The sequence below is a fragment of the Muriicola sp. genome, assembly GCF_049669965.1.
Lineage (GTDB): Bacteria > Bacteroidota > Bacteroidia > Flavobacteriales > Flavobacteriaceae > Muriicola.
Window position 1 is genome coordinate 1 of sequence record NZ_JBATLB010000085.1, and the last position, 41,934, is coordinate 41,934.

At 43.2% G+C, this 41,934-nt stretch carries 37 protein-coding genes and 1 pseudogene; 15 read left to right on the forward strand and 23 right to left on the reverse strand.

All coding sequences use genetic code 11. From position 1 onward, the window contains the following. A pseudogene (gene sucC, locus WBM49_RS04665) lies at positions 1-616 on the forward strand (succinate--CoA ligase subunit beta); the annotation flags it as partial. A gap of 167 nt (positions 617-783) precedes the next feature. Beyond that, positions 784-1,119 (forward strand): hypothetical protein, encoded by a 336-nt coding sequence (locus WBM49_RS04670; protein ID WP_424370903.1) that lies wholly within the window; start codon positions 784-786, stop codon positions 1,117-1,119. A gap of 35 nt (positions 1,120-1,154) precedes the next feature. On the opposite strand, the gene WBM49_RS04675 is transcribed toward WBM49_RS04670, so the two are convergent. Then, positions 1,155-1,502 carry a DUF1456 family protein gene (locus WBM49_RS04675; RefSeq protein WP_424370904.1) on the reverse strand — a complete coding sequence of 116 codons (348 nt, stop codon included), beginning with the start codon at positions 1,500-1,502 and terminating at the stop codon, positions 1,155-1,157. Between the two features lie 237 nt (positions 1,503-1,739). Here WBM49_RS04675 and WBM49_RS04680 point away from each other — a divergent pair, with 237 nt between their 5' ends. Beyond that, the gene (locus WBM49_RS04680; protein WP_424370905.1) at positions 1,740-2,168 is read left to right on the forward strand and encodes an Hsp20/alpha crystallin family protein; all 429 of its coding nucleotides are present in this window, start codon (positions 1,740-1,742) and stop codon (positions 2,166-2,168) included. Positions 2,169-2,266: 98 nt separating this feature from the next. On the opposite strand, the gene WBM49_RS04685 is transcribed toward WBM49_RS04680, so the two are convergent. The 5 genes from WBM49_RS04685 to WBM49_RS04705 form a co-directional block, all read right to left on the reverse strand. Next, entirely contained in the window at positions 2,267-3,784 is a 1,518-nt protein-coding gene (locus tag WBM49_RS04685; protein WP_424370906.1) for a M20/M25/M40 family metallo-hydrolase, read from the reverse strand. 13 nt (positions 3,785-3,797) lie between these two features. Next, positions 3,798-5,786, reverse strand: coding sequence for an excinuclease ABC subunit UvrB (uvrB, locus tag WBM49_RS04690; protein WP_424370907.1), 1,989 nt, complete (start codon positions 5,784-5,786; stop codon positions 3,798-3,800). 60 nt (positions 5,787-5,846) lie between these two features. Continuing rightward, positions 5,847-7,634: a T9SS type B sorting domain-containing protein gene (locus WBM49_RS04695; RefSeq protein WP_424370908.1), complete on the reverse strand. Its 1,788-nt coding sequence runs from the start codon at positions 7,632-7,634 to the stop codon at positions 5,847-5,849. 142 nt (positions 7,635-7,776) lie between these two features. Next, positions 7,777-8,610, reverse strand: coding sequence for an ABC transporter permease (locus WBM49_RS04700; RefSeq protein WP_424370909.1), 834 nt, complete (start codon positions 8,608-8,610; stop codon positions 7,777-7,779). An 18-nt stretch (positions 8,611-8,628) separates the two neighbouring features. After that, positions 8,629-9,531 (reverse strand): ABC transporter ATP-binding protein, encoded by a 903-nt coding sequence (locus WBM49_RS04705; RefSeq protein WP_424370910.1) that lies wholly within the window; start codon positions 9,529-9,531, stop codon positions 8,629-8,631. Between the two features lie 86 nt (positions 9,532-9,617). Here WBM49_RS04705 and WBM49_RS04710 point away from each other — a divergent pair, with 86 nt between their 5' ends. Next, positions 9,618-10,703, forward strand: coding sequence for a hypothetical protein (locus WBM49_RS04710; RefSeq protein ID WP_424370911.1), 1,086 nt, complete (start codon positions 9,618-9,620; stop codon positions 10,701-10,703). A 36-nt stretch (positions 10,704-10,739) separates the two neighbouring features. On the opposite strand, the gene WBM49_RS04715 is transcribed toward WBM49_RS04710, so the two are convergent. From WBM49_RS04715 to WBM49_RS04740, 6 genes are all read right to left on the reverse strand, one after another. Then, a complete protein-coding gene (locus WBM49_RS04715; protein ID WP_424370912.1) occupies positions 10,740-11,798 on the reverse strand; it encodes a nucleoid-associated protein in 1,059 nt (352 codons plus the stop codon). A 73-nt stretch (positions 11,799-11,871) separates the two neighbouring features. Continuing rightward, complete coding sequence (locus WBM49_RS04720; protein ID WP_424370913.1) at positions 11,872-12,366, reverse strand: IS1096 element passenger TnpR family protein; 495 nt, start codon at positions 12,364-12,366, stop codon at positions 11,872-11,874. A 26-nt stretch (positions 12,367-12,392) separates the two neighbouring features. Next, positions 12,393-13,427: a COX15/CtaA family protein gene (locus tag WBM49_RS04725; protein ID WP_424370914.1), complete on the reverse strand. Its 1,035-nt coding sequence runs from the start codon at positions 13,425-13,427 to the stop codon at positions 12,393-12,395. A 103-nt stretch (positions 13,428-13,530) separates the two neighbouring features. Then, positions 13,531-14,952, reverse strand: a complete 1,422-nt coding sequence (locus WBM49_RS04730) for a CCA tRNA nucleotidyltransferase (RefSeq protein WP_424370915.1) — start codon at positions 14,950-14,952, stop codon at positions 13,531-13,533. A 2-nt stretch (positions 14,953-14,954) separates the two neighbouring features. Continuing rightward, positions 14,955-15,524, reverse strand: a complete 570-nt coding sequence (locus WBM49_RS04735) for an L-threonylcarbamoyladenylate synthase (RefSeq protein ID WP_424370916.1) — start codon at positions 15,522-15,524, stop codon at positions 14,955-14,957. A gap of 3 nt (positions 15,525-15,527) precedes the next feature. Continuing rightward, positions 15,528-16,361 (reverse strand): hypothetical protein, encoded by an 834-nt coding sequence (locus WBM49_RS04740; protein ID WP_424370917.1) that lies wholly within the window; start codon positions 16,359-16,361, stop codon positions 15,528-15,530. Between the two features lie 272 nt (positions 16,362-16,633). On the opposite strand from WBM49_RS04740, the gene WBM49_RS04745 reads away from it, so the two are divergent. Then, entirely contained in the window at positions 16,634-17,458 is an 825-nt protein-coding gene (locus tag WBM49_RS04745; RefSeq protein ID WP_424370918.1) for a glycosyltransferase family 2 protein, read from the forward strand. Here WBM49_RS04745 and WBM49_RS04750 read toward each other — a convergent pair. After that, a complete protein-coding gene (locus tag WBM49_RS04750; RefSeq protein ID WP_424370919.1) occupies positions 17,440-18,234 on the reverse strand; it encodes a glycosyltransferase family 2 protein in 795 nt (264 codons plus the stop codon). The genes WBM49_RS04745 and WBM49_RS04750 overlap by 19 nt on opposite strands. Before the next feature lie 94 nt (positions 18,235-18,328). After that, on the reverse strand, positions 18,329-19,144 hold the full coding sequence (locus WBM49_RS04755; RefSeq protein WP_424370920.1) for a 2,3,4,5-tetrahydropyridine-2,6-dicarboxylate N-succinyltransferase: 816 nt from the start codon (positions 19,142-19,144) through the stop codon (positions 18,329-18,331). A 102-nt stretch (positions 19,145-19,246) separates the two neighbouring features. Between WBM49_RS04755 and ruvX the strand changes: the two genes are divergently transcribed. The 4 genes from ruvX (at position 19,247) to WBM49_RS04775 (ending at position 24,268) form a co-directional block, all read left to right on the forward strand. Further along, positions 19,247-19,660: a Holliday junction resolvase RuvX gene (gene ruvX, locus WBM49_RS04760; protein WP_424370939.1), complete on the forward strand. Its 414-nt coding sequence runs from the start codon at positions 19,247-19,249 to the stop codon at positions 19,658-19,660. 41 nt (positions 19,661-19,701) lie between these two features. After that, positions 19,702-20,292, forward strand: a complete 591-nt coding sequence (gene def, locus WBM49_RS04765) for a peptide deformylase (RefSeq protein WP_424370921.1) — start codon at positions 19,702-19,704, stop codon at positions 20,290-20,292. Between the two features lie 53 nt (positions 20,293-20,345). After that, positions 20,346-20,771 (forward strand): DUF5606 domain-containing protein, encoded by a 426-nt coding sequence (locus WBM49_RS04770; RefSeq protein WP_424370922.1) that lies wholly within the window; start codon positions 20,346-20,348, stop codon positions 20,769-20,771. 83 nt (positions 20,772-20,854) lie between these two features. Then, positions 20,855-24,268 carry an amidohydrolase family protein gene (locus tag WBM49_RS04775; RefSeq protein ID WP_424370923.1) on the forward strand — a complete coding sequence of 1,138 codons (3,414 nt, stop codon included), beginning with the start codon at positions 20,855-20,857 and terminating at the stop codon, positions 24,266-24,268. Between the two features lie 41 nt (positions 24,269-24,309). Here the strand turns inward: WBM49_RS04775 and WBM49_RS04780 are convergent, their stop codons facing one another. The 4 genes from WBM49_RS04780 to WBM49_RS04795 are packed head-to-tail and all read right to left on the reverse strand — an operon-like array spanning position 24,310 to position 29,044. Continuing rightward, positions 24,310-25,815 (reverse strand): S10 family peptidase, encoded by a 1,506-nt coding sequence (locus WBM49_RS04780; RefSeq protein WP_424370924.1) that lies wholly within the window; start codon positions 25,813-25,815, stop codon positions 24,310-24,312. A gap of 42 nt (positions 25,816-25,857) precedes the next feature. Continuing rightward, the gene (locus tag WBM49_RS04785) at positions 25,858-27,477 is read right to left on the reverse strand and encodes a family 20 glycosylhydrolase (RefSeq protein ID WP_424370925.1); all 1,620 of its coding nucleotides are present in this window, start codon (positions 27,475-27,477) and stop codon (positions 25,858-25,860) included. A gap of 6 nt (positions 27,478-27,483) precedes the next feature. Continuing rightward, on the reverse strand, positions 27,484-28,104 hold the full coding sequence (locus tag WBM49_RS04790; protein ID WP_424370926.1) for a GDSL-type esterase/lipase family protein: 621 nt from the start codon (positions 28,102-28,104) through the stop codon (positions 27,484-27,486). A 58-nt stretch (positions 28,105-28,162) separates the two neighbouring features. Next, entirely contained in the window at positions 28,163-29,044 is an 882-nt protein-coding gene (locus WBM49_RS04795; protein ID WP_424370927.1) for an alpha/beta hydrolase, read from the reverse strand. Positions 29,045-29,170: 126 nt separating this feature from the next. On the opposite strand from WBM49_RS04795, the gene WBM49_RS04800 reads away from it, so the two are divergent. Continuing rightward, positions 29,171-31,375 (forward strand): DUF5916 domain-containing protein, encoded by a 2,205-nt coding sequence (locus WBM49_RS04800; RefSeq protein WP_424370928.1) that lies wholly within the window; start codon positions 29,171-29,173, stop codon positions 31,373-31,375. A 9-nt stretch (positions 31,376-31,384) separates the two neighbouring features. On the opposite strand, the gene WBM49_RS04805 is transcribed toward WBM49_RS04800, so the two are convergent. From WBM49_RS04805 to WBM49_RS04820, 4 genes are all read right to left on the reverse strand, one after another. Next, positions 31,385-32,149 (reverse strand): SOS response-associated peptidase, encoded by a 765-nt coding sequence (locus WBM49_RS04805; RefSeq protein ID WP_424370929.1) that lies wholly within the window; start codon positions 32,147-32,149, stop codon positions 31,385-31,387. Between the two features lie 14 nt (positions 32,150-32,163). Further along, complete coding sequence (locus tag WBM49_RS04810) at positions 32,164-34,350, reverse strand: molybdopterin cofactor-binding domain-containing protein (protein WP_424370930.1); 2,187 nt, start codon at positions 34,348-34,350, stop codon at positions 32,164-32,166. Positions 34,351-34,352: 2 nt separating this feature from the next. Beyond that, complete coding sequence (locus WBM49_RS04815) at positions 34,353-34,823, reverse strand: (2Fe-2S)-binding protein (protein WP_424370931.1); 471 nt, start codon at positions 34,821-34,823, stop codon at positions 34,353-34,355. A gap of 100 nt (positions 34,824-34,923) precedes the next feature. Continuing rightward, positions 34,924-36,573 carry an N-acyl-D-amino-acid deacylase family protein gene (locus tag WBM49_RS04820; RefSeq protein ID WP_424370932.1) on the reverse strand — a complete coding sequence of 550 codons (1,650 nt, stop codon included), beginning with the start codon at positions 36,571-36,573 and terminating at the stop codon, positions 34,924-34,926. Positions 36,574-36,692: 119 nt separating this feature from the next. Here WBM49_RS04820 and mazG point away from each other — a divergent pair, with 119 nt between their 5' ends. The 5 genes from mazG to WBM49_RS04845 are packed head-to-tail and all read left to right on the forward strand — an operon-like array spanning position 36,693 to position 41,339. Continuing rightward, positions 36,693-37,466, forward strand: coding sequence for a nucleoside triphosphate pyrophosphohydrolase (gene mazG, locus WBM49_RS04825; RefSeq protein WP_424370933.1), 774 nt, complete (start codon positions 36,693-36,695; stop codon positions 37,464-37,466). Between the two features lie 12 nt (positions 37,467-37,478). Continuing rightward, positions 37,479-38,864, forward strand: coding sequence for an MATE family efflux transporter (locus tag WBM49_RS04830; RefSeq protein WP_424370934.1), 1,386 nt, complete (start codon positions 37,479-37,481; stop codon positions 38,862-38,864). Positions 38,865-38,885: 21 nt separating this feature from the next. Further along, positions 38,886-39,113 carry a hypothetical protein gene (locus WBM49_RS04835; protein ID WP_424370935.1) on the forward strand — a complete coding sequence of 76 codons (228 nt, stop codon included), beginning with the start codon at positions 38,886-38,888 and terminating at the stop codon, positions 39,111-39,113. Between the two features lie 4 nt (positions 39,114-39,117). Continuing rightward, positions 39,118-39,684 carry a phosphatase PAP2 family protein gene (locus WBM49_RS04840; protein WP_424370936.1) on the forward strand — a complete coding sequence of 189 codons (567 nt, stop codon included), beginning with the start codon at positions 39,118-39,120 and terminating at the stop codon, positions 39,682-39,684. Further along, positions 39,681-41,339, forward strand: a complete 1,659-nt coding sequence (locus tag WBM49_RS04845) for an ArnT family glycosyltransferase (RefSeq protein ID WP_424370937.1) — start codon at positions 39,681-39,683, stop codon at positions 41,337-41,339. The genes WBM49_RS04840 and WBM49_RS04845 overlap by 4 nt, the downstream gene beginning before the upstream one ends. A gap of 8 nt (positions 41,340-41,347) precedes the next feature. Here the strand turns inward: WBM49_RS04845 and WBM49_RS04850 are convergent. Next, positions 41,348-41,934, reverse strand: a 587-nt coding sequence (locus tag WBM49_RS04850; RefSeq protein WP_424370938.1) for a lysylphosphatidylglycerol synthase transmembrane domain-containing protein, incomplete at its 5' end; no start/stop codon positions are given.

A 41,934-nucleotide genomic window follows, 5' to 3' on the forward strand; every position in this document is an offset into this window, starting at 1 on the left:
GTACAAGGCTTACGAACAGAGCGATGCAAGTCTTTTTGAGATCAATCCGGTTTTAAAAACCTCCGATGATAAGATCATGGCCGTAGATGCCAAGGTATCTATCGATGACAATGCTTTGTTCCGGAGAAAACAATATGCTGAAATGCGCGACCTGCGGGAGGAAAATCCTATTGAAGTGGAAGCTCGGGCGGTTGGACTCAATTATGTAGATCTCGACGGAAATGTAGGTTGTATGGTAAATGGTGCCGGACTAGCCATGGCCACCATGGATCTAATAAAAATGGCAGGGGGAGAACCTGCTAACTTTCTGGACGTTGGAGGAACAGCCGATGCAAAAAGAGTAGAAGAGGCATTCAGGATCATCTTAAAGGATGAAAATGTAAAGGCCATCCTTATCAATATTTTTGGCGGGATCGTTCGATGCGACCGGGTTGCCCAAGGGATAGTAGATGCGTATAAGAATATGGGAGATGCCATTAAAGTTCCTATTATAGTAAGACTGCAGGGAACAAATGCCGAACTGGCCAAGGAGATCATCGATTCGTCTGGTCTGGCAGTACATTCCGCAGTGCAGTTCCAGGAAGCTGCAGATAAAGTAAAGGCGGTTTTAGCTTAAAAGAAAAGATTTTTATTGGAAGGGCGACGCCAGCTGGCGTCGCCCTTTTTTATTGGCGTTAATTTTAAAATTCTGTTAAAAAACTAAAAAGCCGTAACATTCTCATTCAGGACTCGTCCTTTATAGTATAACATCAATCTAATTATTAATCAAAAAACAAACAAGTCATGAGAAAATTACCTGTAGTACTAGTAGCGGCTCTTCTTCTAACAGCCGGAAATTTATTTGCCATTGATTCCAACACTAACGATCCAACAAAAGAATTGGCTATACAAATCAGTCATCTTTTAGAGGACAATTTTTTTGTTATAAATGATCACGACCTTACTGCTAATGTGTTGTTCACCCTAAACAAGGACATGGAGATTGTAGTAATTTCAGTAGATTCTGAAGACGAAGTATTGGAACGTTTTGTGAAAAGTCGGTTGAATTATCAAGCAGTTGATATTGAAGCGGCCGAAGAAGGAAAAATGTACACAGTCCCTGTCCGTATAAAAGGATAGATACTGCAGTTATCATAAAAAGGTCCTGAGGTTGCTCAGGACCTTTTTTTATTTTTATAAGGTACCGAGCCTAGCCCGGTGAACTTGCCTTTCCTTGGTTTAGAAGGCCCTTTTTGGGTTATTTTTTTTGGAGTATTCAAGATATCTTTGGGCACTTTGGGATCTTCCTTGGTTCCTCGTAAGTGGATGACCAGTCCATTTAAGAAGTTGCGCAATACCTGATCGCCACACTCCTTGTATTTCGGATGATCTTCCCTGCGGCAAAATGCTCCGATCTCGCTTTTTGAAATACGGAAATCCACCAGAGCCAAAATATCAACGATCTCGTCATCTCGTAACATTAGAGCTACCCTGAGCTTTTTTAGAATATCATTATTGGTCATAACAGTAATTTTAAGCAAGGTATTACAAAAGAACAAAGAACACACCCCAGCAGCATTTTAAATAGCACTTGGCGTAAGAATGTCCATCTTTCTGGAGCTAGAAAAGGTATAAATAGTCATTAAACTGCCATTAAGACAGTATTATTATCTGTATTAATGACAAAAGGGCATGATATAGCAGTTGGTATATGCTTTGTACTATATGGGAAAATTAAGTTCAATTAAATCTAAAAAGTCATGAGTATAGTAACACGTAACAACCTGATGTTCCCTTCCCTGATGAATGAATTTTTTAAACCGGATTGGTTTGGAGGAAGTGAAAATTATGCAGCGACTCTTCCTGCAGTAAATATTAAGGAAGATGATACCGGATTTCATCTGGAACTGGCGATTCCCGGAATGAAAAAGGATGATTTTAACGTAGAGATAGATAATGACATTCTAACTATTTCTATGGAAACAAAAACAGAGGATGAAAAAACTGAGGAGAACTATACCAGAAAGGAATTCTCGTATACCTCCTTCAAAAGATCCTTTACCTTGCCCGAAACAGTTAATAGTGAAAAGATCAAAGCTGCTTATACAGACGGAATATTGTCCTTCAATCTCCCTAAGAAAGAAGAGGCACTTCCCAAGCCAAAGCGCCTGATCGAAATAGGTAAATAAGGTAGGAAGAAATTATGCGTAACCCGTGCTAAGGGTTTTCATAATGGTTGGTTTGTTTGGTTAGTTGAATAGCGCTTCAAGAAATTGGGGCGCTATTTTTATAGGGGTTCGTTTAAGATGGCTAAACACATCATGATCCCTTCCAAGAAATTTCCCACGCGGAGATTTTCGTTGGGGGCATGAATGCTATTATCAGGATTCGGGATTCGTATAGATATTGCCGGGACATTCAAAGTACGGACAAAAGGTGCTATTGGTTGCGACCCCCCAGTGGTTCTCATATTCACCAACTTAGTTCCAAAAACAGCTTGCATGGCCCTGTTGAGAAATTTTCCTGCGTCTGAATCCATCTCAGTGCGGAAAGGCAGTGATCCCAGACGATAAGAGAGGGACGCTAATTTTGAATAAGAGCTGCGCTCCTTTGCTGTGGGAATACTATCTACCATATGGTATCCTTGGGTTTTTAAATGCTCTTCCAACAATAGCAACATGCGTTCCCCGGGAGTTTCAGGTACCAAGCGCATATCGATCTCAATATCTACCTCCTCAGGGATGATCGTTCTAACCTCTTTTCCCACCCAGGCAGCGCGCAAACCTCTTATATTCAAAGAGGGGTATTGCAACGACTCCTGGTAGCTTCCGCCTACCTGGTCTCTTTCTGCAATTCCCAATCGGATCTTAAGACTGTCTTCGTTTTCGGGCAGGGAATTCAATGCTTTTTTATCACTCTCGGACAAAGTGATCCCATCATAGAACCCTTTGATCTGAACCTGTCCGTTGGGATCTTTTAAGCTGGCAATAAATCTCGCTGCCTCAAAGACCGGGTTGGGAGCAAAATTTCCATACTGTCCGCTGTGTAGAGGCGTTTTTGGCCCAAAGATCTTAATCGTAGCTGTAGCGATTCCACGGGCTCCATAGGTAAGTGTTGGCCAATTGGAAATATGTCGGGTTCCGTCCATGATCAGGACCATATCGGCACCGAGGAGATCACGATGTTGTTCTACCGCCTCTGCCAGTGTAGGGGAGCCTAATTCTTCCTGAAAGTCCATGATCACTTTGATATTAAAACCGGCTTGCAGAGACCTTTGTTTAAATATATCGAGCGCTGTGATAAATGAAATAGCCGGACCTTTGGAATCTGAGGCAGATCTTCCAAAAATTCGCCAATCAGGATCTGTCTGTGACTTCAACTTCCAGTCGATCGGTACCCAGTTGCCCGATGTTGTTCGCTGTTTTATCACCGGAGTAAAGGGATCTGGTTGATCCCAGGCTGAGGAATCTACAGGTTGCCCGTCTATCTGGAGATAAAATAGGATCGTCTTTTTATCTTTGGAAAGTAATTTCTCAGCAAATAGGAGCGGAGCCCCTTCCGTAGTAATAATGCGCGTGTTAAATTCTAGATTTTTAAAGCGATCTATACACCAGTTTAGATTGTTGGTCACGTCTTCCTTATTGCTTCCAATATTGGGGATCTTCATAAAGCTCATCAGTTCTTCAATACCTTTGTCTAATTGGGTATTGGCAGCAGCCTCAATTTCATTTCCTGTCATGGATTGACCGATAGCCATTAAGGAGCTGATGGACCATAGTAGCGCAAGTAGTATTCTTTTATTCATGATCCTGAATTATTTAATCCTGATTTTGCAGGCTTTTGATCTCATCCCGAAGCTTGGCAGCCAGCATAAAATCTAGTTCTTTGGCTGCTTTTTCCATGGCCTTCCGCTTAGTGCGGATCATCTTTTCCTTCTGTTCCTTGGTAAGGTATTCCAGATCTGGTTCTGCTGCTCTGAGCTCTTCTTTTATAAAGTGGTAGGTAGATACAGAGTTTTTGGCCAGGGCATTGTCCAGACTCTTGTTGAGTGCGGTGGGGGTAATGTTGTTTTCAAGGTTATATGCAGTCTGTTTTTCTCTTCGATAGGTAGTCTCATCCATCGTCTTTTTCATACTATCCGTGATCTTATCGGCATACATGATGGCCTTTCCATTCAAGTGGCGAGCTGCCCGGCCAACGGTTTGCGTCAGGGAACGATTACTCCTTAAAAAACCTTCTTTATCCGCATCCAAAATGGCTACCAGGGATACTTCCGGGAGATCGAGCCCTTCTCTCAACAGATTCACCCCAATGAGTACATCAAAGATTCCTTTTCTCAGATCCTGCATGATCTCTACCCTTTCCAGGGTATCCACGTCACTGTGGATATACCGGCAACGCACATTAATTCTAGTGAGATATTTGGCCAATTCTTCTGCCATTCTTTTGGTCAGGGTGGTAACCAGGGTCCGTTCATCTTTCTCCACGCGCTGTTGTATCTCCTCCACAAGGTCATCTATCTGATTCTTGCTGGGCCGTACTTCAATTACGGGGTCCAATAGGCCTGTGGGTCTTATCACCTGCTCCACGTAAACACCCTGACAGAGTTGTAATTCGTAGTCGGCCGGCGTGGCACTGACATATATAACCTGATTCTGCAAGGCTTCAAATTCTTCGAATTTTAAAGGACGGTTGTCCATGGCCGCGGGCAGGCGAAATCCATAATCTACCAGGTTTTCTTTTCGCGATCTGTCCCCACCATACATAGCGTGGACCTGCGGAATGGTCACGTGACTTTCATCTACCACCATCAGATAATCGTCCGGAAAATAATCAAGCAGGCAGAAGGGACGGGTTCCCGGTTCACGTCCATCCAGGTACCTGGAATAGTTCTCAATTCCCGAACAATACCCCAGCTCTCTGATCATTTCCAGGTCAAAATTGGTGCGTTCCTCCAGTCTTTTTGCTTCCAATGGCTTTCCTATTTCAGAGAAATAGGCAATCTGATTTGTAAGATCGTGCTGAATTTGGTGAATGGCATTTTGAAGTATGTCCGGGGAGGTTACGAACATGTTAGCTGGATATATATTCAAAGTTTCATACACTTCGATCAGGCTATTGTTAAAGGGGTCGAAGGCTTCTATCTCTTCTATCTCATCCCCGAAAAAGTGTATCCTGAAAGCGTGATCGGCATAACTTGGAAAGACATCAACCACATCTCCTTTTACCCTGAAATTCCCGTTCTTAAAATCGGCAGTAGTCCTTGAATACAAACTTTGTACCAGCTGATGAAGGAACTTGGTTCTGGCAATGACCTGATCTTTTCGAATAGTGATGACATTTTTCTGAAATTCAACCGGATTCCCGATCCCGTAAAGGCAGGAAACCGAAGCGACCACCAAAACGTCCCGTCTGCCGGAAAGCAAAGAAGAAGTGGCACTCAACCTTAGTTTTTCAATATCTTCATTGATAGACAAATCTTTCTCAATGTATAATCCACTCGTGGGAATATAGGCCTCTGGTTGGTAGTAATCGTAATAAGATACAAAATACTCTACGGCGTTTTCCGGAAAAAATTGTTTAAACTCCGAATAAAGTTGTGCCGCCAGGGTTTTGTTATGGGCCAGTACCAGGGTAGGTTTTTGTACCCGTTCTATGACATTGGCTACCGTAAAAGTCTTGCCGGAGCCGGTTACTCCTAGCAAAGTTTGATAGCGCTCATCTTCTCCCAAGCCATCAACAAGTTGCTGGATGGCTTCAGGCTGATCTCCGGTAGGCTTGAAATCGGATACTACTTTGAACTTCATACGGTAAAATTACGAAAGACACTTGGTTTGGAGATCGCTTAAAGAATAGATTTTTGAAGATCATCGCTTTAAAGAAAAATGCCCGATTAATTCTTGATTTGTATTGTCTCTGGCCTTAAACCAATAATCTGCGGCGGGTAGTGAGCCACCGTTAATTGTGCCATCCCATCCTCTTGTAGTAGGATCTATCTGAACTAGTAATTGCCCATATCTGTTATAGATCTCAATGCTAACCAAAGTAAGATCGCCACTGGTTTCTGGGGGAATGTATTGCCAGTAATCATTTATCCCGTCACCATTTGGAGAGAAGAATTTTGGAAAGCCTTCCAGACTAAGGTCCTGAACGATTACCTCTTCAGCAATACCACAACCGTTCTTATCGCGCACATAGAGCGTATGAGTGCCATAGGGGATGTTGGTGAAGGTATTGTTATTTTGATAGGGTCCATTGATATCATCAATGGCATATTCATAATCTCCGGGGCCCGATGCCTGTACAATTATACGGATCCCATTTGCCTGTTCCGTCACATCGATAGCGGTAATAGTTGCAATTCCAGAGCTTTGTACCGTAAATAACAGAGAGGATGGGCATTCCAGATTCCCACTTTGAGGGATAAGGTTATAGGCTTCATACCGATAATTCCCCGGATTACTGAAGGTAACACTGGGCAGGCTAGATATTAAGGATTCATTTCCGTTATTGTTTATTTGATACCAACGAAATCCGTCGGCTGTATCTGAAGTGGTGTATACGAGCGGAAAATCATCTTCGCAGCTAGCAATAGTGTTTGGAATGTTGATCGCTGGATTCAGCGTTACCAATGCACCTGTCATGGGATCAAAAAACGGCCCGCAACCCTGTAGGGTTGAGAAAACCTCTTGTTGACAACCAATGGCCTCCCCGGCATCATTAAAGGGAACAATGGTGATAAAAAATGTTTGATTACCCTCTAATTCCAGTATTCCGGTCTGATTCAGGGGCGGGAATGCCACATTATTTAAAACCTCAGCGCTAAATGGAGAATAGCCTAACGTTATTCGATATCCGGTAGCACCAGGTACGGCAGTCCATTCCAAAATGGGTGTCAGGGGTACATTGGTTGCTCCATTGGCCGGGTAGATAAGTGTTGTACAGCCGGGCAAGGTGGCAATTTCACTCGTAGTAAAACTGAATTCCGGGCAAGAAGAAGAATCCCCAACAAGGTTGTAAGAAGTAATGCGTACATAAATTGTTGTCTCAGGGGGAAGATCAAGAATGGGATCATAATTTAGGGTATTTCCTAAGTTTAAATTATCCAGAATATCACTCCCTCCGGGATTTGTTCCTAGTGAAAGTCTGTATCCTATTGCCGTAGGGCTATATTGCCAGCGAATATTGGTAGAAGGATTAATATCAACAGCCCCGTCAAAAGGAAAATTTATTTGTGTACAGCCAGGCACCTCATTTATTGCAGCCGTGGTGAAGGATTCGGATTCACAAGCTATTTCAATATTTCCACCTTCAAAGTCGAATAAGCTTACGGTAACATAAATTAGCGTACTTTCAGGTAGCCCCAGAGGTGGCTTGTAAGAAGTGGCACTACCTACGATCTCTCTGTTTAAGATGTCCGTTGCCCCCGGGCTGGTCCCAAGAGAAATAATATAGCCTGGAATGTTTGGCACCTGGTTCCATGAAATAGTTGCATCTACAGCAACGTTTACGGCTCCGTTTAGAGGACTTATTAGGACGGGAGAAGAGCACTGCTGACTATGACCTGGTTGGGCCAGAAAGAGGAGCAAAATAGATAGGCAGAGGGCAATATGATACCCCAAACCCATTCGATTTGCTGATCTACTCGTATTCATGGACTAACTTTTAAGCCTGCCCCGTTCCCGAAAAACCAATTGGAGGTCTCGCCCTGACTGAATAGTAGGAATGGGAAAAGAAGCCCAAAAAGGAATAAGGAGGTAAACTTTTTCATAGTGTCTTCTCAAACACCACAATATACTACAAATCCCTCTTTTTCAACAAGAGATAGGACAAATAGACAAAAATCCAGGTCCAGATCAATACGATCAAAATTTCGTACCAGTGTACATGGTAGTTCAGACTTACAGTTTCTCCAATCTGGTTGGCAACAGACTGTACGGCATTCAGACGGGAAAACGGTTCCTTAATAAGATTAAACATGGCGTTCAGGGGAAAGAATCCCATGATGGCGTCTGTAGTTTCAGAGTCGAAGAACTTCCACCGGATCATACCTCTGACAAACCCTTCAAATACCTGCCATAGGATGAGGAATCCGAGGGCGAAAGCCGATCTTTTGACCAATACCCCAAGGAATAAACAGAAGGAGAAAAAACCAACTAATTTTACAAAAAATGCCAGCAGGAATTCCAGATCCGAAAAAATAATAGAAAACTCATCGTAGTCCGAATAGATCAAGCCCAGGATCATGGAAACCACAAAGACGAAGATGGTTGAGATCAGGGCGAAAGTGATCACTGTCAGGAATTTTGACAGGACGAATTCTTTCTTTGAAAGTCCATCAATCAGATTTTGTTTGATAGTTTTATTGCTGTATTCGTTAGACATCATGGAAACGATCACAATAGCTAGGAAAAGCTTAAAAAAAGCCGTTACAAAGGTGTTAAAATGCCAGATATAGGGAAAGTTAAAAATACCTTGTTCTGCCAGGTGGAATTTAATAGGACCAATATCGAATTTGATCGCTGCTACCAGGGCTATAGAGGTAAGCAACACAAAATACGCGATGATAAGGACCTTGCTGGAGCGGTTGTTCCAAAGTTTAATAAATTCTATTTGTAGAAGCCTTTTCATATGCGTGCACCCTGATGGTTAATTGTTTAGGTTTTTCGTAAGCGTTAAGAATTGTTCTTCCAGACTCTCTTTTCGCATGACCAGATGGGTAAGTACGATCCCTTTTTTGAATAAGAATTCATTGAGGATACCAGGATCCATTTTCTCATTGAGTACTGCCGTGATCAAGCCGTTTTCTTCTTCAATCTTGCCAAATCTTGGATCTTCCTTTAGCAGTTTGATTAGTGCCTCAGAGTTATTACTCTTAAGTTCCGTAAATCCGTGAGTTGCAAGCATATTGTCTACCCGGCCAGAATAGAGTTTTTCTCCTTTTCTGAGGATGACCACATGGGTACAAACTTTTTCTACCTCGTCCAGGAGGTGAGAAGCCAATAAAATTGTAGTACCCTGAGAGGCTATCTTTTTAATGATCTGCCTGATCTGATGGATGCCCTGAGGATCTAGCCCATTGGTAGGTTCATCCAAAATAAGGATCTCCGGATCGTTTAACAGGGCAGAGGCAATGGCAAGCCGTTGTTTCATGCCCAGGGAATAGGTTTTAAACTTGCTGTTTTTTCTTTCCCACAGTCCTACCAGTTGGAGGGTTTCTTCAATCCTGTCTTCCGAAACGCCTTTGATCTTACAAACCAGTTTAAGATTTTTAAGAGCAGACATATAGGGGTAAAAATTAGGTCGCTCAATAATGGCTCCCACCTTTTTTAAGGCATTGTGAGTAGAGGTAGTACCGTTGAACCAGGTAAAGGTTCCACCGGTGGCGTTGACCACATTTAGGACAATCCCCAGGGTGGTTGATTTTCCGCTGCCGTTGGGACCCAGAATACCATAAACATTTCCCTTCTCAATTGAGAAAGACAAATCTTTTACTGCAGTAAGGTATCCGAATTTTTTGGTCAGATTAGAGACCGTAAGAATCGTTTCCAAATAGTGTTTAGTTTAGGCAGTTTATAGTAACTTGACGACAGAAACCAGAAATTGTTACAATAAAATCATATTAAAGGTAAGGACCTATGACTCAACAACGGCTGATGTCCAAGAAAAAACCCTCTTTTCCAGTGAGTAAAAAACTCGATACGTTCCTGGAATTGTACAACCGGAAAATTGAGCTCCCCATATTTTATGAAGATTTGCTCAGATTCGCAGGCTCTATTGTGGTCTATGATGATAATGGGGAGGATACCTTATGGGTCCGTGTGTATTACTCCGATTCCGAGCGCAAGGAAATTGATCTTAGTTTAAAAAAAGTGTATTCCACACTTCATTCAGATGGTACCGATCACATTTTCGAGTATCTCAATATTGATGCCGTGGATTATTGCACCTTCGGAAATTCCAAACCTTTTCGAATTAAGGTCAGGAACATTTTAAATGAGAACTTCACATATTTTTATGTAAAAAAGGCAGATGCTTCACGTATTTATGGGTTAGAGCTAGAGCATATGCTATCCCCGTATAATCTTAATTACCTTGTTTTTAAGGATACCCTCATAGAGGAACATATTGCAGGGATCCCGGGAGACATATTTATAAAAAATATGCTACCTCAATGTACCGATTCTGAAAAGTCGCAGTTAGCTAAGGAGTTTGTAAAGTTTAATGAGCGATCTATGATTCAATTGTTGGGTGACATGCGTTCCTATAACTACGTAATTATTCCTATTCATGATTTCGACCACGTTGTTTACAGAATACGCGCCATTGATTTTGATCAGCAGTGCTTTGAAGGAAAACTTAATGTATACCGTCCCCAGTTTTTTAAAGAAAATTTAAAAATGGTTGAATTGGTATCCAGTAAATTGCTCGAGAATTCCATAGAACAGTATAAAGTTGAAGAACGCTCTATCATTGCCAAACGGATCATTAGTGCCAACAAGCGTATAACCCGACTTGTAAATGCTTGTAAAATTGATAAAATCTCCCTCCCTGAGAACGTGGAACGATTAAAGATGGAAATTTTCGAGTTTACCCATGATATCAACTTTAAAAAGTGCAAAACAATGGGCGAGATCCTGAACCTTACGCTGGATTTTGTTAAAAGAAACTATGAAAATGTAACCATGAAGCAGATCATTGATAATAAGATCAATCTTAAATAATTCGAAGAATCTTTTCCGGCAAAGCCTGCTTAGGCCCTACTGTTTCATTTCCTTATTAAAATATACCAGATAATAGTACATCTGTTTTTCCTCATCCCATCCTTTTTCCACAAAACGTTCTGCCGACTCCGGATTGATAAAATCCATACGGATCTGGATATGAGTGTCTAGATTGATCACATTTTTGATCTTCTTACGAGAGTCAGACACCGCCTTGTTGGCAATGGGAAAAGTAGAGACATCCTCAATACTGTATTTGGGACCTTTTTCTACCTTGTAATGCTTAAACTCAGGAATCAGTTCCGGATTCTCCATTACGTCATTGAGAAAGAGAGATTCCTCGAAGGAATCATTTTTTGCAAAATGATTGACCGCCCTATTCATAAACAATACCTCCTGCTGTTTGTCCTCTGCCGGTAAGACCACGTCCTTGGCAAAGTTCTGACAGAATTTTAAGTAACTTTTTGTGTAAAAATTGTCATCTGCAAGGACATTGACGCCTAAAAAGTTTTCCAGCCAATACTTGCTGTCATAGCGGTTACTGTCTACAGACAACACTTTGAAACCTTCTTCTGCCAGGGTGTTGAAAACAAGGCAGCCCTTATCAAGTTTATTCAGATTTACCCCTTGTTCCAGGATCATTTCCAGATGGGCCCCTTTCTCCTTGAATTGAAGAAATTCTTGTTTGATCTCACTCTTAAAGATCCCCACCGCCTCTATTTTCTCATTGTCGAGTACCATATTGCTGAAATGAGCTACAAAGACCTCTCCGTTCTTTATATGTGGATGATTGGATTGCTCGTATAAAAAGCGTGTTATCTTTTTGGAGTGTTCCTGCAGGGAAGCAGGCTCATTAAAAATAGCTTTGGCAGCCTGATAGATCTCGTTGAACTCAAGATCGGTTTCATGAGTGAGTTTAAAGTAATTCTCTTCTTTATCACGAAAGGGTTTAAGGAAGAACTCTTTTAAAAGTCCCCTCGTTTCATCGTTTAGGGGTTGTGTTTCTTCCGAAAGAAAGACACCTTCATTTTTTTGTTTATTACCAACACGGTGTAGCGATAAACTATCGATCTGGGCATTAAAAAGATTAATCATAGGGGGATTCTTGGTTTAAAAAAGAGTTGGGAAAATTATGTATTTCATGTAGTTTGTTTAGGCAGAAATAAGCTTAGTTCCAGTTTTCTTCGAAATCTAGATCATCATACCGATCAAAGGTCTCATCAAAATCGAAAGTGGGATCTGCCTCAAAATTCTTTTCGGGTGGTGCAGACGGAAGCTCCCCAAAACTGAAGAGTACGTTGGGATAATTATGTCCCTCCGTATTTTCAACAATATCGGCTAATTCTACATAGAAGGTCCACATACTTAGAAAATCATAGACATAGATCAGTTTTGGTGTTTGTCGTGTTAGAATGTCTTCCAAAAAGACCTCATTCATTAAACGCAGGGAGGAGGTACCTTCACTCATATCGAATAGGGCGATCTCCTCTTCCTGGTTCCAGTTTTCGTCGCAGATGTAAAAAGATGCCATTTCTTCCCCCAAAAAGCCAAAAGCCTGGGTAATGGCATTGTGAAAGTCTTCAAGGGTGTTATTCGCCTCTATCTCAATATCTCTAAAAATATCCTCCTTGGCATCCAGGATGATCCTGATTTTGAAAATCATGTTCGCTAATTTACCTACGGACAAAGTTACAAAGTTTCGATGGTTGTTCTGGTCTTTTGGGTTTCCAAAACCAAATAAAATTGCAGCCCAAACAAGAGGGATGCCAGTACGAGGTGAATGGGCTGACTCCCAAATGGAAAGTCAAGATAATACATGGCAATACCTGTTAAGATCTCAATACCTATCAGGGTCAATACCCAGTTCATCTTGGTTAGCCTGATTTTTTTTGAGAAAATTTGGTACGCTATCCAGCCATTGAAAAGAACCACCAGAATAGATAGGGAACGATGGATATAGAACTGCAAGGTAGGTTTTGAAAGCCAGAGTGCCTTCGCCTGTTCTCCAATTACATCTATTTGATTATCAACGAATTGCCTTACCTGTGTGCCTAAAATGATCTGTATTATTGTAAGCCCTAATGCCAGCCACAAAAGTCGGTTGATCTGGCGGGTCCCATTAACCTTAGCTAATTTTGAACTGGTTTCTTCCAACAGATAGATCAGCAGCGCCACGATAACCAGCGCCATGATCATATGAATAGTGATCCTGGAAGGTAGTAAAACTGAGTATACCACGGTGGCCCCGAGCCACGCCTGAAAAAGCATTCCAAAGACAACGATCCAGGATATGATAGTGATCTTTTTCTTCGTTCTCCAGAAATAGAAGGAGGCAATCGCCAGAAATAAGGTAGCCAGACCTGCCAAGGCACCCAAAAGCCGATTGATGTATTCTATCCAGGTATGGGTAGCATTAAAAATGGCATAATCATGTTTTTCATAAGCTGTCCAGTAGGTCTCATCGTAAGTGTTACCCGCTATATGGTCTTTGGTGGCGACCCATAAGGACTCGTCCTTAATAATTACCTGTCCCTCCTTAAAGGCGCGTTGTGGTTGCCACTCTAATTCGGACGCTTCGGTAGGCGGAATATAATACCCAAAACACTTGGGCCAGTCCGGGCATCCCATCCCACTGCCGGTCATACGGACTACAGCTCCTGCGATGATCACCAGATAGACCAGGATGAGTGATGTTTTTGCAAGCGGGCGAAATAATTTGAACATAGGAACCATGTTTTTGGCCTACAAAAATACTACACTTTTAATTGGAAAGTCGGCAAATTTCAACTTGAGAAGATAGATTATATACATGGGCGATAACTGTACGCTATTCTATCAAACCCATTGACTTTGCTTTTTGGATCATATAGGCTTTTGCCGCCTCGTATTCATTTGGGATCTCTCCTTCCAGTATGGCTTCTTTGATAGCGTCTTTGATCATCCCAATTTCGCGCGAAGGCTGCAGTCCAAAGGTTTTCATGATCTCTTCACCGCTTACCGGGGGTTGAAAATTACGCACATGATCTCGCGCCTCTACCTCCTCAATTTTTTGGCGAACGATATGAAAGTTATTCTTGTATTTTTTCTGCTTTCTGGGATTTTTGGTCGTGATATCTGCCTCACATAAGGTCATTAGATCATCTACATGATCTCCTGCGTCAAAGATCAATCGGCGTACGGCAGAATCTGTCACAAAATCTTCAGAAAGTACAATGGGTCTGGAACTCATCAGCACCATTTTCTGCACAAATTTCATCTTCTCATTCAAAGGCATATGTAGCCTTTTAAAGAGTTTATACACCATTTTGGAGCCAACAAATTCGTGCGCATGGAAGGTCCAACCAATCTTTTTATCGAATCTTTTGGTGGGAGCCTTGCCAATGTCGTGTAACAATGCCGCCCATCGGAGCCAGAGGTTATCAGTGGTCCCGGAAATATTATCAACAACCTCCAGGGTGTGCCAAAAATTATCTTTGTGCCGTTGGCCCTCAACTTCTTCAATTCCCTGCAAGGAGGTCAATTCAGGGAGGATCAAAGCCAAAAGTCCCGTTTTATGTAAGAGTGAGAATCCTACAGAAGGTACTTCACTCATTAAGATCTTGTGCAGTTCGTCTACGATCCTTTCATTAGAAATGATTTGTATTCTCTTTTTGTTTTCGGAAATAGCCTCCAGGGACCTGCGTTCGATGGTAAAATTCAACTGGGAAGCAAAACGAATGGCACGTAGCATCCGCAAAGGATCATCGGAGTAGGTGATGGCCGGGTCTAAGGGTGTACGTATCAATTTTGAGGTTAGATCCTTCACTCCCTCGAAAGGATCTATCAACAAACCGAAATTGTCAGGATTTAAGGATAATGCCAGGGCATTAATCGTAAAATCCCGGCGCTTCTGATCATCTTCCAGGCTGCCATTTTCAACAACTGGTTTTCGACTATCCCTGTTATAGCTTTCTTTTCTGGCCCCGACAAATTCTACCTCCTTGTCCTGATATTTTAGCATGGCGGTACCAAAATTCTTAAAAACGGTTACCTCGGGTTTACCCGGACTTAAGGAGGCCACTTTTCTGGCGAGGTCAATACCACTTCCCACTGCAACAATATCGATGTCTTTAGGAATACCTCTTTGTAATAAAAGATCCCTCACAAAACCACCAATGACATAAGACTCCAGTGAAAGCTCCGCTGCCGCTTTGGCTATCGTTGTAAACACTGGGTCTTGCAAGGCTTCCTTGTAGTGGGTTTGTATCATGTCTATTCTCGTATGACTTTTACTGTGCCGTCGTTGCCTAGTTTAATGATGGTTGAGGAAGAACCATTTTTGTTGTCGCGCTGCAAATTTACTACATAGTCCACTCCTTTTAAAATCACTGCATCTATTTTGCCAAAGCAAGCAGGTGTAGGTTTACCAGCTATATTGGCGGAGGTAGACACTATGGGTTTTTTAAATTTATTGATGAGATAGCGACAAAATTTATCGGAAGCCACCCGTATGGCCAGGGTATTATCTCCGGCGATCAAATTGGAGGCAACCCCGATAGGTTCATCATATACTATGGTAGTAGGTTTGGTTGCCAGATCCATAATATCATAGGCAATTTCCGGCACCTTTTTTACATGTCTTTCCAACATGCCGTCATTGGCCACCAAACAGACCAAGGCCTTAGTGTCCGGTCTTTTTTTTAACGAATAGATCTTGTTCACTGCCTCCTCATTGGTAGCGTCACAGCCTATCCCCCATACGGTATCCGTTGGGTACAGTATTAGTCCGCCTGCTTCCAGGACCTGCAGGCATGCGTTGATCTCCCGTGTTAGATCGTCCATACTTTAGATTCTTTTAGGTTCAATATCCAATTCAAAAAAGCTCACCAATTGTTGCCACTGAGCCGTGTTGTAATCCTTTTTAATATTAATGTGTTTTAAAGAACTTTTTTGAGAGCCCATGATGGGGATGGCGTTCTTATATCTATTCGCGGCCAGTCTGCAAGCGGTGCCTTGTAAGAGCGACATGCTTTTAAACCACAGATCATCTGCCTTAGGGGCCAGTTCCATAAAGAGTTTTTCATTTTCAAACCGGGGATCAAGAGAGCCTGGCGGATACAATACACCTTCGGCACCGATTGGTAAAATATTCATTCCATTATTCTTTGTTGCTTGGTTGACGGGCCATTGCACGTAGGGCAGGTAGCTGCCAAGAGCGTCCTTGGTTATTGTTCGGGTCTGATTGGCAATTATATGTTGCGGATAACTCAAGGATTCATTATAAATAAGGTTGAGCCAATTGGGCCTATACATCAGATCGTCATCGCATGTAACAATGGCCTTGCCGGGAAACAACTTTATGCTATGGATCAACTTTTTATGAGAAGAATGCAAATGGGTACTTCGTATCTCGAAATGTTTACCTTGTAGCTCCGTAAGTTTGGTGGGCAAAGAATTCATCAACGACTCATGGACCCAAAGCAAGATCTTTTTTGGTGAGACCGACTGCCTAAGTAGACTTCTGATCACCAGGTCAACCACGGCCAGGCGGGCCTCAATAGTTGTTAAGGAGACGATCACAGGAATTCTGGGAGCCGCTGTGCTGTGCAATTTGGCCTGGGACAAGCTCCTTAACCGAAAAGCTGTATATATGGACAAAGGAAGCTCTTTAACCTTCATGAATCGTAAGAATAGTTCATATACATAATTGGCCGCAAATTACATTTTCATATGCTTACGAACGAAGAAAAAGATCAAAATTAGCAGGTTCCTATCAGGTTAATAATATTTATAAGTCAGCTTTTCTAAGCTATGCTAAATACCGTACATTAAAAATATTGGGCCTATTAGTTCGTATTTACTCTTGCGGGCTAAAGAGAAGAATAGCTCGAAAATTTTATTTTTAAAAAGGAAATAAATGAATTCTAACTAAAGGTTTCTATTTTTGTGCGATGCAGCAAGCAGATCCGAAAATTTCTATCATTGTGAGCACCTACAATTCTGAGGCATGGCTAGAGAAGGTGCTGTGGGGTTTCGAATGCCAAACCTTTAAGGATTTTGAGGTGGTGATCGCAGATGACGGTTCCGGACCTAAGACCAAAGCACTTTTGGAGGCCATGGAGAAAAACGTGACCTATCCCATCATCCATGTTTGGCAGGAAGATGACGGATTCCAGAAATCCCGGATCTTAAACAAAGCGGTTCTGGCTTGCAACTCCTCGTATATTATCATGACCGATGGAGATTGTATTCCACGGGAAGATTTTGTAGAAGTACACTATATCAATAAGGAACCCGGCTACTTTATTTCAGGAGGCTATTATATGCTGCCAATGAACATTTCTCAAGCCATTACCCGGAAGGATATTGAGGAGCAGAAATGTTTTAACATCAATTGGTTAAAAGAAATGGGCATTCCCAAAACCTTTAAGAATAACAAGCTCACAGCAAGGGGATTCATTTCAACCTTATTCAATACATTTACACCCACCAATGCGAGTTGGAACGGACATAATTCCTCAGGATGGAAGAAAGATATTTTAAATGTCAATGGCTTTGATGAGCGAATGCAATACGGGGGTCAGGACAGAGAGTTGGGAGAGCGACTATTTAATTTCGGGATCAAATCCAAACAGCTCAGATACAGTGCAGTTTGTGTGCATTTAGATCATAAAAGAGGGTATAGGACTCCAGAATCAATAGAGAAAAATAAGGGCATACGAAGGGAAACCAAAATAAATAAACAGGTTTGGACCCACTACGGCATCACCAAATAATAGGCTAGTCCGTTCTTTAGCTCAAGTCGTTTTAATTCCCGGAAACGCTCAAGCACACTCAAAGAATTTAAATAACAGATTGTTATTCCTTTTTTTCCATCCAATATGCCCAGTCGCAGGATGTAATGGTTAAAAAACTTCCAGGCTGGTTTTAGGATATAGAAAACATAATTGAATCGCTTTTCTCTATAAAAGTCTTCCTTGGCTTTTAGTCGGCCATAATTCAACATCTTCGCTTTATAATCCTCGTAATTCTTATAACAATAATGTATAAGCCTTTCATTTAGGATGCCCGAAGTACCGTCTACTTCAAGAGTTTCGTGTACTATCTTTTTATCGGAGAATTTGGCCTTGTCCTTTTGGAATAGGCGGTAGTTCTTATCCGTCTGCCATCCGCTATAGCGGAGAGCTGATTTTTGGAACATGAATTTTCTGTAGAACCAATACGCTGCATGAGGTTCATCTTCTCTTACAGTTGTTTCAATTTCATTCTTGAGCCCTTCAGGGACAACTTCATCTGCGTCCAGAAATAGAACCCAGGGGTGAGATGCCTGTGTGAGAGCAAATGTCTTTTGTAAGGTAAAATTAGAGAAAGGGTGCTGAACTACAGTTGCTTTTGGATGCGCTTGCAGATATTCATAGGTGCCATCGGTACTATATGAATCTACTACCACGATCTCATCGGCGAAAGAAACAGAATCAATACAGTTTTCAATATACCCCATTTCATTATAGGTAATTATGAGGGCTGTAATTTTATGATTCTCTTTTTTCATAATTTCAGAATCTTATATTGGAGACTTGTTTTAAATACAAAGTTATAACAATAAAAATGTCATAAAATTGTCTAATAGCGAATATTCCTACAAATTAAACAGCCACATCATACTCCCGTAACGCATTGTTCAAGGACGTCTTCAAATCGGTACTGGGTTTTCGTTTCCCGATGATCAGCGCACAAGGAACCTGGAAGGGACCTGCTGAAAATTCTTTGGTGTAACTCCCTGGTATAACAACTGAACGAGCCGGAACCCTACCTTTAATTTCCACAGGAGCTTCTCCTGTGACATCTATTATCTTCGTAGAAGCTGTAAGGACAACATTGGCGCCCAGTACTGCCTCTTTTTCAATTCTTACGCCTTCCACCACTATACAGCGGCTGCCAATAAACGCATTATCCTCTATAATGACGGGAGAGGCCTGCAAGGGTTCTAATACGCCACCAATACCTACACCACCGCTTAAGTGAACATTCTTTCCTATTTGTGCGCAACTACCAACGGTAGCCCAGGTATCTACCATGGTGCCCTCATCTACATACGCACCAATATTCACATAACTTGGCATTAGGATGGTCCCAGGAGCAATATAGGCCCCATGTCTTGCTACAGCATGTGGCACCACTCGGATGCCTTTTTCCTGATACCCCTTTTTTAGAGGAATCTTATCGTGGTATTCGAAGATCCCTACTTCCATGGTGACCATTTTTTGGATCGGAAAATACAGTACAACTGCCTTTTTCACCCATTCATTGATCTGCCATCCATCCTCGCTGGGTTGAGCGCAACGAAGGCTACCCGAATCAATTAGATCTATCACTTCTCTAATGGCTTTTTGGGTGTCGGTTTCCTTGAGAAATTCACGATTTTCCCATGCTCTTTCAATGGTGTTTTGTAGTTCCTTCATGGAGATGCTTAGAATTTCGGCAAAGATAGTAGGTAGGTTGGGATTATGAGGCCGAATTTTATAGGAATAACAATTTATCCTGTATTTTTGCAAAAAAAATACGTGGGGAGGATTGTTGGGTTAGATTTTGGCCGAGTAAGAACAGGTATTGCGACAACAGATGAAATGCAACTGATTGCTTCTGGCTTAACCACTGTACCTACCACAGAATTGTTGTCCTTTCTGAAAAAATTTGTGGCTGAAGAGAAAGTAACTTCCTTCGTGGTTGGAGAGCCAAGGCAAATGAACAATATGCCGTCAGAATCGGAAGCTATTATTGGGCCTTTTGTAGAGGTTTTGAAGAAAACATTTCCAGACATTCCGGTGCATCGGCAAGATGAACGATTCACTTCGCAAATGGCCGTAAAAAGTATGGTCGCATCCGGGATGAAGAAAAAGAACCGAAGGGATAAAAAAATGGTAGATGAGATCAGTGCTACCCTTATCCTACAGGGTTATCTGGAACGAATAAAGTAATGTTCAAAGCAGAATGTACTTATAAATTTAAAGCTTGTAATATGATTTTACCTATTGTGGCGTATGGGGATCCGGTTCTTAGAAAAGTATGTTCGGATATCGATCAGGAGTATGAAGGATTGGAAACGCTTCTCAGTAATATGTGGGATACCATGTACAATGCTAATGGAGTAGGTTTGGCAGCCCCGCAAATAGGATTGCCTATCCGACTTTTTATGGTAGATACCTCACCATTTGCAGAAGATGAAGATCTAACTGTGGAGGAGCGGGAACAACTCGCAGGGTTTAAAAAAGTATTTATCAATGCAACGATCATAGAAGAAACCGGCACTAACTGGGCTTTTAATGAAGGCTGCCTCAGTATTCCGGATATCCGTGAGGATGTCTCCAGGCAGGATACTATCAACATCAGGTATATGGATGAAGAATTCAAATGGCATACGCATACCTATGACGGACTCTTAGCCCGTGTAATACAACATGAATACGATCATATTGAAGGCATTTTATTTACTGATAAGATCTCCAGCCTTAAAAAACGATTATTAAAAGGAAAATTGACCAACATTACCAAGGGGAAAATACAGGTAGATTACAAAATGCGCTTTCCGATGTTAAAAAAAGGACGATAGTGAAGGGTGAATCAGTTTAATTTTACATATTTGCGCCGAAATCATTGAATTTTATGAGTTTAGATAAGATTATATCAATTGGGGGAAAACCCGGATTATTTAAATTAGTTACTCAAACCAGGACAGGCTTTGTGGCTGAGTCGCTTTTAGACGGAAAGAGGATCACGGTGGGGATGACAAGCAACGTTAGTGTCTTATCTGAGATCGCCATTTTTACCCTGGAGGAAGAATTGCCTTTAGTGGCTGTGTTTAAGAAAATTCAGGAGAAAGAGGAAGGTGGAAAGACCTCCATTGGTCACAAAGAAGATAAACTCACATTAGAGGAGTACTTTTTTGATGTAGTACCCAACTACGATGAGGACAGGGTATATCCCAGCGATATCAAAAAGGTGATCCAGTGGTATAATTTACTGCACGCACACGGGATCACAGATTTTGCCACCGAAGAAAAGGCTGAAGCCGATTCAGAAAAAAAATAGATCCTCTTTTCCCATTCGTATTTAACGTATAATTTACCGCATTAATTCTCTATATTAGGAGCTTCATTTAATAAATACTCCTAATGATGCGTACAATTTCATTGCTATTTTCTACACTTCTTTTTGTGATTTCAGGACCTGTGCTCCTGGCACAAGACAGCCTGTCAAAAACGGATACTATTAAGAAGGCCACCAAGGAATTACCCCTTGAACCAGAACGCACTATTGCGTTTACAACCTCAGAAGCTACCTGGTTGTCGCTCGATGTAAGTCCGGACGGGAAAACCATTGTCTTTGATCTTATGGGAGATATTTATTCCATGCCAATTACGGGTGGTAAAGCCACCGCCATCACAAGTGGTATTGCCTATGATGTACATCCGAGATTTAGTCCGGATGGAAAATCAATCCTCTTTATTTCAGACAAAAGCGGTTCAGACAATATATGGACACTTCGCCTGGAGGACAAAGAAGAAAAACAGGTCAGCAAGGAAAGCCGGCATAATTTCTTTTCAGCAGAATGGACAACTGATGGCGACTATATAGTGGGCGCCAAGGGAAGAAGAAATATAAAATTACACATCTATCATAAAGAAGGAGGCGGGGGAAGCTCCTTATTCGACGAACCTAAAAACCTTAAGGTCATAGATCCAGCCTTTAGTGCCGATGGCAAATTGTTGTATTTTTCTCAAAGGCGAAATGCCTGGAACTACAATGCACAACTTCCTCAGTATCAAATAGGCACCTATGATATGGAAGATGGTGACATGGCCGAAATCACATCTCGTTATGGCTCTGCATTTACCCCAACGTTATCTCCGGATGGAAAATGGCTGGTTTATGGCAATAGATTTGAGGCCCAAACTGGTCTGGTGCTGCGGAATTTAAAAACAGGGGAGGAGCGTTGGTTGGCCTACCCGGTACAGAGAGACGAACAAGAGTCTATTGCACCCTTGGGAGTATTACCGGCCATGTCCTTTACCCCAGATAGCCAAAAACTGATTGCTTCCTACGGGGGTAAGATCTTTGCCATAGGCCTGGAATCTAATATTGCAAATGAGATCCCTTTTACGGCCGATGTTTCCCTGGAACTAGGTCCGCGTTTAAAATATAACTACCCTATTGAAGATACTGAAGAGGCTTTTGTAACCCAGATCAGGGACGCAAAGCCATCTCCGGATGGAAAGCAGCTTGCCTTTACGGCCTTAAACAGACTCTATGTCATGGAACTCCCTGGAGGTACCGCCAGAAGGTTAACCACAAATGATTTTACAGAGGCACAGCCCAGCTGGTCCCCAGATGGTTCCTATGTTGTTTATACTACCTGGAAACAAGGCGGAGGTCATCTTTACAAGGTAAATACTGAAGGTCGTCCCAGGCCGGTGCAGCTAACACAGGAAACAGGGATCTACAGTGTTCCGGAATGGTCCTATCAGAGCAATAGGATCGCATTTATGAGAGGCACCGCACAGACCTATGACGATGCTATTGGGCCTTTTACAAGCATGGCACAGGAAGAACTGGTATGGGTTTCTTCCAATGGCGGACCTATTCAATTCATAGATAAATCCAAAGACCGACAGCAACCGCATTTTACCAAAATTGATGACCGGATTTACCTGAGTAATGCTAGTAAAGGATTGATCTCAATTCGCTGGGATGGTACCGATGAGAAGGAGCATTTAAAATTAAAAGGCATAGAGACCTTTGGTTCCCAGGATATCTTTGGGAAGGACCATTCAGAAGGCTCTCAAAACAGTTACCTTCCAATGATCGACGATACCCGAGAGGATAACGATAAGGCCTCAAGACCATCAGAAATACGGATTTCCCCGGACGGAACCAAGGCACTTGCACAGATTAATAACGATATCTATACAGTGACCATTCCGCGTTTTGGAAAAACCCCGACTGTTTCTCTGGCATCAGCCGATAAGGCAAACTTCCCTGCCATGAAACTCACTATTATGGGAGGCGAATTCCCGGCATGGGCCGCCAATAGTAAAAAAGTTCACTGGTCCCTGGGGGCAAGTCATTTCCGATATGATCTGGATGCCGGAAAGCAATTCCAGGACAGTCTTGAAACAGCTAAAAAGAAAGAGAAGGAGCTGAAGAAAACAGAACAAACCAAAGATTCTACGGAGACAGACAAAGACAAAAGCGAGGAGGATAAAAAAGAACCCAGTTTTAAGGCCGAGGAATTCAAAATTAAGATCAGTTATAAAAAACAGCGCCCTCAGGGAAATCTGTTATTGCAAGGTGGCAGGATCATTACCATGAAAGGAGATGAGGTCATTGAGAAGGGAGATATTCTAGTAGAGAATAACAGGATCAAAGCCATAGGGGCCTCTGGGTCTTTAACAGTGCCAGAGGGAACTACCATCATAGATGTTAGCGGCAAAACACTAACTCCCGGATTTGTGGATACACATGCGCATATGTGGCCCAATTGGGGAATCCATAAGAACCAGGTTTGGATGTATTCGGCCAACCTTGCCTACGGGGTTACCACCACCAGAGATCCACAAACCGCCACTACCGATGTGTTGACGTATGCCGATATGGTAGAGGCAGGAATGCTTCACGGGCCACGGGTATACAGTACAGGGCCGGGTGTTGGCTATTGGCGCTATAAGATTACCAGCCTGGATCATGCCAAGGAGGTGCTGAAGCAATACAGTGAATACTACAATACCAAAACCATTAAAATGTATTTGGTAGGGAACAGACAACAAAGGCAATGGATCATTATGGCTGCCAAAGAGTTAAAATTAATGCCTACTACGGAGGGTGGACTCGACTTTAAATTGAACATGACACAATTGTTGGATGGCTATCCGGGTCACGAGCATTCTTTGCCTATTTATCCTATTTACCAGGATGTGGTGAAAACCATTGCGGATTCAAAGATGGCGGTGACACCTACCTTATTGGTGTCCTACGGCGGGCCATGGGCCGAGAATTACTACTATTCCCGGGAGGATGTATGGGGCGACAAGAAATTACAGTATTTCACTCCCTATGAAGAATTAGCAAATAAGTCGAGACGACGGCCGGGATGGTTTATGGATGAGGAACACGTTTTTCAGAAACACGCGATGTTTATGAACGATCTTGTAAAGGCCGGAGGTATTGCCGGTATTGGCAGTCACGGGCAATTGCAGGGACTTGGGTACCATTGGGAACTATGGTCCGTTGCCAGCGGAGGTATGGAGAATCACGATGCTTTAAAAGTGGCTACACTTCACGGGGCCACTGCCCTGGGGCTGGAAACCGATCTTGGAAGTATAGAGGTTGGAAAGCTAGCCGATATCCTGATCATGGCACAGAATCCATTAGACTCCCTGCGGAATACAAATACACTCACTCACGTAATAAAGAATGGCACCGTCTATAATGCGGATAGCCTGGATGAGGTATGGCCGGAAGCAAAGCAAGCAGCACCATTTAACTGGCAGACCAAGAAACCGGTTGGGCTCCCGGGTACGGATAAATAAAGGTAAAAATGAAAAAGGACGTCACTGACGTCCTTTTTCATTTATCGGGAAGTTTCCAGAATAAAATTGGCTACATCTTTTTTGAATTGCTCCATGGAAGGGGGATGTGTGTACATCATATGACCCGCCTCGTAATATTTCATGATTATATTCTCCTTTATCTCCTTGGTAAGTCCCAGGTGATTGATACTGTGTTCTACCCCGTAGAATACCGTTGCGATATCGTATATGCCATTTAGGATCAACACTTTCATATTGGGATCCTTAGACATGGCTTCTGCCATATCTATGCCTGTATTGATGGCGGCTTGTGCTCCCCATCCCTCATTTCCAATGTGGGACCAATCCCATTTAAATCCCTTTCTGTCATAGGCCGAGGTAGCATAGTTCAGTGATTTATCTACTTTCAGGTCACGGTAAAGATAATCCAGGAATCCCGCTGTATAGGCCGGCGAAATGGCATCACTTTGAGGATCGCTATTTCCCTCTTGTGCCAGCAGATCCTGGTTAATGCCTTTAAAACGGGAATCTAAACGGCCAACGAGTTCACCTTCGTCCCTCATAAATTCCGCAAAAAATTCACTGTTGGTAACACGCAGATCCGCTTTCATCCAGTAATCGGTATCTGTGCCTGTGTAGTCAGCTAATTTGGCGGCCACAGTCCTCTTTTCTTCCATATCTATTTGATCCCCTTTAAACAGGGCAGGGGCGTATACATTTTCCGTAAAGGTCCTTAGTTCATTGAGGTATTCATACACATTTTCCGGTTTATTGGTTACTCTCTCATGATACCAGGCGGTAGCTGCATACGTTGGGAAATGTACAATATAAGGGAGGTCGTCATTAGGGGGGAAGATAAGGGTTCGGAGGTCGAAAACTGCCGATACCATGATTACCCCATTCATGGCAATACCATCGCCCAATAATTTGTTCATCAGCCCCGCATTCCTGAAGGTGCCATAGCTTTCGCCAAGGAGGTATTTAGGACTGTTCATACGGTCATTTTCTATGAGGAACTGTTTTATAAAAAGCGATAGACTATTGATATCCTGATCTACTCCCCAAAAATCCTTGAATTCCGCCTTCCCTAAAGGCACACTTAGTCCGGTTCCAACCGGATCTATCATGACCAGATCGGCCACATCCAGAATAGAATAGTTGTTGTTAACCAGTTGATAAGGTGCCGCTGGAGTATAGTCCGGGTCCTTTACTACGATACGTTTTGGCCCTAAAATACCCATGTGTAGCCAGAAAGAGGAAGATCCCGGACCGCCATTGTAAGCAAATACAATGGGTCGTTTCCTGGTATTTAGTTCTCGTTTGTCTCCCTTGGTATAAAACGTATGTCCCATAAGGGCCAAGGGTTTATTATTTTCATCGCGTATCTGGAAGGTCCCCGCCTGGGCAGTCAGATAAATGGTCTTTCCATTGATGACCACGCTTTGCATGGTGGTGGATACCTGTGCTTTCGGCACCGTATCTTGCTCCGTCTGAGCGTATGCCAGTCCAATAAATAAAAGGGTAATGGAGGTTATCAAGGTTCTCATACTAGGTTTGTTTTAGTTATTAATTGTATTCTCACAAGGTGGTTAATCCTTGAGGATCTCTTTGAAGGACCTGTTACTCTTTACCCAATCGATCCTTGGCGAAGGGTAATAGTTTACGTTCATCATATCCAGAAATGGCGTCTGATTAGCGAGTCGCACTCTGAAATTTTCCCAGTCTCTGTTCTCCTCCTGGCTCCAGCTTAATTCAGAATACCCAATGACCCTCGGAAAGGCCAGATATTCCAATTCTTCCATATTACTAATGGTTTCGGACCATAAAGGAGCTTCTACCCCCAGGATCATTTCTTTGGGGATCTGATCTACATAGGTTTCCGGGGTCCAGACATAAGCGGTGTCTACAGGGATATAAGCCGCCCAATGCAATCCATGTTTAGACAGCGTATCGTACTGCATATCCAAATAGGATTTTTTAGCGGGAGAGAGGATCACCTTCATGCCTTTATCAATGGCCGATCTTGCATTGCGTTCATTATCCCAGAATTGGGCAATAGAAGTACTATCCAAATCGGCCTGGGCCACTTCATCCCATCCTATCATTTGCTTCCCGTGCTTTTGAACGATCTTTTCTACCTTATTTACAAAGTAGAGGTAATCTGCTTTTTTGGTGGCGTGACTTTCATCTCCCCCAATATGAAAATACGGACCGGGTGTTATGGCGCTTATTTCACGGACCACATCATCTATAAAAGCGTAGACGGTATCTTTTCTGGTATCGAAGGTACTAAAGCCAACACGGGTTCCCTGATACAATTGTGGTGTCTTCCCGTTGCCATTCAAAATTGGATAAGAGACCGAGGCCGCATTGGTATGGCCAGGCATATCTACTTCAGGAACAATCATCATATAGCGAGCCGCTGCATAGGCTACGATCTCTTTGTAATCCTCCTGGGTAAAAAATCCTCCTGCCTCACCACCTACTTCGGTGCTGCCGCCTATCTCTGTTAACCTGGGCCAGGATTTGATTTCAATCCGCCATCCCTGATCATCCGTAAGGTGGAGATGCAAGACGTTAATTTTGTAATACGCCAGTAGTTCAATGTATTTCTTTACATCCTCTACAGAAAAAAAATGTCTGGCCACGTCTAACATAGAACCACGGTATTCAAAATTTGGATGATCTTCTATACTACCTGTAGCTATGGGCCAAATAGGGTACTCCGCTAAGGTGTCATTGCTGATCTCCGGGATGAGTTGTCTGATGGTTTGTATACCTCTGAAGGCTGCTTTTGCAGAAGGTGCTTCCAAAATTAAAGAATCCCTTTTGATTGAAAGCCTATACGCTTCGTCATTGGGCCAGGATGTATTTTGTTGTTGGAGAAGGTAAATAACTGCTTCTTTTTCCTCCCCTTCGATATCATTTGTTGCCAGGCGAAGTCCGGTTTTTTCCGCGATCTTGTCTGTCAGGTAATTGGCTACATTGACGAGGTCTCCATCAACCGGATTCGTCACAACCCGGGTATATTGATCTAATTTGAATGCGCTATTGGTGGCGACCGTTGTGCTGGGCATAGGGATAAGATATTCGCTGCTCAGATCTGTTTGAGGCATGGAAATGTCTTTTGGAGGCGCCTCACATCCCACACTTACAAGCATGTACAGCACTCCAATAATATTAGCCAAACTGTTGTTCCTGATATTCATATTAAATTAGTTTAGAAAAGGTTTGATCGCCTCGTACCAGAGGTCATATCCCCTTTGATTCATATGTAAGCCATCTTCAATAAATAAACTTTCATCAATAGCTCCGTTCTGCAGCATATTATCCCACACATTCACAAAGTAGAGTTGAGAAGTATTTTCTGCAAGTTTTTTAAATTTTTTGTTCAGTCTTTGGTAGCGTTTTTTCAGATGCCATCTTACGATGCTCGGTTTGGCTGAGATAAGAACGATCTGCGTATTGGGATACTGTCGCCAAATGGAATCGATGACCTTTTTGGTTGTTCGGATGATCCTTGCCGGATATTTTTTAAAAATAAGGTCGTTGTCGCCCTCATAGATAAAGACTTTTTTTGGTTGATAGCTCAACACCAAAGGTTGAATATATTCTAGAAGATCGCTCGTCTGAGAACCCCCAAAACCTGTATTTAGCACCTGGTAATCAGGGAAAAGATCTTCAAGACCTTCCCATAGCCGAACGCTTGAACTACCGGTAAATACAATGGTTTCCCGGTTTTGATCCCAAATACTATCACTGCGTTGGGCAATTAGCGCCACTTCTTCACTAAAATCCTCTGGTATTTGTGCATTGCTTATGAGGAAGCAGAACACGGAGAGAATTAGAAAATATGTACGATTTTGTAGAACCATTTGCTAAACCGAAAACTACTTATTTAGTGGGTGTAATGATCTTTTCGGCGATCCCCCAGTCGTAAAAGCGTTCAATCCAAGTATCGGATGGAAGATCTTGTTTTTTCATCCCAAATCCGTGACCGCCTTTGGAATACATATGGAGTTCAGCTGTTTTACCGGCAGTTAACCAGGAATTATATAGTTCGATGCTTCCACTTGCAAGCCCCAAAGGATCATCCGAGGCGCAAATAACCAGCATCAGCGGTGCATTTTCGGAAGCTTTCTGCACCGGCATAGCTGAGGTCCACGAATACACGGGAACAATAAAATCAGGACGGTTAGCCCCCATGGCATTATACGCAACCCCCTGGGTCACGGCTCCACCTGCAGAGAATCCCATAAATCCAATTTTATTTTGGTCAACGCCTAAGGTCGCGGCGTTCTCGCGGACGTATTTCACGGCTGTAAGGCCATCGGCCACAGAGTAAGGCATTACGGCACCTATCATTTTTTTAAATTCCTCTAGATTATTGCTGCTGGTCTCATTCAGCTCTTGTACGCCATCTTTCTCCGTGGGTACCAATCTGTACTTCAGGACAAAGGCAGTTATTCCTTTTTCATTCAACCATCTTGCTACCATGTTACCCTCAGATTCTATGCTCAGGGCGTATAATCCTCCTCCTGGTGCTATTACTACGGAGGTGCCATTCGCAATAGCTGCATCTGGTCTGAACACTTCCATGGTTGGACTCGAAACATTGCAAACCACCTCCGTGTTCCAAATTTCTGAAAAGAAGGCTTTTTCTTCCCCTATCCATTCCACATTTTCCGGACGCTCATGGGGCAAGGAGATGATCTCTTGTGCGTTTATACTTAGGACAAACATTAGGGAGATGAGAAATAGGATGGGTTTCTTCATGGATATTATATTAAGCTTATTGTAATGAAGCTCTAAAATAGGAAATATTCTTATGTCTTAAAGACCTGGGCCACTTCTATATTTTAAAATTATAGTACATTTAGAATTACAACTAACCAACTTTTAATGAATCGGACTACTAGCTGTTCATTCCTGCTATTTGTGTTTTGCGGTCTGTCTCTTTCTGCACAAGGAACGGTGATAACCTTTGAAGGCGATCGGCCAAGTATGAAGGCGAACAAAATTGAAGCCGCTCCGGAAATAGATGGAGACGTACTGAACGACGAACTCTGGCAGGCTATAGCGCCCTACGGAAATCTAATACAGGTGCAACCTAATTTTGGCTATCCGGCCAGTGAGCAAACAGATATTCGTATTGCTTATACCGATGACACCTTTTTCCTTTCTGTGGTTTGCTATGATGCCAGGCCTAAAGAATTAGTAGTGTCCGATGCCAAGAGAGATGCTGATCTGGACAATACCGATGCGTTTATCTTCATCCTGGACACTTATAAGGACGGACAGAATGGTTTTATTTTTGGCACCAATTCACAAGGCGTGGAATACGATGCCCAGGTAGACAATGAAGGACAAGGAAATTTTAACGCTAACCGCCAGCAAGGGGGCACCATCGGTGGTTTTAACCTAAACTGGGATGCCAGTTGGCAGGTAGAAACCAAAGTTGGAGAATTTGGATGGAGTGCAGAGTTTGCCATTCCCTTACGCACCATTCGTTTCCAGGCCGGCAAAGACTGGGGGATCAACTTTAGAAGAAATATCCGAAAGTCGAACGAGATTGCCTACTGGGCACCCATCCCCCTTGGGTTTTCCATCAACAGACTGTCTTTGGCGGGTAGCTTAACCAACCTTGATCTGAGAAGCCCCGGTAACTTAAAGATAATTCCCTACGTACTGGGCAGATTTGAGAAGGATTATGAACAAACAGATCCCAGCGTGGACTTTAGTCCGGATGCCGGGGGAGATATTAAATATAGTATTACCCCCAGTTTAACGCTCGATTTAACCTACAATACAGATTTTGCCCAGGTAGAGGTAGATGATCAACAGGTGAATCTGGATCGTTTTAATTTGTTCTTTCCAGAAAAGCGGGCATTTTTTCTCGAAAACGCAGGCTTGTTCAGTGTGGGAAGCCCCGGTGAAGTAGATCTCTTTTTTAGCCGAAGAATAGGAATTGGGACCCAAGGATCACTGGTGCCTATAATTGGAGGGGGCCGATTATCAGGAAAACTCAACAGAACCAATGTGGGATTGCTCTCCATGTTCACGGAAGATGTCGCAGAAGCAGGCATAGAAAAGAACAATTTTAGCATGGCCAGAGTAAATCATGAGTTCAAAGGCAGGACAGCTTTGGGAGCTGTTTTTATTAATCGTGCCGGACTTGATGATAGCAACGATTTTAATCGTACGGCGGCCATTGACGGGAAATTGGGTTTGGGAAACAAAGCGCGTTTATCTGGCTTTTATGCACGCACCTATGACCCTAATGACACCCTCAATGCACATGCGTATAAATTACAGGCCGATTATTTATGGAACAACCTGGAAATGCGACTCGCCTATACGGAAGTAGGGCAGGGGTTTAATCCTGAGGTAGGATTCTTGCTGAGATCTGCTTTCCGAAAGCCAGAGGCGCTGGTGTTATATCGCTTCAGACCTAAAAATGCAGATTCCAGGATCCTGGAATTACGACCTCATGTATCCTATAGAGGTTATTGGAACTTTGACGGATTTCAGGAGACAGGCTTTTTACACCTGGATAACCACTGGGAGTTTAAAAGTGGCCTTGAGATACACACAGGTATGAATTTTACAACAGAAGGGGTGGTGAATCCTTTTGAGATCTCTGAGAACGTTATTGTACCTGCCGGCACCTATGACCATACGGAAGCACAAATAGTTTTTTTTACCAACAGGAGTAAACCACTTTCCATTAATGTTCGTTCTGTTATGGGTGGATCTTTTGGCGGTTCACGCTATTTAAACAGTGGTACACTAAGTTACCGGCAGGGGGATAATTTTAATATAGACCTTAGTTATCAGAACAATCGTTTTGAATTGCCCGGAGGAAGCTTTACCGCCAATATTCTGCGAACCCAGCTCTCCTATGCCTTTACCCCGAGTATCTATCTCCAGGGTCTTATACAGAACAACACAGTGGCAGATCTATGGGCGGTGAATCTGCGCTTTAGCTGGTTGCAAAGGGCCAATACAGGCCTGTTTGTTGTGTACAACCACAACTTACGGGAAGGGGACCCGCTTAATAATAGCCTTATCATAAAGTACACCCTAATATTCGATCTGGTAAAATAACGTAACAGCTTATTCCTTAAGCTCCGGATACGCGATCTTTTCACTGATCTCGGGAACATTTCCCAGGTAGTCTTTGCCCCTTAATTTGCGAACGGTATGGGCCTCTAATTCTTCTTCCGGGGAGGAATGGATCAGCTCCTGGATGGCTTTTTCATCTACTTCGTCTTCCACAGGGATCAACCACTTCTCTTTCATGTCTGCCTGTAGGATCAACGGCATTCTGGGTCCCTCCAGTTTAGGGTTGTTATGGATTCTGGCCATCAAAGGATTGCCCTCAGTGGTTACAATACTGAAGCTGTTGAGGTATTCCCCGGTATCGGGTTCTTTCCACCTGTTCCATAGTCCGGCCAACACCAGAGGTTCTTTATCCTTTCTTTGTATAAAATAGGGAAAGGTCTTGCCTTTAAAATGATGATGTTCGTAAAACCCATCCACATATATCAGGCATCTGTGATATTTGGCTGCCGTTCTGAAAGAGGGCTTTTCAAAGATGGTCTCTCCACGAGCATTGAGGGTATTGTTCCAGATCTTTTTTTTCTGATCCTCATCCTTTACCCAGTGGGGTATCAGACCCCAGATAGCTACTTCGGGCATTGCGGGATCTTCTTCCGTGTAGATCAGAAGTTTTGGGTGTTGAAATCCTGAAGCATGGTAGAGAGGAAGGTCTGTTAATGGAGCTAATTTTTGTTCAATTTCCCTTATTGCGATCTCATCACCGTATTGCCTGGCGCGTTTGAGCTGGGCCTCTAAACTTGCTTTAATGTCATAACACATGTGCAGCTAATGAACTAAGTATTTAGTACTTCTTTTACTCTTTGAGGTAAAAAGGGCAGATGCCTTAATTTTTTTCCCGTTAGATCCAGGAATGCATTGGCAATGGCGCAGGCCACCAATGGCGTCCCTGATTCTCCCACTCCTTGTGGAGATCCGGTAGATGGTATCAGAGCAGTTTCTACACTATCAGGGATATCTTCCATTCGCAGCATCTGATAATCATTAAAGTTCGATTGCTGCACTTCCCCGTTCACTATGGTTATCTGTTCGGTTAATACACTTCCTATTCCCATAAGAATACCCCCTTCTATCTGGGCTATCACATTGTCTGGTTGAATAATGATACCCGCGTCATGGGCACTCCAAAAATGATGCACCCTTATTTTTCCAGTAGCCTGGTCTAGTGAAATTTCACAGATACCAGAACTTAAGGTGCCACTCCTTTCCAGAAAGGCTACCCCTCTACCTCGGCCACTTTTCCTTGGGCCAAACCAATTTGCCATACCCGCTACTTTTTCAAGAGTAGCCAGGGCATTGGGGGCATTGACCATCAATTTTCGCCTCAGTTCCAAAGGATCTATCTTTTGACCCTGAGCAACTTCATCCAGCATACATTCAATGGCAAATTTATTAGGACCATGGCCTACGGCCCTCCAGTGTTTTAGTCTTATTCCATGGTTGGCTTCCCGCCACTCGGCATACTGATTCGGGATGTTGTAATGCTCATTTTTTATGCCACTAGCCACAAGGTTCCCGCCATCACCTACCACAAAATGGGAAAAGGCAGTAATGTTGCCATTGGTATCAGTGGCAGCCTTAAGACGCTGTAGGGTTAATGGCCTGAAGGCCCCGTATCTTATATCATCTTCACGAGTCCACATTAGTTTCACTGGCCTAGCCGGTATTTCTTTGGCCATAAGGGCACATTCGGTTACAAAATCTGTCATGCTTCTACGACCAAATCCACCACCCAGGTATTGTAAATGGATGTTAACATTCTCCGGAGGAATTCCTAAAATCTGGGGAACACCCAATTTAGAATCGAATCCCTGTTGACTGCCTACCCATACCTCTGCGTTTTGCAGATCGGCAGACACCTTCACTATAGCGTTAAGAGGTTCCATTTGTGCATGGTATATATAGTCATTCTTAAAATCTGCCTCATATAGGTTTGCTGCTTTTTTAAAGGCTGTAGCTACCGTACCTATTTCTGTAAGGACCCTTCCTGCTTCCTTTTCATCAAGCATCTTTTCATAATCTTCATAGATCTCCTGGGAATTAAAACCCGAGGCAAGGGAAGGTTCCCAGTTAATTTGCAATTGTCTTTTTGCCTCTAAAGCTTGCTCCAGTGATGATGCCAATATTCCTATTGCATACTCTAAGGTCACTACTTTAAGAATCCCGGGGAGACTTGTAATGGCAGATTCATTCTGAAGGGATGGTTTTGCTCCATGCCGTTTTCCGCGTTCCAATACCGCAAATACCATATCCTCCATGGCAATATCCATCGTAAATTGGGCGGAGCCGTCTACCTTTTGAGGAATTTCCTTTCTTGGAAGATCTTTACCAATTAATCGGTAGGTTGAAGGATCTTTAAACTGAGCTTCCGTAAATTCTGGCAAAGATTCCGGAATTTTCAGCGTGGGTACCAGGGCCCCATAACTAATTTTTCTCTTGTCTTCTTTGTGCAGTACGTATCCCTCTTCTGTAGTAAGCATTTCCAGAGGTACCTGCCATTGTTCAGCGGCATTTAACATCAAAATATATCGGGCCTGTGCTCCGGCCTTTCTCATTATCGGATAATATCCTTTGGTTACCCTACTTCCTGCAGAAAGCATAATTTTTCCATTATTACCCCAACCTTCAGAACCGTATATGGCCGATTCCTGCGGAGAGAATTCCACCCGAACATTCGCCCAGGAGGCGTCCATTTCTTCTGCAAAAATTGCGGGTAGCGAGGTCATGGAACCCTGTCCCATTTCAGCAGCGGGATTCAAAATGGTGATTTCTCCATCTTCATTGAGTTGAACCCAGGGAGTAAGTTTATGTTTTTGGAGTTGCTCCGCTACTTCTTTAGAATCCCGGCATGCCAGGAAGGTTGGCAACATTCCGGAAATACCAATAAAGAGTGTAGCGCCTGTGGTTGATCTAAGAAATTGTCGGCGGTTTATCTGAGAAGAATGTGGCTTATTCTGTTTCATGATCAGGAATTCATTTGCTTGTTAGATGCTATTTCAATGGCTTTTACGATCCGCATATAGGTGCCGCAACGACAAAGGTTGCCGTTCATATAGGATTTAATATCTTCTCTGGAGGGCGATGAATTCTGTTCCAACAGGGCAACTGCCTGCATGATCTGACCACTTTGACAATAACCACATTGGGGTGCTTGTGCCTCTATCCAGGCCATTTGGACTGGATGTGTACCATCTTCTGAGAGTCCTTCTATAGTTGTGATCTCCTGGTTTTGATCAATACCGGAAAGAGGAATTGTGCATGCCCTGACTGGTTGACCTGCCATATGTACCGTGCAGGCCCCGCATTGGGCTATTCCGCAACCGTATTTTGTACCGGTAAGGCCCAGATGTTCCCTCAAGACCCAAAGAAGTAAGGCTCCTTCATCTGCCTCAACCTCATGTTTCTTCCCGTTAATTTTTAGCGAATAAGATTTCATAACTTTCAACGATTTTCATGGTTAAACTACCGAAAAAGAGCCTATTAGAAAGGGGTATGAGGCGTAAATTCCCCGCAAAATCTGCAGGCTCAAAAAAAATCTAATCTGCTTTCCAACCAGGCCCTTTTACAAATCGGCCCGGCAAAGCTCCTGTGTGTTCGCCATCAGTCAATACGGGCACGCCATTGACCAGCACATGCACCATCCCGGTGGCGTATTGGTGAGGCTCCTTAAAGGTAGCATTATCGGTAATACTATCTGCATCAAAGACCACCACATCTGCATAATACCCCTCTTGCAGGGCACCTCTTTTCTTTAGTTTCAGATTAGTAGCAGGCAGGGTTGTTAATTTATAAATGGCTTCTTCCAGAGAGATCACTTTTTCTTCCCTTACAAAATGTCCCAGCAGACGGGCAAAGGAGCCATAAGCTCTGGGGTGGGTGCTCTGTTCTAAAAATACCCCCTCATTGGTGTAGGAACCGGCATCTGAACAGATAGACATATACGGAAGGGCCAGTTTCTTTTTGATATTCTCTTCAGACATGGAAAAATACACTACCTGAATCCTGCTATCATCTTCATTAATAAGGTCGGCTACAGTTTCTCTGGCCGTTTTACCTCGTTCTGCTGCTACGTCTGCCAGTGTTTTTCCGATGAGGGATCGCAGTTCTTTGTTCTTAAAACCCACCAGAAGGATGTTTTCCGGAGGCACGTGAAAGTCGATCTCTGCAATCATCCTTTTCCGCTTTGCAGGCTGTGCCATCAGGGCGATGGTACTGCTGTGCCCGCCTTCCTTGGCCCAGGCCGGTAAGAGAACATTAAGCCCTGTAGAACTCGCATTGTACATATACATATCTGTAGTGATAGCCAGTCCCTTTGCTCTGGCATTATTCACCATGGTGATGGCACTATCCAGCAAGTGCCAGTTGGCGGTGCCCGATGCTTTAAAGTGATAGATCTCTGCGGGCAGTGCGGCTTCTTCAGAAATCGTGATCAACTCTTGTACAGCCTCTAGTAATCCTCCTTCTTCATCCCGGATATGGGAAATATACATACCATTATATTTAGAGACAACCTTTGCCAATGCTGTAATCTCAGGGGTTTGTGCATGGCCACTAGGCACGTATATAAGAGAGGTAGAAAGTCCCACAGCACCCTCCTGCATGGCTTGTTCCACCAGTGCCTCCATCTGTGCCAATTCTTCTTCGGTAGGTACCCTGTTCTCATACCCCATGACATATTCACGAACGGTACCGTTTCCTACAAAGGACGCAATATTGGTAGAGACCCCTTTTTCTTCCATAAAATTGAGATAGCCACCCAGGGTATTCCAGGAAATATCATAGGTAATGCTCTGTTGTCCTTCCTTCATTTCTTTGGCCATGATCTCATTTAAAGGGCCCATAGAATGACCTTCACCCATTACTTCCAGGGTTACCCCCTGGCGGATATCGCCCTGTGATCTGCCGTCTTCGATGAGGGAAACATTGGCCCAGCTCAGCATATTGATAAAGCCAGGAGCTACAGTGAGTCCACTCGCGTCAATTTCCACCACGCCCATGGCATCTTCAAGGTTCCCAATGGCCGCAATGGTATCGGCATTGATCCCAACATCACCTGTAACCCCTTTTGTCCCTGAACCATCGAGAACATAGCCGTTTTTTATTAAAATATCATAGGTGGCAGGGGAGGAGCAACTACATAACAGACTTAAAAAGAAGAGTAGTTGAAGGAGTGAAGATCGATTCATATAGCAGGATTTAAGGAGATTAGACCCATCAGAAAATTCTGGAGTGGTTCTTAAAAATACTCCAAAAAATGGGTACTCCCAAAACTTTCATCTTTGTACTTTTGCGCAAAAGTATTCCTATGAATTCGCGAGAGGATCAATTAAAAGCGGTAGACCGTCTGCTCACCATCATGGATGAGTTACGCGCCCAATGCCCCTGGGATCAAAAGCAGACCATGCAAAGTCTGAGACACCTTACCATAGAGGAGACCTATGAATTAGGAGACGCCATTTTAGACGGGGACCTGCAGGAGGTAAAAAAAGAATTGGGTGATCTTTTGCTCCATATTGTTTTTTATGCAAAAATTGGCGCTGAAACCGGGGATTTTGATATCGCAGATGTCAGTAATTCTATATGTGATAAACTCATACACAGGCATCCCCATATTTACGGTGGTGTGGAAGTAGCCGATGAGGAAGAAGTAAAGCGGAATTGGGAAAACATCAAATTGGCTGAAGGAAAGACTAGCGTTCTCGAAGGTGTTCCTGCCAGTTTGCCGGCACTTGTAAAGGCCAATAGGATACAGGACAAGGTAGCCGGAGTGGGATTCGACTGGGAGAAACCCGAACAAGTATTCCAAAAACTGCAGGAAGAATTGGGGGAACTACAGGAGGAGATCGATAACGGAACAGAGGAGCGGATAGAGGCAGAGTTTGGGGATGTATTGTTTTCCATGGTGAACTATGCCCGCTTCTTAAAGATCAATCCGGAAAACGCATTGGAACGAACCAATAAGAAATTTATAAAACGCTTCTCTTATTTAGAGGCTAAGGCCAAAGAAGCCGGGAAATCACTTAAGGAAATGACCCTGGCCGAAATGGATGTTCACTGGAACGAAGCAAAGCGGTTGTAAAAAAAGACACTGTTGTTAACACGCTACACAAAAGAATTTAGATATAACATACGGCTCTCGGTCCCTGTGATCTTAGGGATGCTGGGACATACCTTTGTGGCCTTCGCAGACAACATTATGGTAGGACAGTTAGGTACGGCAGAGTTGGCTGCGGTATCCCTGGGTAATAGTTTTGTATTTATTGCCATGTCCCTGGGAATCGGTTTTTCTACTGCGATAACGCCGCTAGTGGCCGAAGCAGATGGGGCAGGGAATAGGGAAGATGGGAAAAAGGCCCTTAAGCACGGCCTGGTCCTCTGTACCTTCCTTGGGTTTTCTCTCTTTGGCCTTATTCTGTTGATTAAGCCCTTGATGTATATGATGGATCAGCCCCCGGAAGTGGTGGTCCTTGCCATTCCGTATCTAGACCTTGTGGCATTCTCCCTGGTACCTCTGATCATGTTCCAAGCCTTTAAACAGTTTTCGGAAGGTCTGTCACAGACCAAATACCCGATGTATGCTACCATTATTGCAAATGTGCTGAATATTGTGCTTAATTATCTCTTGATATTTGGTTCTTTTGGTTTCCCAAAAATGGGAATTATAGGAGCTGCCATAGGTACTCTGATCTCCAGGATAGTGATGCTCATTTTTATTTGGGCTCTCTTAAATAAAAAGAAGAAGTTTCATTTCTATGTTACGGGCTTTAATTTTAAGAGCCTGGAACGAAAGGTAATGCAGAAGATCGTCAACCTTGGTTTTCCTTCTGCCCTACAGATGTTTTTTGAAGTAGCCATTTTTACGGCTGCTATCTGGTTAAGCGGGGTGTTGGGGAAAAACCCCCAGGCAGCCAATCAGATCGCTTTAAACCTAAGCAGTATGACGTTTATGTTTGGCATGGGCTTGGGAGTAGCTGCCATGATACGGGTGGGAAATCAGAAAGGCCTTAAGAACTTTACTGAATTACGCCGTATTGCACAGTCTATTTTCTTTCTTACTTTTTTAGTGGAAATTGGTTTTGCGGCACTTTTCCTCCTATGCAGATATTGGTTCCCCACCATCTATTTGGATGTAGACGATCTTACTAATCAGTTAGACAATATGGAAGTGATAGGGTTGGCGGCAGAGTTATTACTGGTAGCTGCTTTCTTCCAGATCTCGGATGGTTTGCAGGTGGTGATCCTCGGTGCTTTGCGCGGCCTGCAGGATGTAAAGATCCCCACAGCCATTACCTTTATTGCCTACTGGATGATCGCCTTTCCTATCAGCTACTACCTGGGATTACATACGGAATTAAAAAGTACGGGGATTTGGATAGGTCTGCTTTCCGGATTAACGGCTTCAGCGATTATGTTGTATCTTCGATTTAATTATTTAACCAAAAAATTAGCCATGGAGTCCGCCATAAAATTGGCTTAGTCGTGGTAATAAATACTTTCTATGGAGCTACCTAAATTTTTAATGGGCGACAATACGGACCATCCCTCCGCCATCTTTGTAATCCATACAGAATATCCCATGTTTGTCATCAATCTTGAGAACGATGAGGTAGAATGGCTGGAGGAATTTACGCAAGAAGATGAAAAGGATCTTGCCTCTGAAGCAAGAGACCTTATAGAAGCCGCCAATAAATTTTATGACCGGGAAATAGCACGATACGATTCATAATACCTTGGAAGAACTTCTCCACATAGACAAAGAGATTTTTGTATTTCTGAACAATTTGGGTTCTCCTGCCTGGGATGGTTTCTGGTTGTTTATGACCAATAAATGGAGTTCCGTTCCCCTGTATCTGCTATTGTTGATTCTTGCCTATCGCAGGCTCGGATCCAAAAAAACACTTTTACTATTGGTAAGTATTGCGCTGCTGATTACCGTGAGTGACCAGCTTTCCAATTTTTTTAAACTGGGAGTAGGCAGATCCAGGCCATGCTATGATCAAAATCTCGACGGACTGATCCGATTAGTGAAGGCAAGCTGTGGGGGTAAATTTGGCTACTATTCTGCCCACGCCTCTAATTCGTTTGCGATCGCAGTTTTCTTTATGCATTTTTTCCGGAAATCTCATAGAACGTTGGCCGGCTTGCTTTTACTCTGGGCCCTTTTCGTTAGCTATAGCAGGATCTATGTGGGGGTTCATTTTCCGCTAGATGTAGTTTCAGGTGCGCTGGCGGGCTCTTTGATGGGATGGCTTTTTTACCGTTTGTATATCTTAACCCAAGACCGGCTGCATCTATGATCTCGAACCTGCGGTACTGGAGTTTACTGATCCTCATTCTGTTGGCCTATTTGGCAGGGATGTTTGTCACTCTTTTTGAAAACGATTCTGCCCAATTCGCCGTGATGGCCATGCGAATGGTGCAGGAAAACGACTTGCTCAGTCTGTTTAAAGGGCCTGAAGAATATCTGGACAAGCCTCATATGCATTATTGGCTTGCGGCTATCTGCTATAAACTCTTTGGGATCCATGATTGGGCCTACCGTGTCCCAGCCATTCTTGCCTCTTTATTAGGGGCCCTGAGCACCTACGGCCTGGGTAAGTTATTGTATAATAAGAATGTTGGGAAGTTGTCGGCCCTTATTTTTCTGACCGCCCAAACCATCGTGCTTTCCAATATAGATGTACGTACGGATGCTGTACTCACCGGGTTCACGGTATTTGCTATATGGCAGTTAGCACGTTATATTGAAACAGGCAAGTTGGTATCTTTGTTACTGGGGGCATTGGGAGCTGGAATAGCCTTTTCTACAAAGGGTCAGATCGCTTTGCTGGTCATTGGGCTGCCGCTGTTTTGTCATGTGGCTTATACGGGCAAATGGAAGGCCTTATTTAACTGGAAAGTGATCATTGCCCTGGGGGTTTTTGTCCTGACCATCAGTCCGATGCTTTATGCCTATTATCTGCAATTCGATTTGCATCCTGAAAAAGTAATCAGGGGACGTGCTAATAGAAGCGGAATTCTTTTTATTTTTTGGGAACAAAGTTTTGAACGCCTCAGTGGGGAAGGGGTAGGGAAGAACAGCAGCGACTATTTCTTCTTCTTCCACACCTTTCTATGGGTATTTCTCCCCTGGACAATTATTGGAATTATTGCCTATTATACTCAATTGCGGTCATTTATTAAGATGCACTTCCGCAGAAATTCCAAACAGGAATTATTGACGGTGGGTGGCATAGGCCTGCTGTTTATCATCATCAGTTTTGCCCAGTTTAAACTGCCCCACTATCTCAACATTCTTATTCCCTTATTTGCCATCCTTACGGCGGCCTACCTGGTTTCCCTGAAAAAGCGCGGTAAGACCAAAGCCCTGAATCTGTTGCTGGCCGGGCAGTATGTGGTGTTGGGCCTTGTTTTTACGGGTACGGCCCTGATCTGTTTTTACGTCTTTGAATGGAATACCTGGCTGGAGTACTTACCCTTGTTTTTAGGATATGCCATTGTGGCCTTTTTTATTGTAAAGAAAGAAGCCCCTTTTATCCGTATCGTAACTATCACAGCCCTGGCTTCCGTACTGCTGAATGCCGTTTTAAATCTGCATTTCTATCCGGAGTTATTAAACTATCAGGGAGGATCTTCTATGGCCGCCATTATAGAAGATAAAGACATTCCCGTAGATCGCATTTATAAAATTTCTGAAAGGCATAGCTGGGCACTCGATTTCTATAACCAATATCCGGTGCGTATAGCTACGCCCAATGAGTTACGCGACCTAAATAATATCTGGATCTATGCCACAGAAGAAGAACTAAAGCTACTCTCAATGGCCGGTATATTTTGGGACCAGGAATACAAAGCAAACCAATTCAGGATCACCAGGCTGCAGGGAAAATTTTTAAACCCGACAACACGTCCATCGGTCATAAACAATGTATACCTGCTGCACAAACAATAAGCAATGCCCTAGGAGCTTGTTTCTAAACGTGGTTTTCTAAAGTGAAACCATAGGCCGCCAAGGGATACAAGCGCGGTGATCATAAAAAAGAGCATGCTGATCCCCACAGAAACATCTTCCTGCAATCCCAGCCAAAGTGCGCCATAGAGGAAGACCAGTTCTCTGCTGCCAATCCCCCCGATGGTTAATGGAAGCACGGAAACAATAGATGAGATAAGGAATATAAAAAGATATTCGACGGTAGATACCTCAATCTTCAGGGCCTGTAAAATCATCAGTACACATCCCAACTGTGCCAGCTGCACCAAGGCAGACAGCCCGTTAGATTTCCAGAAAACTGGCAGGATATATCCAAAGAACCGGCTTTGAAGTCCCCAGAAAATAAGCACACTTAAAGGAATACACAGCCAAAACATCCATTGAAACGGGCGTAGGGTTGGGTCTTTTAGCGTAAGGCCCAGGATACAGGCAAAAACGAAGAGCAACAACATTCCGCTTAACCGATCTAATAGCAGCACTGCTACTACTTTTTTGGTAGGTACCTCAAACTGTTTTTTTACATAATACCCCTTATAGGCATCACCCCCTATACCTC

Excerpts from the sequence above, each read along its gene's own strand:
- WBM49_RS04800 (WP_424370928.1), top strand. The coding sequence starts at position 29,171 with ATGAATCGGACTACTAGCTGTTCATTCCTGCTATTTGTGTTTTGCGGT.
- WBM49_RS04845 (WP_424370937.1), top strand. The coding sequence starts at position 39,681 with ATGATCTCGAACCTGCGGTACTGGAGTTTACTGATCCTCATTCTGTTG.
- WBM49_RS04720 (WP_424370913.1), bottom strand. The coding sequence starts at position 12,366 with ATGATTTTCAAAATCAGGATCATCCTGGATGCCAAGGAGGATATTTTT.
- WBM49_RS04710 (WP_424370911.1), top strand. The coding sequence starts at position 9,618 with ATGACTCAACAACGGCTGATGTCCAAGAAAAAACCCTCTTTTCCAGTG.
- WBM49_RS04835 (WP_424370935.1), top strand. The coding sequence starts at position 38,886 with ATGGAGCTACCTAAATTTTTAATGGGCGACAATACGGACCATCCCTCC.
- WBM49_RS04725 (WP_424370914.1), bottom strand. The coding sequence starts at position 13,427 with ATGTTCAAATTATTTCGCCCGCTTGCAAAAACATCACTCATCCTGGTC.
- WBM49_RS04815 (WP_424370931.1), bottom strand. The coding sequence starts at position 34,823 with ATGAAATCTTATTCGCTAAAAATTAACGGGAAGAAACATGAGGTTGAG.
- WBM49_RS04695 (WP_424370908.1), bottom strand. The coding sequence starts at position 7,634 with ATGAATACGAGTAGATCAGCAAATCGAATGGGTTTGGGGTATCATATT.
- uvrB (WP_424370907.1), bottom strand. The coding sequence starts at position 5,786 with ATGAAGTTCAAAGTAGTATCCGATTTCAAGCCTACCGGAGATCAGCCT.
- WBM49_RS04775 (WP_424370923.1), top strand. The coding sequence starts at position 20,855 with ATGATGCGTACAATTTCATTGCTATTTTCTACACTTCTTTTTGTGATT.
- WBM49_RS04820 (WP_424370932.1), bottom strand. The coding sequence starts at position 36,573 with ATGAATCGATCTTCACTCCTTCAACTACTCTTCTTTTTAAGTCTGTTA.
- WBM49_RS04810 (WP_424370930.1), bottom strand. The coding sequence starts at position 34,350 with ATGAAACAGAATAAGCCACATTCTTCTCAGATAAACCGCCGACAATTT.
- def (WP_424370921.1), top strand. The coding sequence starts at position 19,702 with ATGATTTTACCTATTGTGGCGTATGGGGATCCGGTTCTTAGAAAAGTA.
- WBM49_RS04685 (WP_424370906.1), bottom strand. The coding sequence starts at position 3,784 with ATGAATAAAAGAATACTACTTGCGCTACTATGGTCCATCAGCTCCTTA.
- WBM49_RS04745 (WP_424370918.1), top strand. The coding sequence starts at position 16,634 with ATGCAGCAAGCAGATCCGAAAATTTCTATCATTGTGAGCACCTACAAT.
- WBM49_RS04795 (WP_424370927.1), bottom strand. The coding sequence starts at position 29,044 with ATGAAGAAACCCATCCTATTTCTCATCTCCCTAATGTTTGTCCTAAGT.
- WBM49_RS04780 (WP_424370924.1), bottom strand. The coding sequence starts at position 25,815 with ATGAGAACCTTGATAACCTCCATTACCCTTTTATTTATTGGACTGGCA.
- WBM49_RS04700 (WP_424370909.1), bottom strand. The coding sequence starts at position 8,610 with ATGAAAAGGCTTCTACAAATAGAATTTATTAAACTTTGGAACAACCGC.
- WBM49_RS04770 (WP_424370922.1), top strand. The coding sequence starts at position 20,346 with ATGAGTTTAGATAAGATTATATCAATTGGGGGAAAACCCGGATTATTT.
- mazG (WP_424370933.1), top strand. The coding sequence starts at position 36,693 with ATGAATTCGCGAGAGGATCAATTAAAAGCGGTAGACCGTCTGCTCACC.
- WBM49_RS04730 (WP_424370915.1), bottom strand. The coding sequence starts at position 14,952 with ATGATACAAACCCACTACAAGGAAGCCTTGCAAGACCCAGTGTTTACA.
- WBM49_RS04735 (WP_424370916.1), bottom strand. The coding sequence starts at position 15,524 with ATGGACGATCTAACACGGGAGATCAACGCATGCCTGCAGGTCCTGGAA.
- WBM49_RS04785 (WP_424370925.1), bottom strand. The coding sequence starts at position 27,477 with ATGAATATCAGGAACAACAGTTTGGCTAATATTATTGGAGTGCTGTAC.
- WBM49_RS04680 (WP_424370905.1), top strand. The coding sequence starts at position 1,740 with ATGAGTATAGTAACACGTAACAACCTGATGTTCCCTTCCCTGATGAAT.
- WBM49_RS04805 (WP_424370929.1), bottom strand. The coding sequence starts at position 32,149 with ATGTGTTATGACATTAAAGCAAGTTTAGAGGCCCAGCTCAAACGCGCC.
- WBM49_RS04750 (WP_424370919.1), bottom strand. The coding sequence starts at position 18,234 with ATGAAAAAAGAGAATCATAAAATTACAGCCCTCATAATTACCTATAAT.
- WBM49_RS04715 (WP_424370912.1), bottom strand. The coding sequence starts at position 11,798 with ATGATTAATCTTTTTAATGCCCAGATCGATAGTTTATCGCTACACCGT.
- WBM49_RS04755 (WP_424370920.1), bottom strand. The coding sequence starts at position 19,144 with ATGAAGGAACTACAAAACACCATTGAAAGAGCATGGGAAAATCGTGAA.
- WBM49_RS04670 (WP_424370903.1), top strand. The coding sequence starts at position 784 with ATGAGAAAATTACCTGTAGTACTAGTAGCGGCTCTTCTTCTAACAGCC.
- WBM49_RS04675 (WP_424370904.1), bottom strand. The coding sequence starts at position 1,502 with ATGACCAATAATGATATTCTAAAAAAGCTCAGGGTAGCTCTAATGTTA.
- WBM49_RS04740 (WP_424370917.1), bottom strand. The coding sequence starts at position 16,361 with ATGAAGGTTAAAGAGCTTCCTTTGTCCATATATACAGCTTTTCGGTTA.